The sequence below is a fragment of the Clostridium sp. L2-50 genome (assembly GCF_000154245.1).
In the GTDB taxonomy this organism is placed as follows: Bacteria; Bacillota; Clostridia; order Lachnospirales; family Lachnospiraceae; genus Coprococcus.
The window spans coordinates 504,277-561,947 of record NZ_DS480312.1 but is presented as its reverse complement, the minus strand read 5'-3'; the positions used below and the strand labels follow the sequence as shown (position 1 = coordinate 561,947).

Sequence of the window (57,671 nt, the reverse complement as noted above, 5' to 3'; positions counted from 1 at the left end):
GACGATCAAAGGTGTAAATGGAGATTTCGGATTTGACCTTCCGGCATTTTCCGGAATTTACCTGAAACCGGTCGATTAGACATTCGTGAACGACCATGTGTATGTCTGGATATTTTGATATTAGTAATCGGAAACTTTAGACAGAGATATGGTTTTGATCGTTGCAAATATACAGAACATTGTTTGAACACATAAAAAAGATCTGAATATATAGAACATGAGAAGGTGAATATGATGACGACAACAGAGAAGCTTGCAGGGCTGCGTGAGAAAATGAATGAAACAGGCGTAGATGCTTATGTGATCACAACGGATGACTTTCATGCGTCCGAATATGTTGGAGCATATTTCAGGGAAAGAGAATATATGTCCGGGTTTACAGGATCTGCCGGAATACTGGTTGTGCTCCCTGATACGGCGGCATTGTTTACAGATGGACGGTATTTCATTCAGGCGGAAGCACAGCTTGCAGGCAGTACGATCGAACTGATGAAGAGTGGACAGCCGGGCGTTCCAACGATCGAGGAATATTTGTACGACCATCTGGAACCGGAAAAGGTTGTAGGATTTGACGGAAGAACCGTCAGTCTGGATTTTGCTGACAGGATGCTTGGCAAACTGGGCGATAAAAAGGTTACTTTAAATGGTGACCTGGATCTGGTCGATGAACTCTGGGCGGACAGACCGGAGCTGTCACATGAGCCGGTATTTGAATTACCGTTTTCATACACAGGTGAAACCCGTGCGGATAAGCTTGCGCGTGTCAGAGCGTCAATAAGATCCGCAGGCGCGGATGTCCGGGTGATCTCTGCGCTGGACGAGATCGCGTGGCTTCTGAATCTGCGGGGCAATGATATAGACTGTAATCCGGTATTCCTGTCATATATGCTGATCGCAGATGAAGCCTGCCGTTTATATATCAATGATGCGATTTTAAACAATGAAATCATCCGCAAACTTGTCGTTGATGGAATTACGATTTATCCGTATAATGAAATCTATACGGATCTGAAGCGGTTGCCGGAGATTATTCATACGCATAAACAGGAAGAGCAGATGACGGTATTGCTGGATGGCTGCCAGACCAATTATAGATTAAGAAGTTGTATACCGGATGGTATATCAGTGTTCGATGAACCGTCTGCTGTTCAGTTGATGAAAGCACAGAAGAATTCAGTAGAGTGTGAAAATGAACGGAATGCGCATATTAAGGATGGAGTTGCTGTAACGAAATTTATCTACTGGCTCAAGCATCATATCGGAACAGAGACAATCACGGAGCTTTCGGCAGCAGAGAAGCTAGAGTCTTTTCGAAAAGAGCAAAAGGGGTATATCGAGCCGAGCTTTGAAACGATATCTGCATATGGTCCACATGGCGCGATCGTACATTATGAACCGACAGAGGAGACAAATGTCGAATTAAAACCGGAGAGCTTCTTATTAGTAGACAGTGGCGGTCATTACATGGAGGGAACGACTGATATCACCAGAACGATCACGCTCGGAACTCTGACAGAGGAAGAGAAATGGGCATATACACTGGTGCTGATCGGACATCTGAATCTGGCAGCAGCAAGATTTAAGCATGGAACGCGTGGTGAGAATCTCGATTATCTGGCGCGTGAACCACTGTGGCGGTATGGCCTGGATTTCAATCACGGCACCGGTCATGGAGTCGGATATCTGTTAAATGTACACGAAGGACCAAACAGGATACACTTCCGAATCATGGAAGAACGCAGACCGACAGCAGTATTCGAAGAAGGTATGATCACATCAGATGAACCGGGCTTATATATAGAAGGAAGGTTTGGTATCCGTCATGAGAATCTGGTTCTTTGTAAGAAAGTAGGGAAACCGACAGGCAAGCTTCCGGAGGTATTCTTGAAAGAAGCGGAAGCAAATGGAACATTTCTGGAATTTGAAACGCTGACCTGGGTTCCGTTTGACACCGAAGCTTTGATACCGGAACTGATGACAGATCGTGAGCTCCAACGATTGAATGAATATCACAAGAATGTGTATGAGAAGATTGCTCCACATCTGACGGAGGAAGAACGTATATGGTTGGAGCAGGCAACGAGTCCTGTATCGAAAAAATATTAATTAAATTAAAGATGAATCGAGTATTTATGGAAACTTTTAACATGACGCGGATTATATGGAAACTAGATTTCTTGCTGGGAAATGGTGAAAGCGTGCATGAAAGGATAATAGAAACATCTTAAAATATCATAATAAAATTTGATGAATTTCAAGGGGAGAAACATATGATCTATAAGTGTGAGGCATGCGGGGGTGTGCTGGTATATGATCCGGATCTCGGAAAAATGAAATGTACACAATGTGGTCAAACAAGTGAACGTAGATTTCGGATGACGTTAAAAGATGCTGATTCGGATACAGAGGAAAAAGAAGACGGAAAACGATCATTTGATGATCTGTGGTTTGGTCTTGATAAAGATCAGAAGTGGCATGGAGAGAAGGAAATCCAGATCAATCCTGACTGGGATGCAGATCTGTTGGCATTTGAGATGCGGAATAACAGACCGGAAGATATATCGGCTGCATCAAAACGGACGGAAGCAGAAGATATATCAGAAAAATCAGAGCAGCAGGCACAAGACACTGCTTATACAGGTGACCGGGGAGAGATGCAGGGAGAACGACTGATGTCGGTTCAGATATTCCGCTGTACTTCCTGCGGAGCACAGATTATGATCCATGGAAATGAGCGGGCAACTTTTTGTTCGTTCTGTGGACAGCCGACGGTTATATTTGACCGTGAATCGAAGGAAGTATGGCCGGATTATATCATTCCATTTTCCATAACGGAACAGCAGGCAGTGGATGCGATCAAAGAGAGATTTGGTACAGGCAGATATGTGCCAAGAGAGATCAAGCATCCGAAGATTGACAAGATCCGTGGAATCTATATTCCATATTGGCTGTATACAGCATATATGAGAAAAAAGGCCAATCTGCATTTAGTATCAAGTGATGAAGAGAAGAAAGAGCCGACAAATATCTTTAATGCCGGAGCAGACAGAGATCAATCCTTTTATTCGATGCTGCAGACAACGAAGAAGGTAGGTATGTATCCGGGATCATTTCAGAATCAGAAATATGAATCAGAGAAGAGAAGCTTTTCTGCGGGGATAAATCAAAGAACCGATATGTATGCAGATGCATATGGTAATTTTGACCGGGTTACATTTGATGCATCCAGAAAATTAGATGATCGGCTATCCGGTCGACTGGAACCATATTATATGACGGAAATGAAACCATTTGATCCATCTTACCTGTCGGGATTCTATGCAGATCGATATGATGTACCATCCAGAGAAGCGGCACCGGAGATTCATCAGAGAATCAGTGCTGCGATGGACAAAGCGATGATAGAAGATACAGGAACGACTTACATAGAGAGGAGCATTGAACAGTACAGCGTGGATAAAATTGAGTATGCACTCCTTCCTGCATGGTTCATGACCTTCTGGTATAAACATGAGCTTTATACGATTCTGGTAAATGGGCAGACCGGAAAGGTAGTTGGAAATATTCCGGTCAATAAGCGGAGCTTTATCTCGGATGCTGTGATACTTGGAGTGATATGCTGTACAATTGGGGTGATTTTATTTACCGAAGTGAATCAGGGAATTATAAGTGGTTATGGGTTCTTTTCTGAATTTGGCGGACATTTTGTTGTGTTGCCTTTTGTGCTGGCAGCAGGTTTTTTTACCAAAAATCTCCGTAAATATAGAAAGTATAAGCATGATAAAGAACGACTGACCTCCGATACAACGAAGGAATATGTAAAAGAAAGGCAGGATAAGACATGGATACGATAAATATTTTTTTGTCCGTATGGAAACTATTTTCTGTTATACAAGGGCTCGTCTGTGGCGGTCTGGTTGCAGCAGGCATACTGTTATCATGGATGCTTCGCTCCAATCTTCATGGTGAGACGGAGACAGAGAAGGAATTTGCCCAACAGCACAAAATCTCCTACTATCAGATCGACCAGGGCCACAAGATTTTATTCTTCTGATTAATAAGAGGGAAAATCCTGCATATTTGTGGGGGGAATATCTTGAATATCAGCTACAATGCCGCACTGGCTTCTTTGTTTGAAAGATACGCTTTTTTCTTATTCGATACATATACCTGATCTGCTCATGCTCCTGTGCAAACTCGCTCTTCGAGCTCAGACATGCACCCGCATTCGCCGGCAATATGTATCTCATAACAGAAAAAAGCCGGATATCTTATCAAACAAGGAAGCCAGTGCAGCATTGCAGCTGATATCCGAGAAATTTTGTATCTTACAAATATGCAGGATTTTCTGCGTATATTGGTAGAAGAATAAAACGTGGAATATAGGCAATTCCTGTATATGGGTGCGGCTGGTTGTAGAAACTAATATATGCCATTCGAATATATAAAAAATACAGCAAGAAGGACTGACAGGGTAATAATTGCAATATGACTACCCATATAGAAAAGATATTAAGTGTAGTTTCCGTGATGAGATACATATTGCCAGCGAATGCGGGTGCATGTCTGAGTCCGAAGGACGAGTTTGCACAGGAGCATGAGCGTATCAGGCATATGTATCGAGTAGGAAACGAAGCGAATCTTTTTATATGGATGGTCATGTTGCAATATAACCCTGTCAGTCCTTCTGCTGGCAAAGGTATTGCAGAATGGCAGGCGGTATATTATAATGAAGCGAGAATGTAGATAACAGGAGGAACCCGAAATGGACATTGTATGTTTGGATTTGGAAGGCGTATTAGTACCGGAGATTTGGATCGCATTTGCAGAGGCAAGCGGAATCCCGGAGTTAAAGAGAACAACAAGAGATGAGCCGGATTACGACAAATTAATGAACTGGCGTCTTGGTATATTAAAAGAACATGGACTTGGCTTAAAAGAGATTCAGGAAACGATCGCAAAGATCGATCCGATCCCAGGTGCAAAGGAATTCTTAGATGAGCTTCGTTCCATGACACAGGTTATCATTATCAGTGACACATTTACACAGTTTGCAAGCCCACTTATGAAGAAGCTTGGCTGGCCGACAATCTTCTGCAACTCATTAGAGGTAGCAGAAAATGGAGAGATCACAGGCTTTAAGATGCGTTGTGAGAAATCCAAATACACAACCGTAAAGGCACTTCAGTCTATCGGTTATGATACGATCGCAAGTGGTGACAGCCACAACGATCTTGGAATGATCCGTGCAAGCAAGGCCGGATTCCTCTTTAAGAGTACCGATCAGATCAAAGCAGATAATCCTGATCTTCCGGCTTATGAGACATATGATGAACTGCTCGCAGCCATCAAGAAAGTATTGGCTTAATTAAGTACATATAACAAGAAACCTGCATATACTGTAGCAAACAGAGTATGCAGGTTTTTTATGGCTATAAAAATAATGATCGATGCCGGACATGGTGGATTTGACAATGGGGCATCTTATAATGGAAGAACGGAGAAGAATGACAACCTGAATCTGGCTTTGGCACTCGGTGATGCGTTGTCGGAGCTTGGTTATGACGTGGAATTTACGAGAACGACAGATGTCTATGATTCACCGACAAGAAAAGCACAGATCGGAAATGAGAGCGGTTCGGATTATTTTATCTCCCTGCACCGGAATGCTGCACCGTATCCGAACAAATATAGCGGGGTGGAAACCTTGGTTTATAATACATCAGGGATTGCATATGAAATGGCAGAAAATGTGGATGCAGAGCTTGCAAAGATCGGATTTGAGAATCTGGGAGTTGAGGAACGGAAGAATCTGGCTGTTCTGCGCCGGACAACGATGCCGGCAATTCTGATCGAGACTGGATTTATTGACAGTGATAAGGATAATTATCTGTTTGATTACCGGTTTGAAGATATCGTGAATGCGATCGCACTCGGAATTGATGAAACACTTCGTGGATAGATGTGTGAAAAACGCACAAAAGAATTTACAGTTAACGAGAAAAATTGTATAATTATAAAGACTGTTTTAGAAAACGACAATCCGATTGGAGAAGGTTATCTGATTGGAAAATACGATAGAAAAGTGGGGTAGAAAACAATGAAAAATACGTTCAGTAATTCAGGCATGTTGAACTGGCTTGGCTTCTTTGCAAATAAGATGGATGTCAGCCCGGAGAAGATAAAGATGCTTAATATCTGCGGCAGACAGAAAAATGTCGTGCCAACGATTGATACACATAAGCGGGTTCTGATCTATACTGATGCCAGTCATGAAGATCTCTTCTATACATTATGGGAAGCGGGATTTGGCGAATATGATATCTGGATTGGCGAAGGAACAGAGCCGGGAAGTGAACTTACAAATGCAAAGCTCAAGAATGTTATTAATAAGAAGATATCCGAACCGACGGTTATATTTATCGTAAACGAGAAGACCAGAGAATCCGTACGGTACGGTATGAAGAATGATCTGTTTACAAAGGGATCGGTTCATTATGTATGCAATGAGATCCGCGCGGTTATCATGAGTATTCTCGGTGTAGATACTCATGACACGATTCTTGCTCTGATGGCAGAGAGTATCGTTATCGAAGCTGCGATCACAGCGAGCGAAGGTCAGATCATTGCAGTAGAGCCGGACAGCGGTTCCAGAAGATCTATGGAGGAAAATGTTGAGAAGTTTGGAGTTCATAACGTGCAGATCATTCCGGATATGAGCGAAGAATCCTTAAGTAAGATTCCGGTACCAAGACTTGCATTTATCGTTGCGAATCATTATCTGGAATCTGATATTGAACGCCTGCTTGCGATCAATCCGCAGATGCAGTTTGTTATCTACACATTAGATCTTGGTATCCTTGCAGAGACCAAGCTGATTTTTGACAAATTCGGTATTCAGAATATGGAAGCGTTACAGATCAACGTATCCAAAACAAATAAAGAAAATGTATTTGTTGCTCAGCCGGCACCATGGATCATTACAGGTGGGGCTGAATAGAACATAGATATTCAGAAATAAAGCCCCATTCTCCGGTAAGAGTTTTCTTCTGTTTTATAGACAACGTAAAAAACAGAAGAAAGCCTGAAAAGGATGGGGCTATTTTACTTTACAGAGTAGAATCAGTTATGATTTTTTTATAAAAAGTTTAGAAATATATTTTTTATTAATAAATTAATAAAAGGTGAAAAATAAAAAATGGTGTGCTATAATACGTTGTTGTTTAAAGGACAACTGGAAGCACATGGAAGAATGCAGGAGGAAATTCAAATGAAAGCCATTTTTTTCGACATTGACGGTGTGTTAAATTCAAACAAATTCATCTGTAACAATCCGGGTGAAACCGTTGACAGAAAAAATGTAAAAAACCTTGCAGATGTTGTAAAGGCAACAGATGCGAAGCTGGTAGCGATCTTTAACTGGCGGAAAGAGGTTATGAAAGATCCGGTATGTGACGAGAGAGCACAGGAGCTGATCCTGAAGCTTAAGGAGGAAGGTCTCGTTATATCCGATGTAACTCCGCCGCAGGAACATATATCCGGCAAGTATGAGGATTATGGACGGTGCTTTGAGGTTAAGGACTATGTAGACCAACACGATGTGGACAGGCTGGTGATCTTAGATGACATGGATTCAGACTGGGACAGAGTTGGACTTGCTGATTACTGGATCAATACGGAGAATACGGTAAAAGGATTTTCCGAGAGTGATGCAAGAGAAGTAATAAATATCCTTAACAGTTAGTATGCCCTTTGAAAAAATTACATGAGAGGAAGTGAAGACCTACGGGTGACCTTGCAGAAAAGTTAACAGAGGAGCTGAATTGCGAGACTCTCTTTACCATTCCAATTTTTGGTGGAATCCCGATCTCGGAATCAATCGTGGTAACATGGATCATTATGGCGGTACTTGTTCTGTTGTCCGTTATACTTGTCCGGAATCTGAAAGTTGAGAATCCGGGAAAGAAACAGCTTGCTCTGGAGTCGATCATTACGACATTTAATAATCTGTTTAGTGACGTTATGGGAGAAAAAGGTAAGGCATATATACCGTATCTGATCACTGTCATTTTGTATATCGGAATGGCAAATATCGCAGGTATATTTGGATTTAAACCACCAACCAAGGATCTGAACGTAACAGCAGCACTGGCGATCATGAGTATAGTCATGGTTCAGGTTGTCTGTATCAGAAGCAGGGGACCGAAAGGCTGGCTTAAGAGCTTTGCAGAGCCGGTAGCAATAGTAGCACCTATAAATGTAATGGAGATTGTAATAAAACCATTGTCGTTATGTATGCGATTGTTCGGCAATGTTTTAGGTGCATTTGTTGTAATGAAATTAATTGAGGCGGTAGCGCCTGTCATTGTGCCTATTCCGTTAAGCCTTTATTTTGATATCTTTGATGGCTTACTTCAGGCATTTGTATTCACATTCTTAACTGCACTCTACATGCAGGAAGGATTGGGAGAAGACTAAGATTAAAATAAGGAAAATGAAAAGGAGATAATAATTATGAATACAGTAATCGCAATTGGAGCTGCTATAGCAGTATTAACAGGTATTGGAGCAGGTATCGGACTTGGAATCGCAACATCAAAGGCAGTAGAAGCAGTAGCAAGACAGCCGGAAGCAGACAGTAAGATCACAAAGCTTCTGATCATCGGTGGAGCACTTGCAGAGGCAACAGCCGTTTACGGTCTGGTAATTGGTCTTTTGATCATTCTTCTTCTGAAATAATATTTATAAGAATATGATGATTGCGACACTATATCATAATAGATATTAAGGAATCGTAATTGTCGGATAACGAAAACAGACAGAAAGGCAGGAGGTCATTAAATGATAAATTTAAGTGTCTCGTCCATAGCCATAACCATAATTAATATTATAGTTTTGTTTCTTCTGTTAAAGAAATTCCTGATCGGTCCGATCAATAAGATCATGGCAGAACGTGAAGAGATGATCAAATCCTCGATCGCGAATGCCAATCAGACGAAGGATGATGCCATGAAACTGAAGCAGCAATATGAAGATACTCTCGCAGGTGTTCAGGATGAATGTGATACCATGCGGGATAAATCCAGACAGGCTGCACAGAATGAATATAACAGGATTGTGGCAGATGCAGGCGAGAAATCAAACCGTATGATCAAGGATGCGGAAAAAACTATAGAAGTACAGCGTGAAAAGGCTTTGAGCGATATGGAATCTCAGGTTGCAGAGCTTGCAATGTCGGCAGCGGCTAAGATTCTGGGTGAAGACTCAAATGACGCGAAAAATCAGTCACTATATGATGAGTTTATAGAAAAAGCAGGTGAGGCCCATGACACAGAAAGCAATTAATTATGCTGAAGTTTTGTGCGAGCTGAATATTGATGCGGCTGAGCTTTCAGACATGGAAGCAGTTGTCAGGGAGAATCCTGAATTACAGGAGGCACTTACGTGTCCGGTTGTCAGCAGAGAAAAGAAATCAGAAATCATCGATAAGATATTCGACGGTTCAAAGACTACGGTAAAATTCTTAAAGGTACTTTGCAACAATTCTGATTTTGATCAGTTCTTTGAGATATGCAGAGAATACAGAGTTCTTATAAAGAAGAAGGCGGATGTCCTTCTTGCAACCCTTTATTATGTGACACCTCCAACGGAGGCACAGAAGAAGGGGATTGAAGATTTTCTGAAAAAGAAATATAAGACCTCAGATGTGGAACTGACATTGGAGAAGAACGACAGTCTGATTGGAGGCTTTATTATTAAGGTCGGAAATAAGGAATATGACTGGAGTCTGGCAGGCAGATGTAAGCGGCTTACACAAAGATTGGTTACGAGGTGATAAGATTTGAGTTCAATAAGTTCAGGAGATATTATCTCCATACTGAAAAGTGAGATAGAGAATTTTGACTTCGACACCCGGGACAAAGAAGTAGGAACTGTCATCTGGGTAGGAGATGGAATAGTAACGATATATGGTATTGATAATGCCATGTATGGTGAGATTGTAGTATTTGAAAATGGTATCAAGGGTATGGTACAGGATATCAGAAGAACCGAGATCGGATGTATCCTGTTCGGAAAAGATACCGGAATAAAAGAAGGTACAAAGGTTACCAGAACAGGTAAGAGAGCCGGCGTACCGGTAGGTGAAGAATTCCTTGGAAGAATCATCAATGCATTGGGTGCACCAATTGATGGTAAGGGAGCGATCAAAGAGGCAGATTACATGCCGGTTGAGCAGGAAGCACCAAGTATCGCAGACAGACAGTCGGTCAATGAACCACTTCAGACCGGTATCCTGTCAATCGATTCCATGTTCCCGATCGGTAAAGGACAGCGTGAGCTGATCATCGGTGATCGTCAGACCGGTAAGACTTCGATCGCACTTGATACGATCATCAACCAGCGTGGAAAGGATGTTGTCTGCATCTATGTAGCGATCGGTCAGAAGGCATCCACCGTTGCAAAGATTGTTTCCACACTTGAGAAAAACGATGCAATGGACTATACGATCATTGTAGCATCAACAGCCAGTGATCCTGCACCGCTTCAGTATATAGCACCATATGCAGGAACATCGATGGCAGAATATTTTATGCATAAGGGAAAAGACGTGCTCATCGTATACGATGATCTGTCAAAGCATGCAGTAGCATACAGAACACTGTCCCTGTTACTTGGACGTTCCCCTGGACGTGAGGCATATCCCGGTGATGTATTCTATCTGCATTCCAGACTGCTTGAGCGTTCCAGTAAGTTAAAGGATTCATTAGGCGGTGGTTCGATCACAGCCCTTCCTATTATAGAGACACAGGCAGGTGATGTATCTGCATACATCCCTACAAATGTTATCTCCATCACGGATGGTCAGATCTTCCTTGAGAGTGATCTGTTTTTCTCCGGTATGCGTCCTGCGGTAAATGTAGGATTGTCTGTATCCCGTGTCGGTGGTGCAGCGCAGACCAAGGCTATGAAGAAAGCAACCGGTACCGTTCGTATCGATCTTGCACAGTTCCGTGAGATGGAAGTATTTACCCAGTTCAGTTCCGATCTGGATGAGAATACAAAGGAGCAGCTTACTTATGGTAAGGGACTGATGGAGTTGTTAAAACAGCCGTTATGTCATCCGCTTAGTATGGCAGAGCAGGTTATTACACTGGTTGCAGCAACAAATAAGCTGTTCTTAAATGTAGATATCAAGAAAGTAAAGCAGACACAGATGGATATGCTTGCATATTTCAAGGATGCAGAACCGGATGTTATCAAAGAGATTGAAGAAGGAAAGGTTCTTACAGATGATCTGAAAGAACATATTCTTGAAGCAGGAAAAGAGTTTATGAAGAGGGTGGAGTAATTGGCAAGTACCAAAGAAATCCAAAACAGAATAAAAAGCATTAAGGATACAATGAAGATCACAAATGCCATGTACATGATCTCTTCTTCCAAACTGAAAAAAGCGAAGAAGGATCTGGAGAATACGGAACCGTATTTCTATACTTTACAGGTTTCTCTGGCACGACTGTTACGACATCTTCCTGATATGGATCATCTTTATTTCGAAAATGAAGACGATGAAAAGAAGGAAAATCCGAAAAGAGGTTATATTGTGGTTACAGCCGATAAGGGCATGGCAGGTGCATATAACCATAATATCATTAAGATCGCAGAAGAAGAACTGGCAAATCACCCGGACAGCGAATTATATGTTGTCGGACAGGTGGGAAGACATTATTTTGCAAGGAAGAATGTGCCGGTTGATATTCATTTCCAGTATACAGCACAGAACCCAAGTCTTCACAGAGCAAGGGTTATTGCGGATAAGATGCTGGAAAACTATGAAAGCGGTAAGATCGATGAAGTCTATATCATTTATACGAAGATGATAAATAGTGTAACGGCAGAGCCGGAGATGATCCAGCTTCTTCCGTTCAGAAAGATAGATTTCAAGATCTCACAGGCGGATGTCTATCATGAGGAGATCATCATTGAACCTTCTCCGAGAGCGGTCATGGATCGAATTGTTCCGAATTATATTACAGGTTTCATATATGGAGCACTGGTTGAATCCTTCTGTAGTGAACAGAATTCCCGAATGATGGCAATGGATTCTGCAACCAGAAGTGCGAAAGATATGTTAGCTGATCTCAGTATTAAATACAACAGAGCCAGACAGGCTGCGATCACGCAGGAGATTACCGAGGTAGTTGGTGGTGCGAAGGCTCTGCAGAATAAGAAATAGGAGGTCTGATGTTTTGAAAAACGGTAAAATAGTACAGGTCATGGGACCTGTTGTAGACGTAGAATTTCCGGATAATGATTTACCAAACATCAAGGATGCTCTGGAAGTTGATAATCATGGAAAGAAATGCATAATGGAAGCTGCACAGCACATCGGAAATAATACCGTCAGATGCATCATGCTGGCAGCAAGCGAGGGCTTATCCAGAGATATGGAGGTTGTTCCGACAGGATCAGGAATCAAGGTTCCGGTTGGTACAGATACCCTTGGCAGATTATTTAATGTAACCGGTGACACTCTGGACGGTGGACCGAATCTGGCAGATACAGAGCACTGGGTCATCCACAGAGATCCTCCGTCATTTGAGGATCAGAGCCCTGTTGTTGAGATTCTCGAAACAGGTATCAAGGTTATCGATCTTCTTGCCCCATATGCCAAAGGTGGTAAGATTGGTCTGTTCGGTGGTGCCGGTGTAGGTAAGACCGTTCTGATCCAGGAGCTGATCCAGAATGTAGCAACAGAGCATGGCGGATATTCTATCTTCACTGGTGTCGGTGAGCGTTCCAGAGAGGGTAATGACCTTTGGACAGAGATGAAAGAGTCAGGGGTATTGTCCAAGACAGCCTTAGTGTTTGGACAGATGAACGAGCCACCTGGAGCAAGAATGCGTGTTGCGGAAACAGGACTTACGATGGCAGAATATTTCCGTGACGTAAATCATCAGGATGTGTTATTATTTATAGATAATATCTTCCGTTTTGTACAGGCGGGATCAGAGGTTTCTTCCCTGCTTGGACGTATGCCATCCGCAGTTGGTTATCAGCCAACTCTGGCAAATGAGCTTGGTGAATTGCAGGAGCGAATCGCTTCTACAAAATCAGGATCCGTTACTTCCGTACAGGCAGTTTATGTGCCTGCCGATGACTTGACAGATCCGGCTCCGGCAACTACATTTGCACATCTGGATGCGACAACCGTTCTTTCCAGAAAGATCGTAGAACAGGGTATCTATCCTGCTGTTGATCCTCTGGAATCCAATTCCCGTATTCTGGAGGTGGACGTTGTCGGCGAAGAACATTATAATGTAGCCAGAGGCGTTCAGGAGATTCTTCAGAAATACAGAGAATTACAGGATATCATCGCAATTCTTGGTATGGAAGAATTATCAGAGGAAGATAAGATTACGGTTACAAGAGCACGTAAGGTGCAGAAGTTCTTATCACAGCCATTCCATGTAGCAGAGAACTTTACAGGTGTTCCGGGAAAATATGTACCTCTTAAAGAAACAGTAAAGGGCTTTAAGGCTATCTTAGACGGTGAGATGGATGAATATCCTGAGTGGGCATTCTTTAACGTAGGCGGAATCGAAGAAGTCAAAGAAAAAGCCGCAAAGGGACAGTAGGATAAAGGAGGCAGACAGACATGAATACATTTTACCTGAGAGTCATATCAAGTAATAAAGTATTTTTTGATGATAAGGTTACGAAGTTTGTATTGCCTTTGGAAGATGGTGAGATGGCAGTCCTTCCTCACCATGAGAATATGATCATTGCAACCAGTATCGGGGAGATCCGAATTGATACACCGGATGGAAAGAAGATCCTTGGTGTTGTCGGGGAAGGATTTGCCCAGATCGTAAATAACCGTGTAACGATGCTGGTGGATTCTGCAGAGCGTCCGGAGGATATCGACAGAGTCCGTGCTGAACAGGCACTTGAACGTGCGAAAGAGCGTTTGAGGCAGAAGGAAAGTCTGAAAGAGTACAAACAGACAGAAGCATCTCTTTCCAGAGCGTTAATGCGATTAAAGGTAACGGGTAGAGATTTATAAATGGCCGGATCCGGTGCGGATCGCACCGGATCAAAAAAACAGTTGTTGGATATTGCAGTACTTTTGGACAGAGAGTTGTAAATTCAGGGGATTTAGGTAGATGGTTAGATTTTTTATAGTGATCATTTCCTGTTTTTTTCTGATTTTGTATTATGTTCCGAAGATGTCATATTATGCCAGACATGGTGAGAAATATGATGAGGAGACATGCTACAGAATGGCACAGGTTATGATCGAGCATGTAAAGAAAAGAGGGCGTATCGAGACGGTTGCATCCGGCATGGAGAATCTGCCGACAGAAGGCGGATATATCATGTTTGCAAATCATCAGGGCAAGTACGATGCACTTGGTGTTATAAGCGTACATGAAAAGCCATGCACATATGTAATGGATGCGAAGCGATCACATTTGTTTATCGTCACGCAGTTGTGTGAGCTGTTAAAGGCAAAGCGTCTGGATAAAACCGATCTCAGGCAGCAGGTTCAGGTAATTAATGACGTTGCGACAGAGGTCAAAGCGGGAAGACGATATATTCTTTTCCCGGAAGGCGGATATGACCATAACCATAATTCTCTGAGAGGTTTCCTGCCGGGAAGCTTCAAGATCGCACAGAAGGCAAAATGCCCGATCGTGCCGGTTGTATTATATGATTCATTTAAACCATTCGAAGGAAAATCTTTCCGAAAGGTTATTACACAGCTTCATTTTCTGCCACCGATCCCATATGAGACATTTGCAGATATGAAGACCTATGAGATAAGAGATATGGTAGTTTCACTGATCCAGAACCAGCTCGACAAGATGGAGAGCCTGAATGACTGGTAGGAGATTGCCGAAGAAAAGAGAGATAGCAGTTATGTTATCTCTTTTTTTCGTGGAAATCCAGACAGAGCAGAAATGTTGTATCTGAATTTGGGGGTTGGAGCATATACAAGTGTGACATTTCTTTAGCAAAAATTTTAGAAATATATTGTCTGTTGAGATTTTAGATGGTAGAATAAATTTTGTCGATAATGAATATATTGTGTTATCGATGGGCTATCTGGCAGATGAGGCTGTCAGATGAAATTTAGTCTGAATTATAAAGGAGAGTAACATGGACGAGAATATGAATGGAAATCAGCAAAATGGCATGAATGCCGGACAGCCGGATGGAGCAGCTCAGAATATGAATCCAAATCAGCAGGCATACGGCGGACAGCAGTATTATGATCCAAACCAGCAGGCATATGGCGGACAGCAGTATTATGATCCGAACCAGCAGGCATACGGCGGACAGCAGTATTATGATCCGAATCAGCAGGCATATGGCGGACAGCAGTATTATGATCCGAACCAGCAGGCATACGGCGGACAGCAGTATTATGATCCAAACCAGCAGGCATATGGTGGACAGTATGGACAGCAGCCACAGGGTAATAAGCCGGCAGGCAGCGGATTTGATAAGGTAAAGAATGCGATTGTGAATAATAAGAAGATCGTTATTATTGCGGCGGCAGCAGTTGTTGCATTGATTCTGATCTTTAACATTATCGGTGGAATTGCCAGCCACGGCAAACAGAGCCCAAAGGCAGTTATTAAGGCTTATGTAAATGCAGTAGAAAAGCAGAGCGGTAAGAAGATGTATAAGCTGATCGATAAGAAGATCATTAAATATATTAAGGATGAAAATGATATCGACAAAGAAGATATGATCGAACAGTTAGACGACGTTATGGAATATTCAGGCGAGGCTCTGGAGAATCAGGTTGGTAAAGTAAAGAGTATCAAGGTTAAGTTCAAGAAGGTTAAGAAGTTAAAGGGCAGCAAGCTGGAAGATAAGAAGGAAGACTATGAAGATGAATACGATATCAAGGTCAGTCAGGTTGCACGTGTAGAAGCTACCATTAAGGTAAAAGGCAAAGATGATGATGTCGAAGAAGATATCACAATGTATGTATATAAGCGAGCTGGAAAGTGGTATCTGGATTTTAGTTCCATATACTAGGATGAACGTTTATAAAAGTATCAATTCGTAAATACATATAAGATGGCACCGGTCGGAAAGAGTCTGACCGGTGTCATTTTGTTTGCATATTACTTAATGAAAACAAGTCATATATGAAAATAATGGAGAAAAATACGATTTTTGCAGAAAAAACTGAATAAAATAAAGAAAATTCAATAAAATAGTTGATATTTAAAACGAAATAGACAAGAATTTTCAATTATAGGCTTGCCTTTTTTGAAAAATGTTTTAAAATAGCTAATAGGAATTTTACAGGACATAACTGATTTAACCGGAATAGAATAAGTGAAAGGCACAGGTATGTAGAATGAAGAAATACAAAGATATGAGTAAAGATGAATTATTGACTTTAAAAGCCGCTCTTTTGGAGGAGTATAAGGAAGAACAGGCAAAAGGTCTGAGTCTGAACATGGCAAGAGGTAAGCCTGGATTCTCACAGCTTGCATTGTCGATGGGAATGTTGGATGAGATCAATAGTTCTTCGGATATGAGAACTTTGTTAGGAAACGATACCAGAAACTATGGTGATCTGGATGGTATCGGTGAGTGCCGTCAGCTTATGGCAGATATGATGGAAGTTAAGAAAGAGAATATCATCGTATATGGTAACTCCAGCTTAAATGTAATGTATGATACAGTATCCCGTTCCATGACACATGGTGTAAATGGTTCTACTCCATGGTGTAAGCTGGACAAGGTGAAGTTCCTTTGTCCTGTACCGGGATATGACAGACATTTCAAGATCACAGAATTCTTCGGAATTGAAATGATCAATATTCCTTTATTAGAGGATGGTCCGGACATGGATCTTGTAGAGAAATATGTAAATAACGATCCTGCAGTAAAGGGAATCTGGTGTGTACCAAAGTATTCAAATCCAACAGGAATCGTTTATTCAGATGAAGTAGTAAGACGTTTTGCAGCATTAAAGCCTGCAGCAGAAGACTTCAGAATCTACTGGGATAACGCATACTGCATCCATCATTTATATAAGGACAAGCAGGCAAAGATTTTAAATATCATAGATGAATGTGAGAAAGCCGGAAATCCGGATATGGTATACATGTTTGGCTCTACTTCCAAGATTACATTCCCTGGCTCCGGTGTAGCAGCACTTGCAACATCTCCGAGAAATGTTGAATTTATCAAGAAGCAGCTTACTGTTCAGACAATCGGACATGATAAGATCAACCAGCTTCGTCATACAAGATTCTTTAAGAATATCGATGGCATAAAGGCTCATATGGAGAAGCATGCAGATATCTTAAGACCAAAGTTTGAAGCAGTTCTGAATGAATTCGATAAGGAGCTTGCAGGACTTGAGATCGGTTCATGGATTAGACCGGTTGGTGGATATTTCATTTCATTTGATGCATTAGAGGGCTGTGCAAAGAAGATCGTAGCAATGTGTAAGGATGCAGGAGTTGTTCTGACAGGCGCAGGTGCAACATATCCATACGGTAAAGATCCAAAAGACAGCAATATCCGTATCGCACCATCCTTCCCATCTGTTGAGGAGATGGAAGCAGCTTCAAAGATCTTTGTTCTTTGTGTAAAGTTAGTCAGCATCGACAAATATCTGGGTGAAGAATAAGTAATAAATAATCGAATAGAGAACATATAAAAGCAACATCAATGTGTTAAAAATAAGATTATCCGAAGGTAGTCTTATGGCTAGCATGTTGATGTTGTTTTTTATGTAATATTATAATCCACAAAATTCCTCTTGCTAAAATCCAGATTTGCGTTATCATAGTAAAAACAAAAGATGGCAAATTCGTTTTGAAAGGAAGTTGAAGATATATGACAAAGACAGGATTGGTTTTAGAAGGCGGTGGCATGCGTGGCATCTATACTGCTGGCGTACTGGATGTATTTTTAGATCATAATATTACAGTGGATGGCGTGATCGGCGTATCGGCGGGAGCTATTCATGGAGCATCCTTTTTGTCCAAGCAGCGTGGAAGAAATATTGCATACAGTTTGGAATACCGAAACAATAAGGAATATATGAGTTTGAAGTCATTGTTGAAAACGGGAAATTTATTTGGAGTTGATTTTTGTTATGATCGGCTACCAAATGAATTATACAAATTCGATTATGATGCATTTGAGGAGAATCCAACGAGATTTTATGTATGCTGTACAAATGTAGAAACCGGGCAGCCGGAGTATCTGGAATGTACGGATCTTCGAAAGGATATGGACAAGCTTCGTGCATCAGCATCACTTCCGATCGTGTCACAGATTGTAGAAGTAGATGGCAAGAAGTTATTGGATGGCGGAACGGCAGACAGCATTCCAATCTTCCAGTTCCGGAGAATGGGATATCGAAAAGATATCGTAGTTTTAACCAGACCGGAAGGCTATGTCAAGGAAGAAGACAGCATGTTGAAGCTGGAAGCAATCCGGTATAAGGAATATCCGGAGTATGTGAAACGAATAGCCATGAGGCATTTGTATTATAATAAGACATTGGAGAAGCTGGCTGAACTGGAACAGAAGGGCGAGGTTCTTATTATCCGTCCGAGTGTACAGATCGATATATCAAGAACGGAAAAGGATGATAAGAAGATTCAGGCAATGTACGATCTGGGCGTGTATGATGCACAGAATAAGATCGAGGAAGTGGCTGAATTTCTGAAATAATGCATCAATATCCGGATGATATAAAAGATTGTTATGATTTTGGTATCAGAGTTTGGATGGATACAGAAATATTTATTTGTCGGTTTCTTACTACGGCTATAAGGCAGGATGTCTGCATATGAAAAATAATAGTGTTCAAGGTAAAACTGACAATACGAAGGATAAGGCACAGGAGAATCATGTGAAAATGACACAGACTCCTGTGCCTTCTCTTATTCTGCGGCTGTCCTGTTCGACCGTTGTCAGTATGCTTGCCGGAACGACATACAATATCGTGGATATGTATTTTGTTTCAGATCTTGGAAACAGTGCAGTTGCGGCAGTTGGGGTTTTATTTTCGGTGCTTGCCATGATACAGGCGGTAGGGTATACATTTGGCATGGGTGCAGGTAGCAGAATATCCCGATTTTTAGGCGAGCAGAAGGAACAGGAGGCAGGCAGAGATGCACTGGTTGCGGTTTTAATGTCTCTGATTGCCGGGCTTATATTGATGGGAGCAGGTTTCCTGTGGCAGAAACCGCTGGTTGATTTTCTGGGATCGACGGATACGATCGAGACATTTGCATTAGACTATGGATTCTGGATCTTGCTTACAGCTCCGGTCATGTGTGTGTCGTATGTACTCAACAATGTTCTGCGGGCGGAAGGAATGCCCGTCTGGGCGTTAGTTGGAATTGGAAGCGGTGCTGTCTTAAATGCAGTTTTAGATCCGATTCTGGTGTCGGGTTTGGAGCTTGGAATCCGCGGAGCTGGAATTGCGACATTTTGTGGGCAGAGCGTAAGCCTTGCTATTATGTTGATCGTAATGTTGAGCGGGAAAAGCGTGATCGGATTCAGGGGGCAGAAAGGGAAGCCGTTCAGGCAGACGGCAGCCGATATTACGAGAACAGGTATTCCGTCTTTCTTCCGTCAGGGGCTGGTCTGCGTAGCAACGATCCTGCTGAACCGGGCGGCGAGAGAATATGGGGATGATGTGGTTGCTGCAATATCGGTATCGAATAAAGTATTTGCCATATTGTTTGCTGTTATGGTTGGCTATGGTCAGGGATTTGCGCCGGTGGTTGGCTACAACTATGGGGCAAAGGAAAATGACCGGGTAAAAAAGGCAATCACGTTTACACTTCTAAGCCAGATCATCGCATCGGCTGTTGCAGGTGTTCTTGTGTGGATATTTGCATCTCCGATCATCTCGTTATTTGGTGAAAATGCAGCACTTGATCTGGGCGTGCTTTCCCTTCGGATGCATGCGGTATCATTGCCATTTATGGCGGTGTGCCTGGTCAGCGGTATGTTATTTCAGGCAATAGGGGAGATCGGAAAAGCCATTCTCATATCATCCACCAGACAGGGAATCTTTTTCCTGCCATTGATCTGGCTTCTTCCAATGTGTTTTCAGGAAACAGGCGTGGCTCTTACACAGGGAATCTCCGATGTACTGTCAGGGGTATTTTCATTGCCGTTTATACTTGTGGCGATTCATATGTGTAAAAAACAGGTAGGAAATAGCTATAATGAATAATGTTTTTGGCTATGGAGAATAGATATCCTGTAAAAAACTGTAGCTGTCCCAGCTTTATTTATCCGAAATCTTTTAAGTTACGGTAAATAAAGCCGAGACAGCTACAATTTTTAACAGGGCATTTACAGAAAATCTCCACTAAGAAAAAGATAGACATTTTTGACTGTGAATGGTATGCTTTAAGGTAAGATTGTGATGGTGGAAGCCATGTTCGGCAGGTGGCTTTCATCCGGAAGACAGCTGTAGGAAGGTTGTGACACATGGAGTATATATTTGTGGATTTTGAGATGAATCAGATCGATAATTCTCATCCCGATGAATTAAAAATTTGCAAAAATGAAATAATTGAAATAGGAGCTGTTAAGCTGGACGATACATATAAGGAGATTGATTCATTCAAGACTTATGTAAAGCCGGGAATTACGCCTGTGACATCCAGAATAACAAATCTTACCGGGATCACAAATGAGATGGTAGACGATGCACCGGATTTTGCGATTGCGATGGATCGGTTCATTGCATGGGGCTTAAGCGCGGATGTGATCTATGCATGGAGTGAGAATGATCTGCGGCAGTTCAACCGGGAACGCAAGTTAAAATCCTACAATAACCCGGATGCACAGAAGCTTGCATCCAAATGGAAGGATTTCCAGAAGGAATTTGCACGTATGCTTGGAACCAGAAGAAGACTGGCACTGTCAGATGCGGTATTCTATCTGGGAGAAGATTTTCAGGGAAAAGAGCATGATGCATTGTGGGATGCCAGAAATACAGCAGAAGTATTCGTTCTTTCAAAGGACAGGGAGAAGTTTGAGAAGATCATGGCTCCGATTATGAATGCTTATAAACCAAAAGAGAATATGACCTATTCCATAGGTGATGTATTTGGAAACATTAATCTGCCGGAATAAATGGTCTTGGCATGATTGAGCAGACACGTTCTATGTGCCTGCTCAAAAAAATGTAAAAAGAAAGCAGAGGAAATTGAATTTGGAACTGAATAATTCGAATATGAAAAAGCTCATAAAACTGATCATTATAACTGTATTAGTCGTATTTTGCGTATTTCGTTTTGATAAAATCTATGCCTGCGGTACATGGATCATCGGGTTGCTTATGCCGTTCGTGATTGGATTTGCGATTGCGTTCATTCTGAATGTGCCGATGAAGGGATTTGAAAATCTGTTATTCCGAAATGAAAAAAGTAGATGGTATCGGTTCCGGAGACCGGTCTGTATGGTGCTTTCCATTATCTGCGTCGTTTTGGTGATTGCTTTTGTGATCACGATGCTGATACCGGAGGTCAGCCGGACAGTTACAGCGATCGGACAGCAGTTCCCGTCTACGATGGAGGCAATTAAGAATTGGGCGGTGAATCTGGCAGCGGGGTATCCGGATATCGTTGACCGGATCATGGAGATTGATATTGCATGGGATAAGGTGAGTGAGAGTGCGATCAATCTGATAAAGAATGGAAGCGGAAGCCTGTTGTCATCAACATTTAATTTTGCAACCTCTGTTGTCAGCGGTATAGTCGATTTTGTGGTTGGATTATTTTTCGCAATCTATATTCTGGCACAGAAGGAGAACTTGAAGCGTCAGACAAAGGGTCTGATATATGCGTTATTTAAAGAGAAAACAGCAGATAAGATCATCAAGACCTGCGTTATGGCAGATGAGACATTTGCAAATTTTATAACCGGACAGTGTCTGGAGGCATGTATTCTGGGCTTGATGTTCTTTGTATCCATGAGCGTCCTTAGTATTCCATATGCACTGACGGTCAGTGTTACGATTGTGGTAACGGCATTGATTCCGGTCTTTGGTGCATTTATTGGATGTGGTGTCGGTGCATTTCTCATTCTGGTTGACGATCCGAAGAAGGTATTGGTATTTCTGATCCTGTTTATCGTATTGCAGCAGGTCGAGGGAAATCTGATCTATCCGCATGTGGTGGGCGGGTCCGTCGGACTTCCATCTATATGGGTGTTGGTTGCCGTTATCATTGGCGGAGATCTGATGGGAATTCTCGGTATGCTGATATTTGTACCATTATCCTCTGTCTTATATGCACTGGTGAAGGAATTCGTACTTATGAGATTGCGGGAAAAGGGAGTCGCATGGGAAAAGTACGGAGAACCTTACGCTTCGTCGGATGATCGCTGGAGGGAGAAACCCCGGAAGCGGCAGCAGAGACGACAGTCCAGACGCATGAAAGAGAAAAGAAGCAAGGAAAATGCCTGAGAGAAACGAGCTGGATAAAACAGGGCAAATGCCTGTTTATATAGACAAATGAAGAAAGAAGGATAATTTAAGATGTACAGAGATATAGCGAAATTAGTATTATATAGAAATCTGGGTGAAAACAGTATTCTGATGAAGCTGTCCGGGATATTTGAGGATTTTGATCGCGGAGACTGTCCGAATGCGGAGCTGGTTGCAAGGATCTACGACCAGATCAAGCGGTTGCTGGATCTTGCTACCGATTATGGATTTGACACAAATCTGTGGCACAATTATCTGGCATTTATCCTTATCACAAATGAGAATTCATTCTCTATGACGAGTGAAAAAGTGGGTGCTAATGACGGAACCGTTAATTATTTTGCAAAAAATGATTTCAAGATCTTCAAGAAGCTGTTTGATTTTGATTTCTCTGAGATCGAGGAAGCGTTGGATATTGACTGCTTCACGATCGTGAATAATTATAAAGCCATCGGCAAGAAAGAACGTATGTATAATAAGAATGTCAGCACAAAGGTACAGGATATCAGCCGTGCGATCGAAGGGGCAAAGGATGAAAATGATATCTTCAAGATCGTGACGGATTTCTATAAGGCATATGGTGTTGGAATGTTCGGACTGAACAAGGCATTCCGTATCGTTCATCCGACAAATGGAGATATGCAGTTTGTTCCGATCAATAACACAGAGGATGTTCGTCTGGATGATCTGATCGGATATGAGATCCAGAAACAGAAGATCGTGGAGAACACAGAAGCCTTTGTTGCAGGACGTAAGGCAAATAATGCGCTGTTATTTGGCGACAGCGGAACCGGAAAGTCAACAACGATCAAGGCGATCATAAATGAATATTACGATCAGGGACTTCGTATGATCGAGATTTATAAGCATCAGTTTCAGGATCTGTCACAGGTTATTTCCCAGATCAAGAATCGAAACTATCGATTCATCATTTACATGGATGACCTGTCCTTTGAGGAATTCGAGACAGAATACAAATATCTGAAGGCAGTCATCGAAGGCGGTCTGGAGATCAAACCGGATAATGTCCTGATCTATGCAACATCGAACCGTCGTCATCTGATCCGTGAGACATGGACAGATCGTACCGATCTTGAGAATAACAATGGTATGCACAAGAGCGATACAATGCAGGAGAAGCTGTCACTGGTCAATCGTTTTGGTGTTACGATCAATTATAGCAAGCCGTCACAGAAGGAATATTTCCAGATCGTTGTAGGTCTGGCAGAGAAGAACGGCATTCATATGACAGAGGAAGAACTGTGTGCGGAAGCAAACAAATGGGAGCTGTCGCATGGTGGAATCTCCGGCCGTACAGCACAGCAGTTTATCAACTATCTGGCAGGAAAACAGGAGTAATGTAGCATGACAAAAAAAGAAAAGCAGCAGGTCGCTGAGATCTGCCGGATCTTGAATGAGACATACGGAACTGATTACAAGTGTTATCTGAATCATGAAAATGCATGGCAGCTTCTGATCGCAACGATGCTGTCGGCACAATGTACAGATGCCAGAGTAAACATCGTAACAAAAGATCTGTTCGTGAAATATCCGACCTTGCAGGCATTTGCCGATGCAGATATCAAGGAACTGGAAAAGGATATTTACTCGACCGGATTTTATAAGAATAAAGCGAAGAATATAATTGGCTGTGCAAAGAAGCTCATCAGTGAATATGGCGGAGAAGTGCCGAGTGATATCGAGAGCCTGACGAAATTAGACGGTGTTGGAAGAAAGACCGCAAATGTGATTCGTGGCAATATCTACCACGAGCCAAGTATCGTCGTTGATACACATGTAAAACGTATTTCCAGGCTGCTTGGGCTGACAGATAGTGATGATCCGGTGAAGATCGAGCATGAGCTTATGGAAAAGCTTCCAAAGGAACAGTGGATCTTATATAATATTCAGATCATTACACTTGGAAGAACGATCTGTATCGCCAGACGACCAAAATGTGCCGAATGCGCGCTGAACCGTGTGTGCCCATCGGCAAATGTAACGGAATAAGCAGTTGGCAGAATCTGGCACAAATGCTAAATTGCTATAAAATAATGCTATTATATCTGGACAAAGTGAAAATTCAGCGTTAATCTATACATGATGTCCTGCATAAGACGGAAAAAGATCTGATGTGTGGGCAGGTAATATCAGAAAATTATAAGTTTAAAATATAAAGGAGAAATGGGAAATGATCAATTTAAGCAGTTCAAAGGGTAAAAAGGTAGCATCCGCAATTATAGTTGGAATCCTGGTAGCAGCTATGGTAATCGGTATGCTTGCATATGCATTCTAAAAGGTATCAGGGATGAATAAAGAAAAGTTTCGATTTATACAGCAGAAGCGGTCAATCTTAAGATCGTTGAATAAACAGGAACATTCTGACATAACACAAGCCGGCATAGGAGATGACTATAGCCGGCTTGTGTTGTTGGATAGTGAGCTTGCAGTAACGGAAGGGCTCTGCCTTGCAAATGCACTGGGGACGGTGACTTCGGATGTTATCAAACAATATAATAAATTACGGCTTGGCGGGTATCAGCCATTTGCACTTACAGATACGGTCATGATGCCGGAAAATGATGAGAAGCGTATGAAAAAGATTCTGCGGGAGCTTTCTGATCTTGCGAAGGAGTTTCACATGGATGTTGTGTATGGAGATACCGCGATCAGCGGGATATTCAAGGAGCCTGCGGTAACTGTAACGATGTATGGACGAAGGATATCGCAGGGCGAGAAAAATGCAAAGATCAAGCCGGATATGGATATCGTTATGTGTGGACAGGCCGGCATCCTTGGAACCCTGCTTCGGGTCAGGGAAAGAAAAGAAGAGCTTCTGACCAGATATTCTGAGGAATACCTTCGCACAGCAGAGCAATTTGACCGGTTATTACTTGTGAAGGATCAAGGAGATATTGCGATGGCATGTGGCAGTATATACGTACGCCACATCTCAACAGAAGGAGTATATGGCGCATTATGGGAACTGGCAGAGGCTGGAAATGTCGGGCTTCGGATTAGCCATGACCATATACCGATCATGCAAGAAACCATCGAGATCTGTGAATTTACCGGGGATGATCCATACCGGATCGATGGATGCGGAGCGGCATTATTTGTCACGGCAGATGGTGGATTGTTAAGCGATCGTCTGTATGAAGCCGGATTTGAAGCTGCTGTGATCGGCAGAACAACAATCGGACATGATCGCGTGATCATCCACGATGGAGAGGAAAGCTTTTTGACACCATAGTTTAGTTCACAATATATTTAAGACTAGCCATATAGCCTATATGGGGATATAAAGGAGAAATATAGTATGGGTAATATTATTCAAAAAGAGCTTAGAATTGCAAAGACAAAAATGTTTGAAGAGGTTACTTATAATAACAAAAAACTTGTTAAATTAACAACGGATAATGTCGCTATTGTAGAGGCTATGATACGTAATGATTCTGCCTATATAAAATCAACAGATATATCGGCGGGACCTAAATTTGATAGAAAGAATCAACTTGTATATGGTGGCTCATCAGCATACTGGATGACCATGTTGAAAAGTGTTCTAATTAAAAATAAAGAAGTAAATTATACTTATGAGGAATTAATAAAAGGTGCAGTTGAGGCTGTAGATAGAGAAAACAGTACACATTTGAATGCTGATAAATGTGGAAGAACAGAAATAGTAAGGCGTATTTGCGCATTTGATTGTTCAGAACTGATTGAATGTTTGAGAAATCCGGAATATGAAGACATGAAGTTAGTTCATGAAATTGCAAGAGTAACATCTGCCAAGTTTAGGGCAAGAACAAATTTGTCCTTTGCGAGTAAATTTTGTCATTACGCATGCTTTTATTTATTTGAAAATACAGAATATCAGGATAATTATTCAATATATGATAATATTTTAAGAACAGTTTTACCAATGTATTTGGTTTATTTTAATATTACTGAGCGGTATGATCTCCGTGATTATAAGCAGTATAGAAATGCTGTTGATATGATTAGGAATGCAGCAGATGAAAAAATTAGTAGAAATGGTTTTGACCACTTGTTGTGGTATTATCATAAGGGAAGAATGTGAAAATTTGTAATAGGGGGTTAAAGGTGAAATGGCTTTTTTTCATTATGAGAAGAATGTTAAAGATATTGAATACTATGAAATACTTGAGAACTTGATGGAACGTTGGGAGTATGAAACGGTTGAATTTAAAGAAGCAAAAAGTAATTATGATACGGATAAAATAGGAAGATATTTTTCAGCATTAAGTAATGAGGCTAATCTGAAGCAGCAACAGTACGGATGGCTAATTTTTGGTGTAAGTGAACGAGATAAGATAAAACATGTTGTTGGAACTGCATACAAGCAGGGGGAACAGAGTCTTCTTGAAAAATTTAAGTATGAGATATCAAGAGATATTACAAATGGAATGACTTTTTATGAAATTAAAGAGATATTTCCTATTGTAAATGGTAAAAGATTAAGGGTGTTAATGTTTAAAGTTCCAGCCGCAGCAACGGGTATTCCTACAGATTGGCGTACCAATTATTATGAGCGTTCGGGTGAGAGTCTTGTTCCATTAAAACAATATAAGATTGATGCAATTCGATCACAGGAAAGAAAAGACTGGTCAAAACAGGTGATTGAAGTAGCCACTATTGATAATTTAGATAAAACGGCTATTAATTTGGCTAGAGAAAAGTATAAAGAGAAAATGAATCAGGAACACATATCAAAAGAAGTCGATGAAATGACAGATGAAGAGTTCTTGACGAAAGTAAAGTTATTGATTGGTGGTAAGGTTACGAATGCTGGCATGTTGTTACTTGGGTCAGCAGATTATGATTATTTAATGACATCTGCTCCAAGTATTATGTGGAGATTATATGGTGCGGATGGAAGTGATAAGGATTATGAAATATTTAAGATACCATTTATAAATGTTGTAGATAAGGTGTTTTCGAAGGTGCGTAATCTTACATACAGATATATGCCGAATCAATTGACCCTTTTTCCTATGGAAACGGAACAATATAACAGTTGGCTTATTCGAGAGTTGTTAAATAATTGTATTGCACACACAAATTATCAACTTGGTGGGAGAATATATGTAAATGAATTTGAGGATAAAATTAAATTTACAAACCCTGGAGATTTTATTCCGCAAAAGATTGAAAATGTATTGGAAGTGAGCTATAATCCACCATTTTACAGAAATCAGTTATTAGCTGAATCGATGGTTGTGTTTCATATGATTGATACTGCAACTTTAGGTATCAGAAGAGCATTTAATATTCAAAAAGCGAAATATTTTCCTATGCCAGATTATAATATTTCATCAGGAACTCAGGTTGAGGTTACTGTTTATGGAAAAATATTAGATGATAATTACATGCATATATTATATGATCATCAGGACCTGGATTTACAGACGGTATTTCTTTTGGATCGAGTTCAGAAGGGACTTTCACTTGATAAAGCGGATGTAGATAAATTAAGAGCTGCAAAATTGGTTGAGGGAAGAATTACAAGTTTGTTTTTATCAGCGTCAGCATCAAAAAGTATGGATGATAGTGCAGGCTATATCAAGAATAAAGGATTTAATGACAAATATTATAAAGATTTGATTGTTGAGTATTTGAAAAAATATCATAAGGCAAAACGTAGAGATATTAAGTTATTATTGTGGGAAAAATTACCGGATTCTTTGTCTGATAAACAGAAGGAAAATAAGATTCATAATATTCTAACAGCAATGAAAAAGAGCAATATTATACAATTAGATTCGGATAATCAACAAATATCTAATTGGATACTTAAGTAGGGCTTGGTTAAAATCCTGATTTTAACCCAAATAATTTGTTTGATAATTAGTGTTGTCGAGACAATTTAACCGAGATTTAACCGAGATTTAACCGAGATATTTTTAAAATTGTAAAAAATGAAGGATATAAGCTTGGTTAAGAAGTGAGCGATGCTTACGAATATACAGCTATATAAAAAAGGAGAAAAACATGTTAAATATCGTACTTCATGAGCCGGAGATGCCGGCAAATACAGGAAATATAGGACGTACCTGTGTGGCAGCAGGTGCAAGACTTCATTTGATCGAGCCTCTGGGTTTTCAGATCAACGAGAAGCAGTTAAAGCGTGCAGGTTTGGACTATTGGGACAAATTAGATGTAACGATCTATGATGATTTTAATGATTTTCTTAAAAAGAATCCGGGCGCAAAGATCTATATGGCAACGACCAAATCTAAACAGAAATATACGGATGTAAACTATGAGGAAGATGCCTATATCATGTTCGGAAAAGAGAGCGCGGGAATCCCGGAGGAAATTCTGTTAGACTATAAGGAAACAGCAGTCAGGATTCCGATGTTCCCGGAGATCCGTTCCCTGAATCTGGCAAATTCTGTAGCAATCGTGTTATATGAGGCACTCAGACAGCAGGGTTTTCCGGAGCTTGAGACGAAGGGACAGCTTCACCATTATGAGTGGTAAAAAGGAGTATTTATGAGTACATACATGGTAGATGGAAAGAAAATGATGAATATCTGTATCCTTGAGATTCTTCGGAAATACACGGATTCCGAACATACAATGGATCAGAAGGATATCATAAAGAAACTGGAAACCGAATATGGAATGAAGGTTGACCGGAAATCTGTCAAGAGCAATCTGATGAATCTGGTGGATTTTGGTTATAATCTGGAATGTACGGAGATTGAACGTGAAAATAAAAACGGAGAGACCGAGATCCTGACAAAGGACTGGTATTACAATCACGAATTTGATGATGCAGAACTTCGAATGCTGATCGACAGTATCTTATTTTCAAAGACGATACCGAGAAATCAGGCACAGGAGCTGATCGAGAAGATCAAGGGGCTTTCGAATGTGTATTTCAGTGCGAAGGTACAGCATGTGTGCAATCTGCCGGGGTTATCACATACCGATAACCGTCAGACCATGTTAAATGTTGAGATGATCGATGATGCGATCAGTGAGGGCAAGAAGGTTGCATTTCTCTATAACACCTATGGTATCGATAAACATCTTCATCCAAGAAAGGATACGAAGTATATTGTAAATCCATATCAGATGGTTGCAAATGAGGGCAAATATTATCTGATCTGCAATTATGATAAATATGACAATCTGTCGAATTACCGGATCGACCGTATGACGGAGATTGAGATACTGGATGAAAAGGTCAAGGATAAAAGTCTGGTAAAAGGGATGGAGCATGGACTGAATCTGCCACAGCATATGGCGGAACATCTCTACATGTTCAGTGATTCCGCAGCTACGATTGTATTAAAGGTTCAGAAAGGGAATATGGGTGATATTGTAGACTGGTTTGATAAGAACTTTGAAGTGTTGTCACCAAAATTTGTTCAGAACAATTATCCAGATAACTTTAATCCTGAGGCAGATGCCAATAAGGCATTTATCCGTGTGACCTGCAGCCAGAATGCCATGTTCCACTGGGCGATGCAGTACGGAACCAGCGTGGAAGTCATAGAGCCTGCAGATCTCCGTGAACGCATCCGCAATGCTGTAAATGAGATGGCAGAGAGATATAAATAATGCCTCCTATTAATGGAGACATTATGAGTAAGACATAAAATAAAGCCCCACCCGCTCTTGCCACTATGCTGGGTAGGAGTTGAAACTCGCTACACTTTCTATTCGGTTCGCACGCTGATTTGTCAGCAGTCGCCCAAACTCGCCTTATAAGGCTCAAACAAGGGCTTGATGCTGACAGCTAGTGCAAACCTCATAACGAAAGTTTCACTGATGTTTCAATTCCTACCCAGCATAGTGGCAAGAACGGGTGGGGCTTTGGTTAGTCCTTCTTAATACGGAACTTTCCATTGGAGATATATTGTGTATCGGCTTCTTCCTTCTTCACATGCACGGCTTTGATCGGAACCTGCATTTCCTTCTGCATAGGGAGAGAGAAGATGAATTCACTTCCCTCGCCAACCTTACTGGTGAGGGTAATGTTCTCGCCGTGCGCTTTGATGATCTCTTTTGTGATAGCAAGTCCGAGACCGGTTCCGGTCTTATCCTTTCCGCGGCTCGGATCCGTCTTATAGAAACGGTCGAAAACTTTCTTGATCGATTCCGGTGGAATTCCCACACCCTCATCCTTGACACTGACATAGACTTTATCAGATTTTTCCGTGACCTGAACCGTGATCTGGCGACCCTCCGGGGTGAATTTGATCGCATTATCAACCAGATTATAGATAACCTGCTGGATTCTTGTTCGATCGGCATAGACAATGGTATTGTCGGTATGGAAGATCGCGTGCAGATAAATGCCTTTGTCCTGACAACGGCCTTCAAAGGTGTTGATCGTAGGAAGAATGATGCTCTTGATATCAAAATTCGATTTATCAAGCTGAAGGTCAAAGGAATCAAAGTTGTTAAGTTCCAGAAGCCCTTGTGTCAGTTTGGTAAGACGCATAGTTTCGCTCAGAACGATCTGGAGATATTTCTCGTGCTTATCCGGCGGAATCGTTCCGTCGATCATGGCTTCGATATATCCCTTGATGGAGGTCAGAGGGGAACGGAAGTCGTGGGAGATATTAGAGATAAATGATCTTCGGTATTCATTTGACCGGCTCAGTTCGTCTGCCATTTCCTCCATATATCGTGCCAGTTCGCCAAATTCATTATCCGTATGGACATCGATTCTAGCATTAAAATTACCCGCAGCATATTGTTTGGATGTTGCGATAATTTCACGAATCGGTTTTAAGGTGCTATTCGAGATCAGCATAAGGGCGATTAGAGATAATACAACGATGACGAGAAACGGCATGTAAGTGGATGCAAATGTTTTCTGCGCAATATCTTTAATGAACTGCAGGGATAAGTGGATCGATAATAAACCTGCGTATGTATTATCCTGATAAACCGGAGTACTGATACTCAGCGTTTTAGTGTTAAAGCATCCGTTCAAGGTTCCGGTTTTGATCGTTTTGGTAAATAATTCCGTACGCTCATAAAAATCGGTTATGATCAGATCCTTTGCAGCCACACTGTCTTTATTTGAGCAATAAATAATATTATTGTCCGGTGTGGAAAACCAGATTTCAGCATTCATCGTATCGGCATGATCATCCAATCGATCAAAGAAAGTATACTGATCGATCGTATTATTCAGGTAATCATGAATCGTTGTGTCGATGATCAGTTTACTCTCGGTATTCAGATTTTTCTCTGTATTGTTAAGAAGCCTTGACTGAGTCATATGGACAGTGTACAACGCAAGAACACTGAAGATAGCAATGACCAGCAGGACAAAGCCAACAACAATCTTATCAAAAATGGTTTTTTTCATGGTTATTTAACCTCAAATTTGTAACCGATTCCCCATACTGTGAAAATAGACCAGTTATATTTGTCTGTCAGTTTTTCACGAAGACGCTTGATGTGCACATCGACGGTTCTGGTGTCGCCGACATATTCGTAGCCCCATAATTTGTCCAGAAGCTGTTCTCTGGTAAATACCTGATTTGGACGGCTTGCAAGAAAATACAGCAGTTCCAGTTCTTTTGGCGGCATTTCCAGATTTTTGCCCTCTAATGTAACTGTATAATTTGAAATATTAACGACCAGATTATCATACTCGACATAGGTGCCGATATGATCGGCATTTGTCGGATTATAGTTCTGGGAGTTATCTGTCCGTGAGTTGCAGCGGCGGAGCAATGCACCGACACGGGCAACCAGTTCGTTAGAATCGAAAGGTTTTACGATGTAATCGTCAGCACCGATCTTAAGTCCGAGAACCTTATCGAATACTTCACCTTTTGCAGATAACATGATGATCGGTACATTTGACTGCTTTCTGATTTCGGTACATACCTGATATCCATCCATGCCCGGAAGCATGACATCTAAGAGGATGAGATTTGGCGCAAATTCGACAAATGCTTCCAGGGCAGAAGTTCCGTCTGCGGCAATCTGTGTTTCATAACATTCTTTATTCAGATAAAGGGAGATCAGTTCGGCGATGTTTTCGTCATCGTCAACGATCAATATTTTTTCTTTGTCCATATAGTTCTCCTTGTTGTTGTGTGTTTTATAATTCTACGATCGTAACGCCGGCTTCACCCTCACCGTATTCACCCAGACGGAAGGATTTGACGTATGACTGCTTGCGCAGATAGTCATGGATTCCTTTCCGGAGTGCTCCGGTGCCTTTTCCATGGATGATCCTTACCTTGTGCAGGTGAGCCATCATGGCATCATCAAGATAACGGTCGACTAATGAGGTAGCTTCAGCTACAGTCATGCCGAGTACATTAATCTCCGGCTGAATATTTAAAGCCTTGCCCATTCCACGTTTATTGTTGATCGATACCTGAGCGTTGTTCTGCTTTGGTGTCTCGATGATCACAAGATCAGAAGCAGGAAGCAGAGAGCTTAAGATGCCCATCTGAACTTTGATATTTCCCTTTGAATCAGCAGGAGCAGTAACCGTTCCTGTTGTATCCATGCTGATAACATGCACGGTGTCTCCGGCCTTGAAATCCTTTGCCGTATGATGGGAGGTCATGGATTTGCGTTTTTCCGGTGTCATCTTCCGGTAATCGTCCATCTTGGTACGGAGCTTTTTTCGCTCATTCTCCATCGTGCTCGCATCTGCCTTATGAGGATTTGTTGTCCATTTGTTATATTTCTTAATGGCTGAATCCGCCATTTCCTTTGCTTCTTCCAGAATATCAGCCGCTTCTTCTCTTGCATCCGCTAGGATCTGAGCTTTCTTGGCAGAGAGTTCATCATCCTTTGCCTTTGCGCGTTCCTGAAGCTGTCTGGCTTCTTCCTTGAACCGTGCGATCTCCGCTTTGTCGCGTTCAATCTCTTTTCGGCTGTTTTCCAGATCGGACAGCAGTGTTTCAAAATCAACTTTGTTGCTGTCGATATTTGTCTTTGCCCGTTCAATAATATCGTCGGACAAACCTAATTTCTTCGATATTGCAAATGCATTTGATTTGCCGGGAATACCGATAATGAGCCGGTAGGTTGGCATCAGTGTTGCTACATCGAATTCGCAGCTTGCATTCTGAACGCCCGGAGTCGACATGGCAAATAACTTCAGTTCGCTGTAGTGTGTGGTCGCCATGCAGCGGATGTCCTGATCGTTTAAGCTGCTTAAGATCGCGATTGCAAGTGCAGCACCCTCGACCGGATCGGTTCCACCGCCAAGCTCATCGAAAAGGCACAGCGTATTCGGTGTCACATGGTTCATGATATATACGACATTACTCATGTGGGAGGAGAAGGTCGAGAGACTCTGCTCGATGCTCTGTTCATCTCCGATATCGGCAAATACATCATCAAATACATTCAGTCTGGAACCATCCAGTGCCGGAATATGAAGTCCGGACTGTCCCATCAGAGTAAACAGACCCAGTGTTTTTAAGGATACGGTCTTACCACCGGTATTCGGACCGGTAATGATCAGCAGGTTGTAGTCCTCACCCAGTCTGATGTCGACCGGAACAACGGTATGTTTGTCTAAAAGTGGGTGGCGGCCCTGCTTGATATCCACAATGCCGTCCGTATTGAAGATCGGCTCGGTTCCCTTATAGGATCTTGCAAAATTCGCTCTGGCAAATATAAAGTCCAGATCGGTCAATGTCTCGAAATCAAATTTTATATTTTCGTATTCAGATGCTGCCCGTGCCGACAGGTTCTCAAGAATCTTTTCGATCTCTGCCAGCTCCTGATTATCCAGCTCTTTTAACTGGTTATTCAGATTAACTACCGCAAGAGGTTCGATAAATACAGTATTTCCACTGGAAGACTGGTCGTGGATCATACCCGGAAAGCTGTTCTTATATTCCTGTTTTACCGGGATACAGTATCTTCCGTTACGCATCGTGATCAGGTTATCCTGAAACATCGTCTGCTTGCTCTGGTCGGTTACAAGTTTGTTCAACTGGTTATGTAACTTTTCATTTGTCAGTTTTTTGTTCCGTCTGACTGCCTTCAGACCGGACGATGCATCGTCTGCGATCTCGGATTCTGACAGGATACAGCGGTGGATCTCCTGACTTAAATGTTCCAGCGGAACAAGCTCCATGAAGCGGGAGTAGAGGCTGTCATGTGCTTTTTCCTCGTTATCATCGCCGCTGCCATATTGTCTGGCGGATAGTGCCATATCAAGGACACTTCCGATATCTAACAGTTCCTTGATGCCGAGTGCTCCCTGAACCTCCAGCCGCTTGATCGAAGCGCCGATATCACGGAGTCCGGCAAATGATAGGTTGCCCTGTGTATTCAGCCGGATCAGAGCATCTCTTGTTTCCTGCTGTAGGGTCTGGATCAGTGTCAGATCCCTGCGGGGCTTCAGGCGTTCGCATTTTCGTTTTGCCATCGGGGATGCCGCGTAGGAGGTCAGCATTTCTACTATTTTATTATATTCTAAAAGTCTTAAAGTCCTTAAATTCATATCATTTTCTCCATCTTAAATGCACAAATACGCATACACAATCCATTATAAACAGTTTGCCTGTGGCTGTCCAGTGTGGGTTGATGGCGGGAACCTATATGTTGTTTTCCTGACTTCATCTTACTACTTGATGGAGATTTTCTGTTATTTGCTATACCATCTTATTCAGGCCACATACAAACAGTAAGACTCGCAATATTTCTATTCGGTTCGCACATTTATGAACCAGCAGTTGCCCAAATTCTCAGACATTTATTTATAGGAAAATTCTTTTATTAATTTCCTCTGGCATATTGACGACTCTTTTTTTTACATAGAAACATATGAATCTATAGCAGGCAGAGTTTTTTTATGGTTAAACTTGTTTTCCTTTCTGATATCCGTTACAATCAAACTTGGAGAGACGGAGGCAATATACAAAGCTAAAATATGCATGTTATTCTGTTCTATCGGGAAAGGAGATGGGACATGGATAACGAAATTGTATATTCCTCCAAGGCAACTGATCAGAAAGCACAGTATGATGCCAGTGCCAAGCGCTTGCTTGGACAGAAGATCATATTGGCGCATATACTGATCAGGGTAGTAGAAGAATTTAAAGGTATGGATGCAGATACGGTTGCATCATTGATTGAAGGTGAACCGTATATCAGCCAGATTCCGGTTGAACCGGGATTAACGAACAAAGAAACGGTGGATGCCAGAACCGGTGAACGGATTGTCGGACTGAATACAGAAAGTTCCGAAATTGATGAGGGAAAGATATATTTTGATATTATCTTCTATGTACGGATGCGGGATGGACTGGCGAAAATGATCATTAATTTGGAAGCCCAGAAGAATGAACCGACAAAGTATTTTATCTTAAATCGGGCAATCTTCTATACGGCAAGACTGGTGTCATCCCAGAAAGAGCGGGAATTTACCGGTTCCGATTATAACGAGATCAAACAGGTGTATTCTATCTGGATCTGTATGAATATGAAAGAGAACAGTCTGAGTCATATCCATATGGTAAAAGATGATCTGCTTGGTGATCAGGACTGGAAGGGCAATCTGGATATTTCAAATATCGTGATGATTGGTCTGGCAAAGGAGATTCCACCAAAGGAAGAAAGATATGAACTGCATCGATTGTTAGGAGCACTATTGTCGCAGACAATGACAGCAGAACAAAAATTGAAGCTTATGAAACAGGAGTATGACATACCGGTAGACAGACGCGGTATAAGAGATGAGGTGAAAATCATGTGTAATCTGAGTGAAGGCGTAGAAGAAATGGGATATGCCAAGGGCGAAGCCGCTGGCAAAGTCATTGGAAGATCTGAAGGAAGATTAGAAGGAAAGTTGGAAGGAAGATCAGAAGAAAGAGCTGATATTATTCTGAAAATGCATAAGAAAGGCTATTCCTTAGAGCAGATCATGGATGTAACCGAAATGAGTGAAACTGAAATCAAGGCAATTATAGGATAAGAACATAAGCAGAACAGATAACATGTATATTTTAGTGGAAGTCCGGATATGGCAGAAATGCTGTATCCGGACTTTTTTAGTTGAAATATAAATTAATAAGAAAAAATGAGAAAAGACAGGCTAAAAGCTCCGGCAAAATTTCCATGCATAGACTTGCAAAGCAGGACATATAAATAATGGTATAGAGATTGACAAGGGTAAAGATAGAGCCGAAAAATGACATTGTGAAGGGAGCGGTGAGATGAGAGGACAAAGATGGCTGCGTATTCTGGCAGGGGTGTTGACTGTGGTAGTTGGGCTGAGTTTGTTTGCTGGATGCAGTTTTTATAAGGTGAAAGAAGATGGTGAAGCGCTGACTTACGATATCTGTGACGACACCATGCTGCCGGAGGAGTTGTTGAGCGTCATTAACAGTAAAAAAGAAGAACCGTTTAATCTGACATATTCAAACAACACTTACACATATATTGTGATTTGCAGCGGCAGGCAGAATCGGGATGATGTTGGCGTGGTTGTAGATAAGATGTATATGGATGAAAATGCTATTTACATCGAATCGGTTCTTAGGCAGACGGCGACACCATCAGATGCAGTAAGTAAGGATACGGTATCGTATCCATATATAGTTCTTCGGATCGCACGGACAACGACACCGGTTGTATTTAAAAATTAGAAAATAGTATGGGGGTATCATATGGAACTTGTAAAAAATAAACTCAGTACAACGATTTTAAAGACTTCTAAGTATTCGCAGTTTACTATCAATGATGATTTTAATGTACCGGATGCAAAAGACGATATGGAACGGATCATTGCAAGTACAGGAAATGTCCTTTTAGATGATGTAGAGACATTGGAGAATAAGGTGCGGATATCAGGAACAGTTGTATTTAAAGTCCTGTATCAGACAGTTGGTGAAGATGTTCGGTTTGAAACCTATGAGGGTGATGTTCCATTTGAGGAATCCATCAATATGGATGGCATACTTGCCGGTGATAAGGTCGATGTCAGCTGCGTGCTGGAAGATCTGTACATAACCATGATCAATTCAAGAAAATTTGAAGTTCGCGGGCTGGTTGGCATGAAACTGTGGGCTATGGATTCCGTAGAGCTGTCCGGGGCAACCGGACTGTTAAACGGATCGGGAATCGAATGCAGGAATGAGCAGATTCCATTTACAAATAATGTGGCATCTGTAAAAGATATATTGAAGGTAAAAGAAGATTTCGAGATCGCTGCCAATAAACCAAACATCGGTCGGGTGCTTTGGAGCCGGGTGTCCTTCTATGGCATCGAGACAAAGGTTGTAGATGGGGGAATAAATATTAAAGGACAGATGGACCTGTTTGTAATCTATCTGGCGGAGGAGCCCGGCGTACCGATGCAGTATCTGAATGAGAGCCGGGAATTTGAAGGTCTGATCCCTTGCGAAGAAGCAAATGAAGGCATGATCCTGGATGACCGCATCACGATGGGAAAAGGAGAAGTCGGTGTGCGTGCCGACAATGACGGAGAGGACCGCGTGCTTCAGGTTGAATATAATCTCCATACAGATATGAAGATTTATGAAGATATGGAGCTTTCTATCATCGGGGATATGTTCTCTCCGTCGGCAAATGTAGAAACGATCTGTGAACAGTTTCCATTTGAGAATCTTCAGATAAAAAATAATGCCAAGACAAAGGTCGTACATAAAGAGCGGATCAAGAGCAGCTTCCCGAAGATACTGCAGATCGTATATGCAACCGGAACAGTTGAGATCGATGAGGTAAAAGCAGGAGAGGACAGCATTGATATATCAGGTGCGGTAAAAGCTGAAATACTCTATGTATCAGCGGAGGATAGCAAGCCGTTACAGCAGATTGAAACGGCGATACCATTCAATTATCAAGTGGAATCCGTACCATTTGTCAATCAGGATTCAATCCGTATCAATCCATCCGTTGACCAGATTACAGCCCAGATGTTGAATTCCGATGAGGTGGAGATCAAGGCGGTGATCAATATGAATGTTACGGTATTTGCACCGGGTTCTGTGGACGTCATTACCGATATGAATATCCTACCGATCGATTGGAATAAGAAGGCAGCTATGCCGGGTATGGTTGGATATGTTGTAAAAGAAGGCGACAGTATCTGGTCCATTGCCAAAGAATATTTCTCCAGCCTGGATTCCATCCGAACCATCAACCATCTGGAAAGCGACGAGGTAACACCGGGTGAAAAACTATTGATCGTAAAATGTTAGCAATATAAAAATCCCCGCCTGTCTCCGGCACGATGGTGGATAGTGTTTTCAACATCAGTGGAACTTTCGTTATGAGGTTTGCACTAGCTGTCAGCATCAAGCCCATGTTTGAGCCTGATAAGGCGAGTTTGGGCGACTGCTGACAAATAAGCGTGCGAACCGAATAGAAAGTGCAATGAGTTGAAACACTATCCACCATCGTGCCGGAGACAGGCGGGGGTTTATTTTTCAATCCAAAATCTTCGTGCAAATCCTATTGAAAAATGTTATCATCTATATATGAGGTATTGATAAAAATTCCCAACAATGGGGCAAAGCACGGAGGGTAATACATGCTGGAACAATCTTACTACGATGAGGCTGATAAGATTATTGCTGCATATGGGACAGAGCCAAGATTTCTGATCCCGATCATTCAGGATATTCAGAGCGAATATAAGTATCTTCCGCCGGAATTATTACGATATGTGGCGGACAAACTGAATATTACAGAGGCAAAAGCTTATAGCGTAGCAACATTCTATGAGAACTTTTCATTTGATGCAAAAGGAAAGTTCATTCTTAAGGTGTGCGATGGAACCGCATGCCATGTCAGAAAATCCATGGATATCTTAAATCAATTGTATAAAGAACTTGGATTGTCAAAAGAGAAACACACAACAGATGATATGATGTTCACATTAGAGACAGTATCATGTCTTGGCGCATGCGGACTCGCACCGGTCATGACGGTAAACGATGTTGTTCATCCGGCTATGACACCGGAGAAGGTAACTGCATTGATAGCAGAATTGAAGGAGGGTGCGGATGAATAGAATAACAAATGTATCGGAGCTTGACGCAGCAGTAAAACAGGCAGAAGAGATGTTGCATGCAGATTCGCACAGGATCCTTGTCTGTGCAGGAACCGGATGTCTGGCGGGTGGCTCTCAGAAAATATACGACCGGTTCTGCGAGATGGCGAAGCAGTCGGAGGGCGTGAAGGTAGAATTTGTCCCGGAGGCAGAGTATACAGGGACGGAGAAACAGGAAAAGCCGGATATAGCAGAAGAATTTGAAACAGACATTAGTAAAACAGAGAATTCTGCAGCGGGACAGACAGTTATAAAAGAATCCTGTCATGTCGGCGTGAAGAAAAGCGGCTGTCATGGTTTCTGCGAGATGGGGCCGCTTGTGCGAATCGAGCCATATAATTATATCTACATAAAAGTAAAGGAAGAAGACTGCGAGGAGATCTTCAACGAGACGATCCTGCACGGAAGACCGGTAGAGCGTCTGATGTATCACAAGGATGGTATTGTCTACAGACAGCAGGAAGAAATTCCATTTTATAAGAAACAGACCAGACTGGTACTGAAAAACTGCGGACATATCGATGCAGAAAATATCAATGAATATCTTGCGGTCGGTGGATATCAGGCACTTCGTAAGGTGTTATTTACCATGGAGCCTTCGGAGGTTATTCAGGTCATCAGTGACTCCAATCTGCGTGGACGTGGAGGCGGTGGTTTCCCGACCGGATACAAATGGCAGCAGGTTGCCAGACAGGCGGAGAAGATCCGATATGTTGTCTGCAATGGTGATGAGGGAGATCCGGGTGCGTTCATGGATCGAAGCGTGATGGAAGGCGATCCGCATAAGATGTTAGAGGGTATGATCATTGCTGCATATGCGGTTGGTGCGCAGGAGGGATATGTCTATGTAAGAGCAGAATATCCGCTGGCAGTCAGCCGTTTGAAGACAGCGATAGCACAGGCAGAGGAAGCGGGCTTCCTTGGTGAGGATATCTTAGGTTCCGATTTTTCTTTCCATATACATATCAATCGTGGCGCGGGGGCATTTGTCTGCGGAGAGGGAAGTGCGCTTACGGCATCGATCGAGGGACAGCGCGGAATGCCGAGAACCAAGCCGCCAAGAACCGTAGAGCAGGGCTTATTTGCCAAGCCGACGGTTCTGAATAATGTAGAAACCTATGCAAATGTGTCCATGATCATTTTAAATGGTGCAGACTGGTACAAGTCGATCGGACCGGAGAAAAGTCCGGGAACCAAGGCATTTGCATTGACCGGAAGTGTAAAGAATACGGGACTGATCGAGGTACCGATGGGAACAAAGCTGCGTGAGATCGTGTATGATATCGGCGGTGGTTTAAAGGATGACATCCCATTAAAGGCAGTTCAGATCGGTGGACCATCCGGTGGCTGTCTGGTGACGGATGATCTGGAGGTCAGTCTGGATTTTGATTCATTAAAGAGCAAAGGCGCGATGATCGGTTCAGGTGGTCTGGTTGTTATGGATGAGAATACCTGTCTGGTTGAGGTAGCCCGTTTCTTTATGAACTTTACACAGAACGAGAGCTGCGGCAAATGCGTTCCATGCCGTGAAGGAACCAAGCGGATGCTTGAGATCCTAGAGCGGATCGTTGCCGGAAATGGTACGTTAGAGGATCTGGATCTGTTAGAGGAACTGGGCCAGGCGATCACCGACACGGCCCTTTGTGGACTTGGTAAGAGCGCAGCCCTGCCGGTACTCAGTACGCTGAAGAATTTCCGTCAGGAATACATCGAGCATGTGGTTGACAAACGATGCAGAACCGGAAACTGTAAAGCACTGGTTCGCTATAAGATCGATCCGGAAGCATGTAAGGGCTGTTCCAAATGTGCGAGAAACTGTCCGGTCGGTGCGATCACAGGTGAGATCCGGAAACCATTTGTCATTGATACAGCCAAATGCATCAAGTGTGGTGCATGTATCGATAATTGTGCGTTCCATGCAGTATATACAGAGAATTAAGGAGGGAGACGAACATGGATTATATTACGATCAATTCAATCAAAGTGCCGATCGAGGGCGAGAAGAATGTTCTGTCTCTGATCCGAAAGGCGGGGATCGATATCCCGACATTCTGTTATCATTCAGAATTATCCATCTATGGCGCATGTCGTATGTGCGTGGTAGAAGATGACAGAGGAAAAATATTTGCGGCATGCTCCGAGACACCGAGAGCGGGCATGGTGATCTATACGAATACAAAGAAAGTGCAGCAGTACAGAAAGCTTATTATCGAGCTGTTGTTATCCTCTCATTGCAGAGACTGTACGACCTGCCAGAAGAATGGCATGTGTGCGCTCCAGTCACTTGCCTATAAGGTTGGTGTGCATGCGGTTCGTTTCCTGAATAATAAAAAAGAAGAAAAGATCGATATGAGTTCGCCGTCTATCGTCCGGGATCCAAATAAATGTATCCTGTGCGGTGACTGTGTGCGTACCTGCGATGAGATTCAGGGACTTGGTGTTATCGATTTTGCATTCCGTGGTTCGAAAATGAAGGTGCAGCCGGCATTTGACAAGCCGCTTGCAGAGACAGACTGTGTAGGATGCGGACAATGTGCAGTTGTCTGCCCGACCGCAGCGATCTCGATCCGTACCAATGTAACCGATATCTGGGATGCGATCGAAGATCCGTCCATCCGGGTGGTCGCACAGATCGCACCGGCAGTCCGCGTGGCAGTTGGAGATAACTTCGGCATACCAAAGGGCGAGAACTGTTTTGGCAAGCTGGTATCAGCACTTCGTATCATGGGCTTTGACATGGTATTTGACACAAGCTTTGGCGCCGATCTTACGGTTATGGAGGAATCCAAAGAATTTGCGGCGCGTCTTGCGTCGGATGAGAAGCTGCCATTATTTACATCCTGTTGTCCGGGCTGGGTCAAATATTGTGAAGAAAAATATCCGGAATTTGCAGATAATCTGTCAACCTGCCGTTCTCCACAGGGGATGTTCTCGGCAGTGATCAAGGATTATTTTGCAGAGAAAGATAAAGAAGATGGTAAGAGAACGATGGTTGTATCGATCATGCCTTGTACAGCAAAGAAGGGAGAGATCCTCCGACCGGATAATTTCACGGATGGCAGACAGGATACCGATTATGTCATCACAACGACAGAGGTTGTGCGGATGATCAAGCAGATGGGACTGCAGTTTACCGAACTGGAAAATGAATCCGCAGATGCACCATTTTCCGTGGCTTCCGGTGCAGGCAAGATCTTCGGAACGACAGGTGGTGTAACGGAAGCGGTGCTCCGTCGTCTTGCGGAGGACAAATCCTATAACACGATCCGTGAGATCAGTTATACAGGTGTCCGGGGATTTGAAGGAACGAAGGAAGCAACGATCGATTTAGATGGCAGAGAAGTGAAGATCGCAGTTGTACATGGTCTTGCAAATGCAGGACGGTTGCTTGACCGTATCCGATCCGGCGAAGCAAGCTATGATTTCGTTGAAGTTATGGCGTGCAGACGTGGATGTATCATGGGTGGCGGTCAGCCATCCGGCGCAGGCCCAAGAACCAGACGGAGCCGTATGGAAGGTATGTACAATGCAGACGCAAGCTCCAATGTCCGTTTCTCCGAGGAAAACCCGGCAATCCGTCAGTTGTACGATCATTTCCTTGCGGGAAAAGAACATCGTCTGCTGCACCGGAATCTGTAGAGTTATATTAATTAATACAAAAACGCAAATAAGCAGGAACTTTAAAAGTTTCCTGCTTATTTGCGTATAGTAATTATTGAAGAATTATTCGGTTACTTCTTTTGCTCCTGTATTTGCATTTGCTTCCGGCATAAGTTTTTTGAATAATGGAACAATCTGTGCAGCAATGATAGCTTTTACAAGATCAAGTGGAATAAATGCAACAAAGCCTGAAAGGAAAGCAACTTTCCAGGTTAAGTTTCCGTTGAATTTCCACCATAACATACCGATGATGTCGATAAGTGCTGCTGTTAAAATAGCAACGATCGTATAACGGATACGATTATATTTCTTACCCTTTGTCAGACCTGCAAAGATAGTAACGATAATAAATGAGAATGTATATCCACCAAATACTCCTGTCAGATAACCGATACCGGAGCCGCCGCCGATAAATACCGGAACACCGACTGCACCGAGGATCATCCATAAGGCAACGATGATCGTTGAGTCGCGGACTTCAAATACCAGTGCAATGAGCATGATCATAAAGTTCAATAATGTAATGTGAGCTGCATTTGGGAGTGGAGTTGGGATGCTTAAATATGCAGATACGCATAAGATTGCTGCAAATACAGCCATCATTGTAATCTCCACGGTTGTGAATTTGTTTTTCATCTGTGTGTTCTCCTTGTTGATAAATAATATACATACAATGGGTGCCATTCCTCGATTGGATGAGGTTAAGGGGGATTGACAAAAATATGAAGCGGATAGCAGGGCTAAGCTATCCGCTTCCAGATAACAAATTGAATGTCAACTATTAAATGGCACCCACTGGATAACATTATAGATGGTATATTCTTAATTGTCAACCATAAAACAAACATTAAGGTTGACAATTGAAACGGGAGGCTTAAGGGTTGAAAAAAAGCAGATATAAATATACTATATAAGAATATAATAAAGAAAAACAGGTAGGAGGCAGCGGCTATGCTTAGAGTTGGTGTTACGGAACTGGATATTGGATTTGAGAATAGGGAAGAAGCAAAGGAACGCTGTCTTGAAGTTATGGAAGAAGCCTGTGCAAATGGAGTAGAGCTTCTGGTATTTCCGGAGATGACACTGACAGGATTTACGATGCGCCCATGGTTACATGGGGAAAGCGGGGATGCGGATAATATCCCTGACAGTGTTTCATTTTTTATGGAGAACAGCAAAAAATATAAGATGCCTATGGCATTTGGATATATTCATACAGTTATGGCCTATGGCAGCCGGGTGTATGATGAAATGAAAGAAAAGGCTTACGAGAACCGGTTGGTGCTTGTGGATGGAGAAAATGTATTGCTTGATTATGCTAAGGTTCATCCATTTTCATATAGCGGTGAGGATAAGGCATATCGGGCAGGAGAAAAGCTTGTACAGGCACAGGTAAAGGATATCCGGATAGGCGGATATATCTGCTATGATCTTCGTTTCCCGGAGATTTTCTCTGCAATGCGAGACCGGTATGAGGCTGTCATGGTAATCGCAAACTGGCCGGAAACAAGGGCGGAACAATGGGAAACACTTTTAAAAGCAAGGGCGATCGAGAATCAGGCATATGTGATCGCTGTCAACCGGGTCGGAGATGGAGACGGGCTTCACTATATTCCGGGCTCTCATGTATATGACTGGCTTGGACGGGATATATCGGTTCGGGTTAGTGAGAAGCTGCGTGTTGCAGATATTGATTCCGGGGGAGTCAGACTGGCAAGAACAGAATTTCCACAGGCAAATGACAGAAAGAATACATTTTATAAGACGCTTTATTGATGAAATGTGCTTACAGTCAGTCGGATCGGCATGAAAAATACATGATATGCTTCATTTTTATTCGACAGGCTGTAAGCATATTTTATTTTTGAATAAATATAAATTAAAAATAATAAGATGATATCATATAATAAATATGGATAATATATTGTCTATTACAACAAAAATGTAGAATAAAAAGATAAAATATTATCTATATAAATAATTTACGGGGTAAAGAGACATGGAACCTTTTGTATGGGAGACACCGGATGAATTAGCAGAGGCGTGTCGCAGAATCATGAATACAGAATATTCGGATAAATTAGATGAATTATATAGGCTTGGTGGAACCCAAACCACATAAAGCTTGTAAAATCTCACATAATGGAGTAAAATGGAAAAAGCAATTAAGGAGGAAACTTTTATGGGTAAGGACGATTGCATTTTTTGCAAGATTGCAAATGGTGAGATACCATCAGCAACAGTTTATGAAGACAGCATATGTAGAGTAATACTTGATGTAAATCCTGCAAATAAAGGTCATGCTTTAATTATACCAAAAGAACATTATGATGATATATATAGCATGGACGCGGATACTGCTTCAAAGATCTTTACGATTGCGACAGAGGTTGCCAAGGCTCAGAAAGCGGAATTAAATCCTGACGGACTGAACATTATTCAGAACAATGGCGCTGCTGCAGGACAGACAGTATTCCATTTTCACATGCATCTTGTACCGCGATTCATTAAGGATACGGTTACAGTTACATGGGTTCCGGGTCAGTCAGACAATGAGGAACTGGATCAGTTGTCAAAGGCACTTCGTAAGAGAATTTAAGGAAAACATGGATAAAAGGGCAGAGACAGGGATAACTTCAAATCAGTTAAAGCTTCTGGCATGTATTTTTATGTTGTGCGATCATGTAGGATTTGTTCTAATGAATAATAACTGGATAATGCGGGCTGTAGGACGGCTCGCATTTCCTATATTTGCATTCCTGCTGGTAGAAGGATACAGACATACGTCGGATATCAGAAAATATTTTATCCGGCTTTTTTTGTTTGCGCTGATTTCGGAAGTTCCATTTGATCTGGCATCGACCGGACAGGTATTTGATCTGCAGAAGCAGAATATTTTCTTTACGCTTGCAGCAGGGCTGATCGTGCTTTATCTCGGAAAGGTAGCAAAATGGAATCAGATGGGAGCAGTCATCGGAATTGTTGTCATTATGGTAGTTGCAGAAGCGCTGCATTTTGATTATGGAATTGCCGGTATCCTTCTGATCGTATTAATGTATTATTCGACCCAAGATGGCACAGCGGAACATGCATTCAGAAATGCTGGTCTTGTGACGGGACATTATCCATTTAGCAGGAAACTGCGTCAGAATATGGGATTTGCGATCGTATCGGCGGTGTTGTATTTTCTATTTTACGGAATAAGACAGCTCTATGCTGTTTTGGCGATCCTGCCGATCAGTCTGTATAACGGAGAGTATGGTCGGAAGAATAAAGTTCTTAAATATGCATTCTATGTGTTCTATCCGGCACATTTGCTCATTTTATATCTGCTTGGCAGAGTGATTTTATAGTATAACTTTTTTAAGATGAAATATTATTTTATCCAGAAAATGCTAAAAATTAAAAAACAGTGCTGTGATCTATGTAAAATTATTGATTTTTTGTCGCAAAATATAAATTTCCTATTGACTTATGAAGATTTATCAGTTAGAGTATAGCTGTTTCTGAACTGCATTGCAGTTCGAATACAAGTAAATATTTATAAATGCTCTTATTCAGAATGGTGGAGTCATAAGGGACTGTGAAGCCATGGCAACCCCGGAACAGGTGAAAGAAATACCTGTATGGAAGGTGCCTTCCTGAGCGAGTCTGTAATATGCAGACGTCGAACAATGAGAGGTTTGATTTTATCAATCCGCTCAGAGCGGATTTTTCTTTTGCCTAAAATCAGGTAGAGACGTCCTGCCTGAAAAAAGAAAAATCAGAAAGCCATGTGAACGAATACGCATGGCTATAGCTATAGACAGTATTTATACAAGGAGGAAATGATGGAAAAATTATTATTCACATCAGAATCAGTAACAGAAGGTCATCCGGATAAAATCTGTGACCAGATTTCAGATGCGGTATTGGATGCGTTGATGGAACAGGATCCAATGAGCCGTGTGGCTTGCGAGACATCTATTACAACAGGTCTTGTACTTGTAATGGGTGAGATTACAACAAAAGCATATGTAGATATTCAGAAGATCGTTCGTGAGACGATCCGTGAGATTGGATACGACAGAGCAAAATATGGATTTGACTGCGATACCTGCGGTGTTATCACAGCAATTGACGAACAGTCAGCAGATATCGCAATGGGTGTTGATAAGGCGTTAGAAGCAAAAGAGCATCTGATGAGCGATGATGATATCGAAGCGATCGGTGCAGGAGATCAGGGTATGATGTTCGGATTTGCAACAAATGAGACCACGGAATATATGCCATATCCGATTGCACTTGCACATAAGCTTGCAAGAAAGCTGACAGAAGTAAGAAAGAACGGAACACTTTCATATCTTAGACCGGATGGTAAGACTCAGGTAACAGTAGAGTACGATGAGAATGGAAAAGCAAAGAGGCTCGATGCAGTAGTTCTTTCAACTCAGCATGGCGAGGAAGTATCACAGGAACAGATTCACGAAGATATCAAGAAGTATGTATTTGATCCGGTTCTTCCTGCTGATATGGTAGACGAAGATACTAAGTTCTTTATTAATCCGACCGGAAGATTCGTTATCGGCGGACCGAATGGTGACAGTGGACTTACAGGACGTAAGATCATCGTAGATACTTATGGCGGATATGCCCGTCACGGCGGCGGTGCTTTCTCAGGAAAGGATTGCACAAAGGTTGACCGTTCAGCAGCATATGCAGCAAGATATGTAGCAAAGAACATTGTAGCAGCAGGACTTGCAGATAAATGTGAGATCCAGTTGTCTTATGCGATCGGTGTTGCCAGACCTACATCTATCATGGTAGATACATTTGGAACAGGAAAGGTATCCGATGAGAAGCTGGTTGAGATCATTCGTGAGCATTTCGATCTTCGCCCGGCCGGTATCATCAAGATGCTTGACCTCAGAAGACCAATCTACAAGCAGACAGCAGCATACGGACACTTTGGAAGAACTGACCTCGACCTTCCGTGGGAGAAGCTCGACAAAGTTGATATGCTAAAGGCATATTTATAAAAGGTATAGATAAAAAGCCTGTCGGAAGTTTGCAGCTCTTGAATAAGGTTTATAATCACGTTTGCTTGTTTAATATTGGCGCTATTGTAAAAATAAAAATAAGACCTGACAGAGTTTGTTATTTCTGATTAAGGTTTCATAATCCATAGTGTAGCCGACTGAGTTTCATTCAATTTTGTGCCATGTCGTCGCCGCAAAAGTTTTTATCGCGGCAGAGACATGTGCATATAAAATTGAGTGAAACAAAGGTAGGCAAACGTGATTAGAAACCTTAATAAAGAATAACAAACAATTCTGGTCAGGTCTTATTTTGCTATTATTAAAATCTTATTTTTCCTTTTTATCCTCCGGTGCGTTCTGCTTGATCGGCTTGAACTGTAAGGAACCGGCATTCTTCTTAGGATCTTTATGGTTGATGATCGCTTCGGCCATGTTGAATACCTCTGACAGGTCTGCGGTATTCATAGATGAATACTGAGCAGCTTTCTTCACGATCTCTTCTGCCGGTGTTAATTCCTGTTCCTTCTTTGCATCAGCACTTAATCTGGTAGATGTAATGTTTTCTGCCTTGGTAGCAGGTTCTGCTTTTAATTCCGTCATTCCATCGTGAGTAGCAGCGGCTGTTTCTTTTACAGAAGCATTTGCATCCGGTTTAGGCTGTTCTGCCTCAGTGGTATCTGTAGCAACCGCTTCCTCTGTTGTAGCCTGTAAATCGGTCGTATCTGCTTCAGCAGGTTCTGTTTTGGCCTTAATCTCAGGGATCGAAGATGCCTCAATAGAATCCTTGTCAGAAGACTCGTTTAAGACAAGCTGTTCGGAATCTTCGGAGCTGTCTGAATCCGCAGTATCGTCTATAGTGTCTGCTTTAGCAGAGTCATCCATAATTTCTGAGTTGTCTGCAACGTCGGTAACACTACTGGTTTCTGATGTCTCAGAATCAACATTTGCATCATCGGCATCATCTGTGGTATCTGCCTCAATATTATCGTCGGTATCATCTGTGGCATCTGACTCAACACTATCGCCGGCATCATCTGTGGCATTTGCCTCAACACTATCACCGGCGTTATCAATAGCATTTGCATGAATATCTTCGTTGGCATTAGATTCGACATTATCGCCGGCGTCGTCTATAGCGCCAGTATCAATATCTTCATCGGTCATTTTATCAGGATCGTTCGGATCATCCGGCTCATCGTCTTCAGGCAGACCCTTTCGGATCACACGTACAAGCATGCATGCAAGGATGATGATAAGGAAGAACATAACTACAACGACAATGATGCAGATTGTCAGAACCTTATCCTTATGCTGGTCGAAGAATGAACCGTCTGATGCAGCTTCTTCCTGCTTTTCCGTTACAGGATCTGCATTATATCGGACAAATGTTTTCTCAACGGTATCGTATCTGTACCAGCTTGGGTCAGAATCCGGACTCATAGCATATACCAAGATAACTTCATCATTTTCTGTTACATGGTAAGCAGTAACGGTGTTTCCACCAAAATCATAAGAGAATGAGCTGTAACCTTCCGGCTTGCTTACGTTGTCAGATGGTTCCAGAATAATAAAATTCTTATATGCCGACTGCACATTGATCAACGGAACTGCTGTTTTTGCATTCAGATCAATGATGTACCATGCCCCGTTTTTTCCATCTTTATCCGTCAGATATGCACATTTGATCTGACCATTAGGAGAAGTATATAAGATTACATCGGTGCCATCAAATTTTTCTTTTGACTGGGCAAACCCTTCAGGGACACTGATCTTGCTATAATCCTGAGAGAAATAATAATCGGTTCCGTTTACATTGATAACAGCCCGTGTATCAACGATTTCCTCAACATTTACCGTAAGATCATAAATGTGGGTGTCGCCTGTCTCGGCGGTAATTTTTATCGTAACATGTGCCTGCTTGCCCGGTTCGAAGTTCTCGTTTCCGTCAATAGATACAGATGATTTGGAATCTTCCGGTAAAGCATTGATGGCAAGACTTGTTGTTTCACCCGGAACAGTTGTCTCATATGAATATACATCCTTTGAAAATTCCGGCTTTAATTCGCCCGGTGTGATTTGAAGGGATGAAAGGAAACAATTATCGGACATTTCTTCGGTTGTCTCCTCGGAAGTTTCTTCGGTGCTTTCTGTAGATTCTCCGCTTTCGGTACTTCCGGCTTCGGTGGAACCCTGTTCTTGTGTAGTTGCAGCCTGAGTGGTGGAATCTCCACCGTTGTTGCCGCTACCTGCTGCTGTTACAGTGATCGTAGCACCGGCATTTGAGACAGAGCAGCTTTCCTCACCCCAGGTATATACGTCTGAGCTTCCTGTACCTACATAGGAAGAGCCACTTGCGATAGCAGAAAATGTAAAGCTGTTAGAAGCAGATTTGATATTTCCGTCACCGTATCCGGCACAGGAAATTGTACCGCCTCCGCCATATCCGTCACCGGAAGTGTATTCCAGAACGGAAGAATCATAGGACAAGCAATAGCTGTATGCACCCAGTGCTTCGGAGCAGCTTACTGATACGGTTACTGTTACCGAACCTCCCTTTGATACACTTGAAGATGAAAGGGAAATGGAGAACTGGGTAGAAGCGGCCTGCGCTTTTATCGCATTTCCATACACAAAACAGCTGAGAGCCATGATCAGAACCAGAATCATCGCTGTACATTTTTTTAGCTTATTCATAGTAATATCTCCTATCATAACCTTGTAAAAGGCTTATTTTTGTGAAATCTTGGCAGCACCCATCAGGAATTTCTGAACCTTTAACAGATCCAGTGCAGAGAGACCGCCGCTTCGTTTGATATTGGCTGCCTGCAGGAATGCACCCTTTAATGAGGAGGCGCCGATGATATGTTTCTGAATCTTTAACAGATCCAGTGCATTGATCACACCATCACCTGTTACATCACCAAAGATAATAACATTATAAGTGCTTGTATTACCGGATACTGTGATCTTTACAATGTCACCTGTTCCGATCTTACCGGATGTCTTTTTCTTACCGGAAGCATTTGTAATGCTTATCGTTCCGTTTGTGCATCCTAGAGTTGACAGGAAAGAGGAGACAGTAGTTGATGGAGCTACTCCGCTGATTGTTTCGTCGGAGATGATGTAGTCTCCGTCAAATTCAGGATCAGATCCTCCGTTTCCGGTTGACTTACCGCGGACTATAGTTATGGTATAAGTTCGTTTTGCACCACTTTGTGCTGTAACTGTAACTTTAGCTGTATTTGTTCCCTTTGACAGGGAGATCTTTCCGGTTCCGGATACAGAAGCATGGCTGTTTACCGGGGTGGCGGAGATCTTAACCGAGGTTGTGTTCTCAGATACGATCAGGGAATATTTCTTTGTTGAGTTGATGGCAAAAGTCGGTGTCAGTGAATAATTATCGATCGTAAGAGACTTCAGATAATTATTCGGATTGCCGCTGTCTGCCGGTTTCCCCGTGTTTGTGTCCGGCATATCGGTATAGACCGGAATGCTGAAAGTGATCGCATCATTTAAGGTACCGGAGCCTGCGTAGGCATTAAATACTTTCGATGCTTCTGATGATACAGCCTGTACATTTGACATATATTGATGAGAGAACAGGTTGGATGTATTTGTAACGTTAAATTTTTGTGTATACAAAGTATTCTGTTTTTTCAAAATGTAGTTGTTGCCGATATACTGTGCGCCACCATAAATGGACTTGTAGACATTGTTCCATGGTCTTCCGTAGGAACCGCTGGTCGCTGCCCAGCGCAGAGCATTTGTTACAGCATTACCGCTGGCACTGTCATAGCCACCGATATTATAGAAGTTATAGATACCCGGATATGTAGCGTGTTTTCCGTTAGTAACCGAGCTCAGGGATGAACCTACCTCTTGTTTGATACGGGACGCAATATGATATGGGCTGACACCGACTGCCTGCCCAGCTTTGATGATTAACTCGGAATATGTATAACTGTATCCGGATGGTTTGGACTTGTACATAAATGTACCGGAAAGAATCGATTCTACGCCGGATTTGGTCTGGGTATCTTCATATGAAAGATTTTCAAATGCAAATACAAAGCGCTCGTATAAGTAAGTTCGTGGATCCAGATAATAAGTGACAAAATCATTTGAAGCAGCAAACCAGTTCGAGCCATCGTAAGAGGACCATTTGTCCGTCTTGATGTTATATCCGACTGTGGTAGAACGCCAGTTATAATGAGGGGCTCCGCTGGTTCCCTGAACCAGATTTTTAATCTGGCCTGCTTTGTTGATTTCATTGTCGATAACCGTGTTCCAGTCTAATCCGGTCTGTATAGCTTTGAATGTCCAGTTTGGATGGAGGGCATGCAGATCACGAAGCTGTGGTTTATAGCTTTCCGGGAAGCCCTGTTTGGTCAGATATGCTTCAAAGTCGGAATCGGAACCGCCGGCACTTGCTGTTGTAGCTTCGGTATCCGATGAATCTTCTTTTTTCCCGAGGGTGATAAATGATGAAGATACATATCCGGTATAAGTTGTTCCGTTATATACCAGAGTAACCTTATACCAGGAACCGTTAGAGGTGTCAACGACGTTTAATGCCTGCCCCCCATTTAACATAATGTTACTTCCGTTTTCCTGAACAGGATTTCCGCCGGGGGATTCTCTGAAGTAGACATTTGTACGTCCCTCGGAGATATATCCTTCCTTTCCGGCAGCATCGGCCATGCCGTTGTTTATAAATAAGCAGATCAGGAGACTGAAAATAAGTGCTGTAAGCAGAAACATACAGGTGTATCCCGATCCGGTATAAGACTTTTTGTTTGTCATGTGTATTCTCCTTCAGGGTTCAAAACATAAAAAGAACGCGAAAACGCTCTTGAAAAACAGTTTACCATAATCTGAAAAAAACAAAACCCTTTTTTCTCAAAAAACTATGAAAAATACGTAAAAAAAAATGGATTCTGCATATAAGCAAAATCCATTTTTGGGTATATCAGTAATCGGATTATCCGATTTTTAACTTGAACTTTTGAATGTCCTTTTCGGTATCTACTTTTTCAATCTTTGCGCCAAGACACTGAAGTTTTTCGTCGAATTTCTCATATCCGCGCTGGATATACTTGATATCGGATACAACTGAAAAATCATCGGCTACCAATGCGGCAATCACAAGGGCAGCGCCGGCTCGGAGATCAGGAGCGGCAACATTCGCTCCGGTGAAGGATTCGACACCATCGATAATTGCGGTGTTGCCTTCCACACGGATATGAGCGCCCATTCTTGTAAGTTCCGCAACATATTTGAAACGATTTTCAAATATACTTTCGGTTACGATGCTTGTTCCGTTTGAAAGAGCCAGTGTAACAGCCATCTGTGGTTGCATATCAGTCGGAAATCCGGGATATGGAAGTGTCTTGATATTAGTAGACTTCAAACGTTTATCTGACATGACTCTTACAGAATCATCATATTCAATAACGTGAGCACCAATCTCGTTCAACTTGGAGGTGATAGCTTCCAGATGCTTTGGAATGACATTCTTGATCAGAACATTTCCTTTTGTTGCAGCAGCAGCTACCATAAATGTACCGGCTTCAATCTGATCCGGAATGATGGAATAAGTAGTACCATGAAGTTCTTTAACACCACGGATACGGATGACATCAGTTCCTGCACCTTTGATATTTGCGCCCATACTGTTTAAGAAGTTGGCAACATCGACAATATGTGGTTCTTTTGCTGCGTTTTCAATGGTGGTTTTACCTTCAGCGAGAACTGCAGCCATCATAATATTGATCGTTGCACCAACGGATGCAACATCCATATAAATATGGCTTCCAATCAGTTCTTCGGCATAAGTGGAGATAGTTCCATTTGTAATATCAACCTGTGCACCAAGTGCTTCAAATCCTTTTATATGAAGATTGATCGGTCTGGCTCCGATATCGCAGCCGCCGGGTAATGCTACCTGAGAGCGCTTATATTTTCCAAGCAGTGCTCCTAACAGATAATAAGAAGCACGGATCTTACGAATAAATTCGTCATCTACACATAGATCGCTGTTCGGATTAATGGAGGCTCCGCAGATAGAAACTGTGTGCTCATCTATGTAACGGACTTTTGCGCCGATACCTTCGATCGCCTGCAGGAGAACCCGTGTATCTCGGACATTTGGTACATTTTCTATTATAACTTTCTGGTCGGTCATAACAGCAGCAGCAAGAATACCGAGTGCCGCATTTTTTGCACCTGCAATTGTTACCTCTCCTTCAAGAGGCTGACCGCCTTTGATCACATATTGTTCCATACTAATTGCACCTCTAAATATTAATCAGCATATTTAAAAAGTCTGGTTATCGTGCCGGTGAGTTTTTTCGATGCTTTACCGCACAGATAACTTCTAGATTATAGCATATTTTTGCAAAAAGTAAATAGTAAGTAAAATTATTTATCTGCTTCGCAGTAAATACAACGATAAATCCTGTGTGCTCTGTCGGTAAGCTTGAATATGTGCTGGATACCCTGTTCCGTTGAGGTAATACAACGTGGATTGGTACATTTCTTGATGCCTACCAGACGTTCCGGAAGTTCGATATTTTTCTTTTCTACCAGTTTTCCGTCGCGGATAATATTAACCGAGATATCCGGATCGATATAACCAAGGACATCAAGGTTGATGTCGATATCCTGATCTATTTTTAAGATATCCTTTTTACCCATTTTCTGGCTTTTGACATTTTTGATAATGGCTACGGAGCAGTCCAGCTTGTCGAGATGCAGGTCATTATAGATCTGGAGTGCCTTGCCTGCGGCAATGTGATCAAGTACGATACCGTTTTGAATACTGTCTATGTTCATCTGTTTGTACCTCCTATGCTAAACCAAGCAGTGTGGCAATTAATGCCATACGGACATATTTACCATTTAATACCTGACGGAAATAACATGCTCTTGGATCGTCATCTACTTCAACAGCAATCTCATTTACTCGTGGCAGCGGATGGAGGACACACATATCCGGACGGGCAAGTGCCATCTTGCTGTTATCCAGTATGTAAGTATCCTTTAATCGGATGTAATCTGCTTCGTTGAAGAAACGTTCTTTCTGTACTCTTGTCATATAGAGGATATCCAGTTCTCCGATCACATCCTCCATAGAAGAAACTTCCTTATAAGGTATATTATTCTTCTCGATCACTTCTGTGCGGATATAATCAGGAATTTTTAATTCATCCGGTGAAATAAGCACAAAACTGATATTTTCATAACGGGACATTGCTTTGATCAGAGAATGAACGGTACGTCCAAACATCAGATCTCCGCAGAAGCCGATCACAAGGTTGTCCAGTCTTCCTTTTTCACGTTTGATCGTTAAAAGATCAGCCAGTGTCTGTGTTGGGTGGTTATGTCCACCGTCACCTGCATTAATGATCGGTACATCGGATTTCATGGATGCAAGCATCGGAGCACCTTCCTTGAAATGGCGCATAGCTATGATATCTGCATAACAGCTTACAACCTTTACCGTATCACCAACGCTTTCACCCTTAGATGAGGATGATGAACTGGCAGAAGAAAAACCAAGTACATTACCGCCTAATTCCATCATGGCAGCTTCAAAACTTAAACGAGTTCTTGTACTTGGTTCAAAAAATAAAGTAGCGAGCTTCTTTCCTTTGCATAACTCACTGTATTTTTCCTTATGATCAATAATATCCTGAGCAAGATTTAAAATGTGATCAAGCTCTTCCATACTTAAATCCATTGGATCTATAAGATGCTTCATGGCAGCCTCCTTACAAATTTGCTATCCACGATTATAGCACCTGCCTGAATGGCATGCAACCGATTTTTCCGGTAAGACCATGGAATGTAGATAACCGCCTGGAGCATACATGTTATTTCGTAAGACACTTTCGTGCTATCCTCGGTGTAACGGCACATAAAATAGCAAAATACGCTGTCTAAGTGCCGACACGAGTAACTGAGACCTTAGCGAGGCTTTGCCGAGGTTAGTTCGAAGTTACACAGAGTGGATAGGCTTACTACATAACAGTATGCCACAGGCGGTTATTTACATTCCATGGTTTTATGAATTTAAGAGTGTGTACATTACGGCCTTTTCGGCATGACGGCGGTTTTCGGCCTCGTCAAGGATATGGTCGAGGTTCTTGTCTACGACATCCTGAGAGATCTCGAAGCCGACATGCATTGGCATATCGTGGAATACGATCGCTTTGCTGTCTTTTGTGAAGTCGCCGTTTAACTGGTAAGGCATCATTTTTGCAAGGGTTTCTTCCTTCTGCTTCTGGTAAGCAGGATTGTTAAAGAATTCCATATCTACCCATGTATCCGTGTAGAGAACATCCATCTTATTAGCATATTCTTTTGCTTCTTCCATAGACATAGAAGGATCGAGTTCGATGTAATGACCGCTTTTCTTTGCTTCTTCATAGAAATCAGGGCCGCAGGCTGTCTCATTTACAAGTGGGGTCAGTCCGTATAAAGTACCTTTCTTCATCTTGGAGAAGAATTCAACATGGGAGTTAAATACATTGTTCTTTGCACCGATGTACATCAGATTGACATCCAGAGTTCCAAACTTCTCAAGGATCGTGAGGGCATCTGCAAGGATCTGGCAAGGATGGTAGGAATTGTCGCAGCCGTTGATAAACGGAACAGTTGCATTCTTGCCAAATAATTCAACAGTTTCATTCTTGATCAGACGTGCCATGATGATATCAACATTACGGCAGACATATTTGATCTCGGAAACAGGTTCACCAAGTACAAAGTTGGAATCCTTCCATAACTGGTTGTAGTAGGTACCGCCTAGTTCAGTAATGCCGGTTGCAAATGAAAGGAAGGTTCTGGTTGATGTCTTTTCAAATAAAGTATAAAGTTTCTTACCTTTTAATGATTCGCTGTACTTCTCCGGATTCTTCTTCATATCCAGAGCAAGGTTCAGGATATCCATCAGCTCATCTGCTGTGAATTCCTTGAAGTTTAACATGTTTTTCATAACTGACACCTCTTCTTTAAAATAGTATGTATTCGTCACTGCTTCGCATATATGCATAAATTATACAGAAAAATTGCATATATTCATATAACATAAAATAGAGAAGCAGGGCATATTTATAATATTGTTATTGAAATAATAACGGAAAAACAAATTGTATCACGATATGTATTTTTTTTCAATTTTTTTGTATGCAATTGTTGGAATTTATTGGAATTTTGTCGGGATGAAGCAGAATAAGATACAAACTACGGAAGATTACGCAATAACATTGTCGAATGTGCAATATTTTTGTATAACTTCGTTGACAGTTGTTTATAAATATTTTATACTTTTTTTATTATGAAAGAGATGCGAAAGGCGCGTCGGCAAGGAGGAAAGTATGAAACAAAGAAGTATTGGCATGTGTATCTTATTGTCAATTGTCACCTG

General features: G+C 42.0%; 52 protein-coding genes, 1 pseudogene and 1 riboswitch (2 of these 54 only partly in view). Of the genes and pseudogenes, 43 read left to right on the top strand and 10 right to left on the bottom strand.

Annotated features, from left to right (window positions below):
* From glgB to CLOL250_RS02660, 31 genes and pseudogenes are all read left to right on the top strand, one after another.
* Positions 1-79, top strand: partial view of a 1,4-alpha-glucan branching protein GlgB gene (gene glgB, locus CLOL250_RS02810; protein ID WP_008400524.1) — the 3' portion only. 1,793 nt of this gene lie to the left of the window's left edge; the window shows 79 of its 1,872 coding nt (coding positions 1,794-1,872); the start codon falls outside the window, past its left edge; it ends in the stop codon at positions 77-79.
* 152 nt (positions 80-231) lie between these two features.
* Complete coding sequence (locus CLOL250_RS02805) at positions 232-2,106, top strand: aminopeptidase P family protein (RefSeq protein ID WP_008400523.1); 1,875 nt, start codon at positions 232-234, stop codon at positions 2,104-2,106.
* A 164-nt stretch (positions 2,107-2,270) separates the two neighbouring features.
* Positions 2,271-3,854 carry a zinc ribbon domain-containing protein gene (locus tag CLOL250_RS02800; RefSeq protein ID WP_008400522.1) on the top strand — a complete coding sequence of 528 codons (1,584 nt, stop codon included), beginning with the start codon at positions 2,271-2,273 and terminating at the stop codon, positions 3,852-3,854.
* A complete protein-coding gene (locus CLOL250_RS02795) occupies positions 3,842-4,054 on the top strand; it encodes a hypothetical protein (protein ID WP_008400521.1) in 213 nt (70 codons plus the stop codon). The genes CLOL250_RS02800 and CLOL250_RS02795 overlap by 13 nt, the downstream gene beginning before the upstream one ends.
* 488 nt (positions 4,055-4,542) lie before the next feature.
* Positions 4,543-4,746 carry a hypothetical protein gene (locus CLOL250_RS02790; protein WP_044944685.1) on the top strand — a complete coding sequence of 68 codons (204 nt, stop codon included), beginning with the start codon at positions 4,543-4,545 and terminating at the stop codon, positions 4,744-4,746.
* Between the two features lie 19 nt (positions 4,747-4,765).
* Entirely contained in the window at positions 4,766-5,368 is a 603-nt protein-coding gene (thrH, locus tag CLOL250_RS02785; RefSeq protein WP_008400517.1) for a bifunctional phosphoserine phosphatase/homoserine phosphotransferase ThrH, read from the top strand.
* A gap of 60 nt (positions 5,369-5,428) precedes the next feature.
* Positions 5,429-5,962: an N-acetylmuramoyl-L-alanine amidase family protein gene (locus CLOL250_RS02780; RefSeq protein WP_008400516.1), complete on the top strand. Its 534-nt coding sequence runs from the start codon at positions 5,429-5,431 to the stop codon at positions 5,960-5,962.
* A gap of 138 nt (positions 5,963-6,100) precedes the next feature.
* Entirely contained in the window at positions 6,101-7,000 is a 900-nt protein-coding gene (locus CLOL250_RS02775) for a hypothetical protein (protein ID WP_008400514.1), read from the top strand.
* A gap of 270 nt (positions 7,001-7,270) precedes the next feature.
* Positions 7,271-7,744, top strand: coding sequence for an HAD domain-containing protein (locus tag CLOL250_RS02770; RefSeq protein WP_044944682.1), 474 nt, complete (start codon positions 7,271-7,273; stop codon positions 7,742-7,744).
* A gap of 44 nt (positions 7,745-7,788) precedes the next feature.
* Positions 7,789-8,478: pseudogene (locus tag CLOL250_RS02765) on the top strand (F0F1 ATP synthase subunit A); the annotation flags it as partial.
* A gap of 36 nt (positions 8,479-8,514) precedes the next feature.
* Entirely contained in the window at positions 8,515-8,739 is a 225-nt protein-coding gene (gene atpE, locus CLOL250_RS02760) for an ATP synthase F0 subunit C (protein WP_008400511.1), read from the top strand.
* A 102-nt stretch (positions 8,740-8,841) separates the two neighbouring features.
* On the top strand, positions 8,842-9,345 hold the full coding sequence (atpF, locus tag CLOL250_RS02755; RefSeq protein WP_008400510.1) for a F0F1 ATP synthase subunit B: 504 nt from the start codon (positions 8,842-8,844) through the stop codon (positions 9,343-9,345).
* The gene (atpH, locus tag CLOL250_RS02750; protein WP_008400509.1) at positions 9,326-9,835 is read left to right on the top strand and encodes an ATP synthase F1 subunit delta; all 510 of its coding nucleotides are present in this window, start codon (positions 9,326-9,328) and stop codon (positions 9,833-9,835) included. Before atpF ends, atpH begins: the two co-directional genes overlap by 20 nt.
* Before the next feature lie 6 nt (positions 9,836-9,841).
* Positions 9,842-11,350 carry a F0F1 ATP synthase subunit alpha gene (atpA, locus tag CLOL250_RS02745; RefSeq protein ID WP_008400508.1) on the top strand — a complete coding sequence of 503 codons (1,509 nt, stop codon included), beginning with the start codon at positions 9,842-9,844 and terminating at the stop codon, positions 11,348-11,350.
* Positions 11,351-12,235 carry an ATP synthase F1 subunit gamma gene (gene atpG, locus CLOL250_RS02740; RefSeq protein WP_008400507.1) on the top strand — a complete coding sequence of 295 codons (885 nt, stop codon included), beginning with the start codon at positions 11,351-11,353 and terminating at the stop codon, positions 12,233-12,235. It begins immediately after the preceding gene.
* A 13-nt stretch (positions 12,236-12,248) separates the two neighbouring features.
* Positions 12,249-13,637 carry a F0F1 ATP synthase subunit beta gene (gene atpD / locus CLOL250_RS02735; RefSeq protein WP_044944676.1) on the top strand — a complete coding sequence of 463 codons (1,389 nt, stop codon included), beginning with the start codon at positions 12,249-12,251 and terminating at the stop codon, positions 13,635-13,637.
* Positions 13,638-13,657: 20 nt separating this feature from the next.
* Positions 13,658-14,065, top strand: a complete 408-nt coding sequence (atpC, locus tag CLOL250_RS02730) for an ATP synthase F1 subunit epsilon (protein ID WP_008400505.1) — start codon at positions 13,658-13,660, stop codon at positions 14,063-14,065.
* A gap of 100 nt (positions 14,066-14,165) precedes the next feature.
* Positions 14,166-14,891 (top strand): lysophospholipid acyltransferase family protein, encoded by a 726-nt coding sequence (locus tag CLOL250_RS02725; protein ID WP_008400504.1) that lies wholly within the window; start codon positions 14,166-14,168, stop codon positions 14,889-14,891.
* 271 nt (positions 14,892-15,162) lie between these two features.
* Positions 15,163-16,053 (top strand): hypothetical protein, encoded by an 891-nt coding sequence (locus CLOL250_RS02720; protein ID WP_008400503.1) that lies wholly within the window; start codon positions 15,163-15,165, stop codon positions 16,051-16,053.
* A 328-nt stretch (positions 16,054-16,381) separates the two neighbouring features.
* On the top strand, positions 16,382-17,668 hold the full coding sequence (locus CLOL250_RS02715) for an aminotransferase class I/II-fold pyridoxal phosphate-dependent enzyme (protein ID WP_008400501.1): 1,287 nt from the start codon (positions 16,382-16,384) through the stop codon (positions 17,666-17,668).
* Positions 17,669-17,877: 209 nt separating this feature from the next.
* Positions 17,878-18,723 carry a patatin-like phospholipase family protein gene (locus CLOL250_RS02710; RefSeq protein WP_008400500.1) on the top strand — a complete coding sequence of 282 codons (846 nt, stop codon included), beginning with the start codon at positions 17,878-17,880 and terminating at the stop codon, positions 18,721-18,723.
* Positions 18,724-18,841: 118 nt separating this feature from the next.
* Positions 18,842-20,242, top strand: coding sequence for an MATE family efflux transporter (locus tag CLOL250_RS02705; RefSeq protein WP_008400498.1), 1,401 nt, complete (start codon positions 18,842-18,844; stop codon positions 20,240-20,242).
* A 260-nt stretch (positions 20,243-20,502) separates the two neighbouring features.
* Positions 20,503-21,153 carry a 3'-5' exonuclease gene (locus CLOL250_RS02700; protein WP_008400497.1) on the top strand — a complete coding sequence of 217 codons (651 nt, stop codon included), beginning with the start codon at positions 20,503-20,505 and terminating at the stop codon, positions 21,151-21,153.
* A gap of 100 nt (positions 21,154-21,253) precedes the next feature.
* A complete protein-coding gene (locus CLOL250_RS02695) occupies positions 21,254-22,486 on the top strand; it encodes an AI-2E family transporter (protein ID WP_147554312.1) in 1,233 nt (410 codons plus the stop codon).
* A 72-nt stretch (positions 22,487-22,558) separates the two neighbouring features.
* Complete coding sequence (locus tag CLOL250_RS02690; RefSeq protein WP_008400495.1) at positions 22,559-23,866, top strand: ATP-binding protein; 1,308 nt, start codon at positions 22,559-22,561, stop codon at positions 23,864-23,866.
* 6 nt (positions 23,867-23,872) lie between these two features.
* The gene (gene nth / locus CLOL250_RS02685; RefSeq protein WP_008400494.1) at positions 23,873-24,517 is read left to right on the top strand and encodes an endonuclease III; all 645 of its coding nucleotides are present in this window, start codon (positions 23,873-23,875) and stop codon (positions 24,515-24,517) included.
* A 298-nt stretch (positions 24,518-24,815) separates the two neighbouring features.
* Positions 24,816-25,760 carry an AIR synthase family protein gene (locus CLOL250_RS02680; RefSeq protein ID WP_008400492.1) on the top strand — a complete coding sequence of 315 codons (945 nt, stop codon included), beginning with the start codon at positions 24,816-24,818 and terminating at the stop codon, positions 25,758-25,760.
* A 66-nt stretch (positions 25,761-25,826) separates the two neighbouring features.
* Positions 25,827-26,591 (top strand): hypothetical protein, encoded by a 765-nt coding sequence (locus CLOL250_RS02675; RefSeq protein ID WP_008400491.1) that lies wholly within the window; start codon positions 25,827-25,829, stop codon positions 26,589-26,591.
* Positions 26,592-26,619: 28 nt separating this feature from the next.
* Entirely contained in the window at positions 26,620-28,332 is a 1,713-nt protein-coding gene (locus CLOL250_RS02670) for an ATP-binding protein (protein ID WP_008400490.1), read from the top strand.
* Positions 28,333-28,522: 190 nt separating this feature from the next.
* Positions 28,523-29,014: a tRNA (uridine(34)/cytosine(34)/5-carboxymethylaminomethyluridine(34)-2'-O)-methyltransferase TrmL gene (gene trmL, locus CLOL250_RS02665; protein WP_008400489.1), complete on the top strand. Its 492-nt coding sequence runs from the start codon at positions 28,523-28,525 to the stop codon at positions 29,012-29,014.
* A 12-nt stretch (positions 29,015-29,026) separates the two neighbouring features.
* Positions 29,027-30,103, top strand: a complete 1,077-nt coding sequence (locus CLOL250_RS02660; RefSeq protein WP_147554311.1) for a helix-turn-helix transcriptional regulator — start codon at positions 29,027-29,029, stop codon at positions 30,101-30,103.
* 259 nt (positions 30,104-30,362) lie between these two features.
* Here CLOL250_RS02660 and CLOL250_RS02655 read toward each other — a convergent pair whose 3' ends face one another.
* Genes CLOL250_RS02655 through CLOL250_RS02645 form a run of 3 tightly spaced genes read right to left on the bottom strand, consistent with a single transcriptional unit; the run spans position 30,363 to position 34,988 of the window.
* Positions 30,363-31,868, bottom strand: a complete 1,506-nt coding sequence (locus CLOL250_RS02655) for a HAMP domain-containing sensor histidine kinase (RefSeq protein WP_008400487.1) — start codon at positions 31,866-31,868, stop codon at positions 30,363-30,365.
* Between the two features lie 2 nt (positions 31,869-31,870).
* A complete protein-coding gene (locus CLOL250_RS02650; protein ID WP_008400486.1) occupies positions 31,871-32,587 on the bottom strand; it encodes a response regulator transcription factor in 717 nt (238 codons plus the stop codon).
* A 25-nt stretch (positions 32,588-32,612) separates the two neighbouring features.
* Positions 32,613-34,988, bottom strand: coding sequence for an endonuclease MutS2 (locus CLOL250_RS02645; RefSeq protein WP_008400485.1), 2,376 nt, complete (start codon positions 34,986-34,988; stop codon positions 32,613-32,615).
* 468 nt (positions 34,989-35,456) lie between these two features.
* Between CLOL250_RS02645 and CLOL250_RS02640 the strand changes: the two genes are divergently transcribed.
* The 6 genes from CLOL250_RS02640 (at position 35,457) to CLOL250_RS02615 (ending at position 43,202) form a co-directional block, all read left to right on the top strand.
* Positions 35,457-36,461: a hypothetical protein gene (locus tag CLOL250_RS02640; protein ID WP_044944668.1), complete on the top strand. Its 1,005-nt coding sequence runs from the start codon at positions 35,457-35,459 to the stop codon at positions 36,459-36,461.
* Positions 36,462-36,702: 241 nt separating this feature from the next.
* Complete coding sequence (locus CLOL250_RS02635) at positions 36,703-37,134, top strand: protease complex subunit PrcB family protein (RefSeq protein ID WP_008400482.1); 432 nt, start codon at positions 36,703-36,705, stop codon at positions 37,132-37,134.
* A 21-nt stretch (positions 37,135-37,155) separates the two neighbouring features.
* Positions 37,156-38,709 (top strand): DUF3794 and LysM peptidoglycan-binding domain-containing protein, encoded by a 1,554-nt coding sequence (locus tag CLOL250_RS02630; protein WP_008400481.1) that lies wholly within the window; start codon positions 37,156-37,158, stop codon positions 38,707-38,709.
* Positions 38,710-39,041: 332 nt separating this feature from the next.
* Positions 39,042-39,524: a complex I 24 kDa subunit family protein gene (locus CLOL250_RS02625; RefSeq protein ID WP_008400480.1), complete on the top strand. Its 483-nt coding sequence runs from the start codon at positions 39,042-39,044 to the stop codon at positions 39,522-39,524.
* Entirely contained in the window at positions 39,517-41,502 is a 1,986-nt protein-coding gene (locus CLOL250_RS02620; protein ID WP_008400479.1) for an NADH-ubiquinone oxidoreductase-F iron-sulfur binding region domain-containing protein, read from the top strand. Before CLOL250_RS02625 ends, CLOL250_RS02620 begins: the two co-directional genes overlap by 8 nt.
* A 14-nt stretch (positions 41,503-41,516) precedes the next feature.
* The gene (locus CLOL250_RS02615; protein ID WP_008400478.1) at positions 41,517-43,202 is read left to right on the top strand and encodes a [FeFe] hydrogenase, group A; all 1,686 of its coding nucleotides are present in this window, start codon (positions 41,517-41,519) and stop codon (positions 43,200-43,202) included.
* Between the two features lie 84 nt (positions 43,203-43,286).
* Here CLOL250_RS02615 and CLOL250_RS02610 read toward each other — a convergent pair whose 3' ends face one another.
* Positions 43,287-43,859 carry a biotin transporter BioY gene (locus tag CLOL250_RS02610; RefSeq protein WP_044944665.1) on the bottom strand — a complete coding sequence of 191 codons (573 nt, stop codon included), beginning with the start codon at positions 43,857-43,859 and terminating at the stop codon, positions 43,287-43,289.
* A gap of 315 nt (positions 43,860-44,174) precedes the next feature.
* Here CLOL250_RS02610 and CLOL250_RS02605 point away from each other — a divergent pair, with 315 nt between their 5' ends.
* The 5 genes from CLOL250_RS02605 to metK all read left to right on the top strand — a co-directional run bounded on the left by CLOL250_RS02605 (position 44,175) and on the right by metK (position 48,241).
* Positions 44,175-44,999 (top strand): nitrilase-related carbon-nitrogen hydrolase, encoded by an 825-nt coding sequence (locus CLOL250_RS02605; RefSeq protein ID WP_008400476.1) that lies wholly within the window; start codon positions 44,175-44,177, stop codon positions 44,997-44,999.
* A gap of 223 nt (positions 45,000-45,222) precedes the next feature.
* Positions 45,223-45,345 carry a hypothetical protein gene (locus tag CLOL250_RS14080; protein ID WP_008400475.1) on the top strand — a complete coding sequence of 41 codons (123 nt, stop codon included), beginning with the start codon at positions 45,223-45,225 and terminating at the stop codon, positions 45,343-45,345.
* Between the two features lie 60 nt (positions 45,346-45,405).
* Positions 45,406-45,822, top strand: a complete 417-nt coding sequence (locus CLOL250_RS02600; RefSeq protein ID WP_044944662.1) for an HIT family protein — start codon at positions 45,406-45,408, stop codon at positions 45,820-45,822.
* Between the two features lie 7 nt (positions 45,823-45,829).
* On the top strand, positions 45,830-46,576 hold the full coding sequence (locus CLOL250_RS02595; protein ID WP_008400473.1) for a TraX family protein: 747 nt from the start codon (positions 45,830-45,832) through the stop codon (positions 46,574-46,576).
* A 197-nt stretch (positions 46,577-46,773) separates the two neighbouring features.
* A riboswitch (SAM riboswitch) is annotated at positions 46,774-46,904 on the top strand.
* Positions 46,905-47,053: 149 nt separating this feature from the next.
* The gene (gene metK, locus CLOL250_RS02590; protein WP_044944658.1) at positions 47,054-48,241 is read left to right on the top strand and encodes a methionine adenosyltransferase; all 1,188 of its coding nucleotides are present in this window, start codon (positions 47,054-47,056) and stop codon (positions 48,239-48,241) included.
* Positions 48,242-48,568: 327 nt separating this feature from the next.
* Here the strand turns inward: metK and CLOL250_RS02585 are convergent, their stop codons facing one another.
* The 6 genes from CLOL250_RS02585 to CLOL250_RS02560 form a co-directional block, all read right to left on the bottom strand.
* The gene (locus tag CLOL250_RS02585; protein WP_044944655.1) at positions 48,569-50,935 is read right to left on the bottom strand and encodes a cadherin-like beta sandwich domain-containing protein; all 2,367 of its coding nucleotides are present in this window, start codon (positions 50,933-50,935) and stop codon (positions 48,569-48,571) included.
* A 33-nt stretch (positions 50,936-50,968) separates the two neighbouring features.
* Entirely contained in the window at positions 50,969-53,044 is a 2,076-nt protein-coding gene (locus CLOL250_RS02580; RefSeq protein WP_049941077.1) for a cadherin-like beta sandwich domain-containing protein, read from the bottom strand.
* 178 nt (positions 53,045-53,222) lie between these two features.
* Positions 53,223-54,524, bottom strand: coding sequence for a UDP-N-acetylglucosamine 1-carboxyvinyltransferase (locus CLOL250_RS02575; protein ID WP_008400468.1), 1,302 nt, complete (start codon positions 54,522-54,524; stop codon positions 53,223-53,225).
* 137 nt (positions 54,525-54,661) lie between these two features.
* The gene (locus CLOL250_RS02570) at positions 54,662-55,075 is read right to left on the bottom strand and encodes an aspartate carbamoyltransferase regulatory subunit (protein ID WP_008400467.1); all 414 of its coding nucleotides are present in this window, start codon (positions 55,073-55,075) and stop codon (positions 54,662-54,664) included.
* A 13-nt stretch (positions 55,076-55,088) separates the two neighbouring features.
* The gene (gene pyrB, locus CLOL250_RS02565; RefSeq protein ID WP_008400466.1) at positions 55,089-56,003 is read right to left on the bottom strand and encodes an aspartate carbamoyltransferase; all 915 of its coding nucleotides are present in this window, start codon (positions 56,001-56,003) and stop codon (positions 55,089-55,091) included.
* A 303-nt stretch (positions 56,004-56,306) separates the two neighbouring features.
* Entirely contained in the window at positions 56,307-57,239 is a 933-nt protein-coding gene (locus CLOL250_RS02560) for an ornithine carbamoyltransferase (protein WP_044944652.1), read from the bottom strand.
* A gap of 382 nt (positions 57,240-57,621) precedes the next feature.
* On the opposite strand from CLOL250_RS02560, the gene CLOL250_RS13510 reads away from it, so the two are divergent.
* A protein-coding gene (locus CLOL250_RS13510; RefSeq protein WP_008400462.1) for a DUF4234 domain-containing protein crosses the window boundary here: on the top strand, positions 57,622-57,671 show its start. Its footprint extends 508 nt past the window's final position; 50 of the gene's 558 nt are visible here — the first part of the coding sequence; the start codon lies at positions 57,622-57,624; the stop codon falls past the right edge of the window.

Coding starts and splice junctions, on each gene's coding strand:
- CLOL250_RS02805 (WP_008400523.1), top strand. CDS start 232: ATGATGACGACAACAGAGAAGCTTGCAGGGCTGCGTGAGAAAATGAAT.
- CLOL250_RS02800 (WP_008400522.1), top strand. CDS start 2,271: ATGATCTATAAGTGTGAGGCATGCGGGGGTGTGCTGGTATATGATCCG.
- CLOL250_RS02795 (WP_008400521.1), top strand. CDS start 3,842: ATGGATACGATAAATATTTTTTTGTCCGTATGGAAACTATTTTCTGTT.
- thrH (WP_008400517.1), top strand. CDS start 4,766: ATGGACATTGTATGTTTGGATTTGGAAGGCGTATTAGTACCGGAGATT.
- CLOL250_RS02780 (WP_008400516.1), top strand. CDS start 5,429: ATGGCTATAAAAATAATGATCGATGCCGGACATGGTGGATTTGACAAT.
- CLOL250_RS02775 (WP_008400514.1), top strand. CDS start 6,101: ATGAAAAATACGTTCAGTAATTCAGGCATGTTGAACTGGCTTGGCTTC.
- CLOL250_RS02770 (WP_044944682.1), top strand. CDS start 7,271: ATGAAAGCCATTTTTTTCGACATTGACGGTGTGTTAAATTCAAACAAA.
- atpE (WP_008400511.1), top strand. CDS start 8,515: ATGAATACAGTAATCGCAATTGGAGCTGCTATAGCAGTATTAACAGGT.
- atpF (WP_008400510.1), top strand. CDS start 8,842: ATGATAAATTTAAGTGTCTCGTCCATAGCCATAACCATAATTAATATT.
- atpH (WP_008400509.1), top strand. CDS start 9,326: ATGACACAGAAAGCAATTAATTATGCTGAAGTTTTGTGCGAGCTGAAT.
- atpC (WP_008400505.1), top strand. CDS start 13,658: ATGAATACATTTTACCTGAGAGTCATATCAAGTAATAAAGTATTTTTT.
- CLOL250_RS02725 (WP_008400504.1), top strand. CDS start 14,166: ATGGTTAGATTTTTTATAGTGATCATTTCCTGTTTTTTTCTGATTTTG.
- CLOL250_RS02720 (WP_008400503.1), top strand. CDS start 15,163: ATGGACGAGAATATGAATGGAAATCAGCAAAATGGCATGAATGCCGGA.
- CLOL250_RS02715 (WP_008400501.1), top strand. CDS start 16,382: ATGAAGAAATACAAAGATATGAGTAAAGATGAATTATTGACTTTAAAA.
- CLOL250_RS02710 (WP_008400500.1), top strand. CDS start 17,878: ATGACAAAGACAGGATTGGTTTTAGAAGGCGGTGGCATGCGTGGCATC.
- CLOL250_RS02705 (WP_008400498.1), top strand. CDS start 18,842: ATGAAAAATAATAGTGTTCAAGGTAAAACTGACAATACGAAGGATAAG.
- CLOL250_RS02700 (WP_008400497.1), top strand. CDS start 20,503: ATGGAGTATATATTTGTGGATTTTGAGATGAATCAGATCGATAATTCT.
- CLOL250_RS02695 (WP_147554312.1), top strand. CDS start 21,254: ATGAAAAAGCTCATAAAACTGATCATTATAACTGTATTAGTCGTATTT.
- CLOL250_RS02690 (WP_008400495.1), top strand. CDS start 22,559: ATGTACAGAGATATAGCGAAATTAGTATTATATAGAAATCTGGGTGAA.
- nth (WP_008400494.1), top strand. CDS start 23,873: ATGACAAAAAAAGAAAAGCAGCAGGTCGCTGAGATCTGCCGGATCTTG.
- CLOL250_RS02680 (WP_008400492.1), top strand. CDS start 24,816: ATGAATAAAGAAAAGTTTCGATTTATACAGCAGAAGCGGTCAATCTTA.
- CLOL250_RS02675 (WP_008400491.1), top strand. CDS start 25,827: ATGGGTAATATTATTCAAAAAGAGCTTAGAATTGCAAAGACAAAAATG.
- CLOL250_RS02670 (WP_008400490.1), top strand. CDS start 26,620: ATGGCTTTTTTTCATTATGAGAAGAATGTTAAAGATATTGAATACTAT.
- trmL (WP_008400489.1), top strand. CDS start 28,523: ATGTTAAATATCGTACTTCATGAGCCGGAGATGCCGGCAAATACAGGA.
- CLOL250_RS02660 (WP_147554311.1), top strand. CDS start 29,027: ATGAGTACATACATGGTAGATGGAAAGAAAATGATGAATATCTGTATC.
- CLOL250_RS02655 (WP_008400487.1), bottom strand. CDS start 31,868: ATGAAAAAAACCATTTTTGATAAGATTGTTGTTGGCTTTGTCCTGCTG.
- CLOL250_RS02650 (WP_008400486.1), bottom strand. CDS start 32,587: ATGGACAAAGAAAAAATATTGATCGTTGACGATGACGAAAACATCGCC.
- CLOL250_RS02645 (WP_008400485.1), bottom strand. CDS start 34,988: ATGAATTTAAGGACTTTAAGACTTTTAGAATATAATAAAATAGTAGAA.
- CLOL250_RS02640 (WP_044944668.1), top strand. CDS start 35,457: ATGGATAACGAAATTGTATATTCCTCCAAGGCAACTGATCAGAAAGCA.
- CLOL250_RS02635 (WP_008400482.1), top strand. CDS start 36,703: ATGAGAGGACAAAGATGGCTGCGTATTCTGGCAGGGGTGTTGACTGTG.
- CLOL250_RS02630 (WP_008400481.1), top strand. CDS start 37,156: ATGGAACTTGTAAAAAATAAACTCAGTACAACGATTTTAAAGACTTCT.
- CLOL250_RS02625 (WP_008400480.1), top strand. CDS start 39,042: ATGCTGGAACAATCTTACTACGATGAGGCTGATAAGATTATTGCTGCA.
- CLOL250_RS02620 (WP_008400479.1), top strand. CDS start 39,517: ATGAATAGAATAACAAATGTATCGGAGCTTGACGCAGCAGTAAAACAG.
- CLOL250_RS02615 (WP_008400478.1), top strand. CDS start 41,517: ATGGATTATATTACGATCAATTCAATCAAAGTGCCGATCGAGGGCGAG.
- CLOL250_RS02610 (WP_044944665.1), bottom strand. CDS start 43,859: ATGAAAAACAAATTCACAACCGTGGAGATTACAATGATGGCTGTATTT.
- CLOL250_RS02605 (WP_008400476.1), top strand. CDS start 44,175: ATGCTTAGAGTTGGTGTTACGGAACTGGATATTGGATTTGAGAATAGG.
- CLOL250_RS14080 (WP_008400475.1), top strand. CDS start 45,223: ATGGAACCTTTTGTATGGGAGACACCGGATGAATTAGCAGAGGCGTGT.
- CLOL250_RS02600 (WP_044944662.1), top strand. CDS start 45,406: ATGGGTAAGGACGATTGCATTTTTTGCAAGATTGCAAATGGTGAGATA.
- CLOL250_RS02595 (WP_008400473.1), top strand. CDS start 45,830: ATGGATAAAAGGGCAGAGACAGGGATAACTTCAAATCAGTTAAAGCTT.
- metK (WP_044944658.1), top strand. CDS start 47,054: ATGGAAAAATTATTATTCACATCAGAATCAGTAACAGAAGGTCATCCG.
- CLOL250_RS02585 (WP_044944655.1), bottom strand. CDS start 50,935: ATGAATAAGCTAAAAAAATGTACAGCGATGATTCTGGTTCTGATCATG.
- CLOL250_RS02580 (WP_049941077.1), bottom strand. CDS start 53,044: ATGACAAACAAAAAGTCTTATACCGGATCGGGATACACCTGTATGTTT.
- CLOL250_RS02575 (WP_008400468.1), bottom strand. CDS start 54,524: ATGGAACAATATGTGATCAAAGGCGGTCAGCCTCTTGAAGGAGAGGTA.
- CLOL250_RS02570 (WP_008400467.1), bottom strand. CDS start 55,075: ATGAACATAGACAGTATTCAAAACGGTATCGTACTTGATCACATTGCC.
- pyrB (WP_008400466.1), bottom strand. CDS start 56,003: ATGAAGCATCTTATAGATCCAATGGATTTAAGTATGGAAGAGCTTGAT.
- CLOL250_RS02560 (WP_044944652.1), bottom strand. CDS start 57,239: ATGAAAAACATGTTAAACTTCAAGGAATTCACAGCAGATGAGCTGATG.